Raw genomic sequence first — 57,671 nt, 5'->3', positions numbered from 1 at the left:
ACTTTCCAAACGTACTTAAATACGACCCTGATCAGCTTGAATGCAGACTCAGCCAGCCAGATGGTTATCTTTTGGTTGGTGGTCTTGCTGAGCACTACAGCCCACCTGTTAAATTTGTTGTTGTCGATAATGCCCCGTACAACGGAGACCTGAGAGCTGCATTACTTGCAGCTGTTCCTGGATCTGTTTTCTGGTTGGGCAAGAGGACATACAACATTACTGGATTATATGGCTTGAATAGAAATACAGTGGAAAACATTTCCATTGTTGGTGCTGGAATGCCTCAATTGATATCTGACAAATCAAGGTTCATTGATGGAACAGGTACAATTATTCAGGGGGCGATAAAGAATCAGGCTAGAGGATTTAAAACATTTAATTTTGGTATCGACGTAGGAGCTTATGTATCACAGAACATATATGCGTCGATAACCTACGAAGACGCGCTTGCGCACTATGGTGTTGGCGCTAATGCTAATATCGAAATTGATAATATTAAGACGCTGAGTTCTGTAAATGTTGCCAGCAAGCCAGGAACTCACAGCATTCTTCTGGAACAGTTATCCGGCGTTATTTTGGGGTATGTAGAGTGCATTGGTGGTTTTCATGGACTTACGATTAAATGTCAAAACTTGCAGGGAGGCAGGGCGCATTGTTACGGACAGTACGGCGACGCTTTCATCGTTAAGTCAGATTCTGGCGGAGCATGTGCTGATATTCACATGGATAGCATTTCGGTAGGTCTGTACGATAATACCGGTTGGCCTGATGCAAGCCTCGGAGGCATATACGACGCTCATGACAATGTCACCATAGACCGAGTATTCATTGATGAGCTTGTCGTGCAAAATGCGGCCTGGGGATTTATTCCATCTGATGAAAATACTGGATTCGTTACTAATATAGGCATTGGTAGTTATTCTGCATTTAATGTATACGGTAATTATTATTCACTTACCGTAGACAGCAAATGTGTTGGCTGGACTATTGGCGACCATAAAATAAGTCAGACATCTGGCGGTATAAAAACAGATCCGTCCTCTGTGAACATAACCATAGGAAACGGATACTCAAAAAACAGCACAGAATCTGGCTATGCTCTTGGTGGAAACTCATTGGTTCATGGGACACTAATAGCTGATGAGAACGGCAAATACGGTGTGGAGTATCTTGGTGGGATTGGTCTTGATGCCTCTCTAATTCGTGGTTTTGTGAACGGGCTAGGGTTGTTATCCGGCCTTCCGTCAGCAAAGGATGGCGCGGCGTTAAACGGTTGGTCTGATACTGGCGGATTCGATATGACGGTAACGGGTAAAACGATCGTTATATCAGGAACCATGGTGAGGGGTACATCTGCAGTTGCGTACAACACGCTGACAATCATTCGACCAAGAATACGTGTCCCAATCTCTGCTTGGGGTGTTGCCGCCGGCGGGAGCATGGTTCCTGTTGAATGTTACGTGGAAACTAACGGGCAATTGAATGTTATTGGCTTTGCTTCAATACCTGCCGGTGGATCGATACATTTTTCTGGTCAGTATCTTAGCAAGTAAAATGAGACAGAATTGAGACACACAAAGCTTTGCATCGGTTTGCAAGGCTTTGTGTGCTTTTCGAAGATGGGGCGTGTGATGGGGCACGGATGGGGCAAAAAATTAGCGCAAAACAACTCAAAACCTCTGAAGGTGGTGACTCGTCTTGCGCTAACACTCTGCTTTATGACTGATTTCTGCTCACTTCGACGCACTATAAATTAATAGTGCCGCCTATTTTGAACAAACCTTCATGGGCGGAATGAACCGCCCATTGATCAGCAGGCGTTGAAGATTAAGACTTTTTCGCCTGATACATCTCATCTCCGTGGTTGTCATCTTCAACCCAGAAATTAATATTGAATTGTGCATCGTCACTTAATTCAACACGATGCCAGTACTGCGGTGGGCTGGTTGCGAACTGACCGGCATTGATAACTACCTTCACCTCAGGTTCTGTCGCTTCTTCATTGGCGAAACCGTAATAGGTTACCGTTCCTTCCATCACGCAGAGTTGTCCAAAGACACCTGCTGCCGTGTTGTGGTGAGAAAGCAATGCTGCAGGGACATTGTCTTTAGTAAAGAAGGGGGTAGAGCGTTTAACTTTCCAGTTTGCCGGGATGCGTAAGTGGGACATAAGACATCTCCTTGGTGTGGCATTTATAAGATGTATTTAATATACATCTTATAAATGCCACCAGGCAACGACATTATGGTAAAAAAAACGCTCCCGGAGGAGCGTTCTGTTAGCGGCCGAAGAGGTCGCGTTTTTTCGGTTTAAACGGCTGAGCAATCAACACCAGCACGGCGACAATGAGATAAGCAGCAAAAATCCCCAATAGCCACTGCGGCATTTCCAGGGTTAAAAAGGACCATTGACGTTCAGCACAATCACCGGATGCGAGGAATATCTGCGGCAGCCATTTATCCAGTGGTAACCAGCTTGGGAAACGCGCGGCAAAATCACAGGTCATAAAGGGTGACGGGTGAAGCTGAATCATCGTATGTTCATACGCCAACTGCAGGCCGCGCCATGCACTGTAAATCCAGATAATGATTGCTACGTAGCGCAGCGGTGTTTTCGGCGCGATTGCCCCCACCACTCCAGCACCCATCACGCCGAATAATGCACTACGTTCGTAAATACACAACACGCAAGGTTTAAGCAGCATAACGTGCTGGAACCACAGCGCGACCAGTTCCAGAGCCAAAGCGGTGAGCGCCAACAATAACCATGCCCCACGACCACGGGAACACTGGTTTAAAAATCGCAACATAATAATTTCCCTGCAACATGCGTAGAGACCGCAGTTTAAACCAATTCAATTTAAGCGCCACTAGCGGCAATTGAAATATTGTGTAATTGGATAATTATCATGCAAAAAGTCAAACCGGGCAGTGATTTGCCCGGTGAATTGCTATGAAAGTGTGGCTAACCAGCCTGTTTGTGTCATCCACTCGGTCACCGGGACGAGCGTAAACTCCACGCAGAGAAGCCCAACCAGTGTCAGAACGAGCGTATAAGGCAGAGCCATCCACACCATGCGGCCATAGGAAAGTCGAATCAACGGTGCCAGTGCGGAGGTCAGCAGGAACAGAAAAGCCGCCTGACCATTAGGCGTGGCGACGGAAGGCAGGTTGGTGCCGGTATTGATCGCTACGGCTAACAGCTCAAACTGATTAAGGCTGATTGTTCCGTGTTCCATCGCCGCTTTCGCTTCGTTGATATAAATTGTCCCAACAAAAACGTTATCGGAGATAGAAGAGAGCAGGCCGTTGAAGAGATAGAACAGGGTGAGCTGTGCGTGCTCTGATGACTGTAAAACAAACTGAATAATCGGCGCGAAGAGTTGCTGATCGATAATCACGGCAACAATAGAGAAAAATACGGTGAGCAGTGCGGTGAACGGCAGCGATTCGGTGAATGCTTTCCCAATGGCATGCTCGTCGGTTACACCGGTTAAAGAGGTTGCCAGGATGATAACAGACAGGCCAATCAACCCGACTTCTGCCAGATGCAGAGCCAGGGCGACCACCAACCAGACGCCGATAATCGCCTGAATGATCAGTTTAATTTTATCCTGGCGGGTGCGCTGCAGGCGGCTTTGATCGTCAAACTGCTGCAGGACTTCACGTACCGTCTCTGGCAACGTTTCACCGTAGCCGAACCAACGTAATTTCTCGACCAGTACGCAGGTTAACAGTCCACAAATCAATACCGGGACGGTTACTGGCGACATGCGCAGGAAGAAGTCACCGAAATGCCAGCCCGCTGCTTTAGCGATAATCAGGTTTTGCGGTTCTCCCACCATGGTCATCACGCCACCCAGCGCTGTACCGACCCCCGCGTGCATCATCAGGCTGCGCAGAAAACCGCGGAACTGCTCAAGCACGGCTTTATTATGCTGATCGATATGGCTGTCATCGAGCATATTATTATCTTCACCACGGGAAGAGGCGATGCGATGGTAGATGCCATAAAAACCTACCGCCACGCTTATTACCACTGCAACCACAGTCAATGCATCAAGGAACGCGGAAAGGAAGGCTGCGGCAACACAAAAAGCCAGAGACAGCATCATTTTGGAACGGATGCTGAGCAGCAGTCGGGTAAAAATAAACAGCAGCAACTGCTTCATAAAGTAGATGCCTGCCACCATAAACATCAGCAGCAATATCACTTCCAGATTGGCGGCAACCTCTTCGCGAACATGTGCGGCGCTGGTCATGCCGATGATCACGGCTTCAATGGCCAACAGCCCACCCGGTAGCAGCGGATAGCATTTTAGCGCCATTGCCAGCGTAAAAATGAATTCGGCAACCAGTAACCAGCCTGCGACAAACGGGTTGATGAAAAATATGATCGGATTAACGATTAAGAAGACAAGTAATGCGAGTTTGTACCAGTCTGGTGACTGGCCCAAAAAGTTGCGCCACAACGCGCGACTCCAGGAGAGCTCCATGGCAGTTTCCCTTACCTATAAAAATGAAATCATGTTTTTATGTTTGACCGCAAAGCTTAGCGGGACGAAGGATTGCAGGCAAGCTCTTCACGTGACGCCTCGCGGCAGATGTACTTCAGCGTTATCTGGAAAATGAAGCCTTGATCCACTTTTTCTTCATGGTGTCAGCTATCAGCTATGTAACCCGTCTGGTATGATAACTGTAACTATGTTTTGCTGTGTAATGGAATTATTACTATGGTCATTAAGGCGCAAAGCCCGGCGGGGTTCGCGGAAGAGTACATCATTGAAAGTATCTGGAATAACCGCTTCCCCCCTGGCACTATTTTGCCCGCAGAACGTGAACTCTCTGAACTCATCGGAGTCACACGAACCACGTTGCGTGAAGTATTGCAACGCCTGGCGCGGGACGGCTGGTTGACCATTCAACACGGTAAACCGACGAAAGTGAATAATTTCTGGGAAACGTCCGGGCTGAACATCCTGGAAACGCTGGCGCGCCTCGATCATGAGAGTGTCCCGCAGTTGATTGATAATTTGCTGTCGGTGCGAACCAATATCTCGACGATCTTTATTCGTACTGCGTTCCGCCAGCATCCGGACAAAGCGCAGGACGTTCTGGCGACGGCGAATCAGGTTGCCGATCATGCTGACGCATTCGCCGATCTGGACTACAACATTTTCCGCGGCCTGGCATTTGCGTCCGGTAACCCGATTTATGGTCTGATCCTGAACGGAATGAAAGGGCTGTATACGCGTATTGGCCGTCATTACTTTGCCAACCCGGAAGCCCGTGGTCTGGCGCTGAATTTCTACCGTAAACTGTCAGAGCTGTGTGAGCAGGGTTCTCATGACCAGGTATATGAAACGGTGCGCCGCTATGGTCACGATAGTGGTGAAATTTGGCATCGTATGCAGAAGAATCTGCCGGGTGATTTAGCTATTCAGGGCCGCTAATCGCTAAATGCCGGATGACAGCGTCATCCGGCATTAGATTTTACAGACCGTTCATTCTTGGCGGGCAACGCTCCAGTAGTTCAACGCTCCCATCCTCATTCTGTTGTTCCAGCGTCACATCAAATCCCCACAGACGATGTACATGTTTCAGCACCTCTTTACGTCCTTTATCCAACGGCGCGCGGTTATGCGGGATATAGCGTAAGGTGAGGGAACGATCGCCGCGCAGATCAACATTCCAGATTTGAATATTTGGCTCCAGGTTGCTCAGGTTATATTGCGACGACAATCTGTTGCGGATTTCACGATAACCCTCTTCGTTGTGAATTGCTGAAATCTCCAGATAGTTATGCCTGTCATCATCCAGCACGGTGAACAGACGGAAATCACGCATCACTTTCGGTGACAGGAACTGACTGATAAAGCTCTCGTCTTTAAAATCGCGCATCGCGAAATGCAGAGTTTCCAGCCAGTCGGAACCGGCAATATCCGGGAACCAGTATTTATCCTCCTCGGTAGGCGACTGACATATACGCTTGATATCCTGGAACATTGCAAAACCGAGGGCATAGGGGTTGATTCCGCTATACCATGGGCTGTTGTACGGTGGCTGGAATACCACATTGGTATGGCTGTGAAGAAACTCCAGCATAAACCGCTCGGTGACTTTACCTTCATCATAAAGGTGGTTAAGGATGGTGTAATGCCAGAATGTCGCCCAGCCTTCGTTCATCACTTGGGTCTGTTTCTGCGGATAAAAATACTGACTCACCTTACGCACGATGCGCAGGACTTCTCGCTGCCAGGACTCCAGCAGCGGGGCATTTTTCTCCATGAAGTACAGCAGGTTCTCCTGTGGCTCAGAGGGATAACGCCGCGCTTCAAACACGGTTTTCTCTTCCTCTTTTTTCGGCAAGGTACGCCACAGCATATTCACCTGACTTTGCAGATATTCTTCACGGCTTTTTTGCCGGGCTTTCTCTTCCTGTAATGAAATTTTTTGTGGGCGTTTATAGCGATCAACGCCGTAATTCATCAGCGCGTGACAGGAGTCGAGCAGTTTTTCAACTTCATCAACCCCGTAGCGCTCTTCGCACTGGGTAATGTAGTTCCGCGCGAAAATCAGATAATCGACAATCGAGCTGGCGTCGGTCCAGCTGCGGAAAAGGTAGTTATTTTTGAAAAAGGAGTTGTGCCCGTAGCAGGCATGCGCCATCACCAGCGCCTGCATGGTAATGGTGTTCTCCTCCATCAAATAAGCGATACATGGGTTAGAGTTAATGACAATCTCATAGGCCAGTCCTTGCTGCCCATGCTTATACAAACGTTCGGTTTCAATAAACTTTTTACCAAACGACCAGTGAGGATAGTTGATCGGCATCCCGACGCTGGAGTAGGCGTCCATCATCTGCTCGGAGGTGATCACCTCGATTTGGTGCGGGTAGGTATCCAGCTTATAGAGTTTCGCCACGCGGTCTATTTCCGCCAGATAGACATCCAGCAGATCAAACGTCCAGTCGGGTCCATCGCTCAACCGTGTGGTGTCCTTGTTCATGGAATCAATCGTAGCCATTCGCGCACCCTCATTGTTGGCGGCACTCTCTGTCTGGAGTACCTCATTTCAAGCATAGAACACGGTGTTAAAAAGCGTGCTCAAGCAGAAAATTTTTCTTTGCGATATCTCATCAGCGTGGAGTCGAAAAACGCAATAATCACAAAATTTTATGCTGGATAAAAATAACGCGTAGCAGGAGATCCCAAACCAGAGAGTTCCCTGCAATCACCGCTATGTGTGAGATAGGTCACCATAAAAAAGCCATATGTTGAATAATATTTTCAACTGAGTTATCAAGATGTAATTAGAAGATTGTTCTTTTACTGTTAACGGAGTGGCTATGCGAGTTGTCATACTGGGAAGTGGTGTCGTTGGCGTGACCAGCGCCTGGTATTTAAGTCAGGCTGGACACGATGTCACCGTCATTGATCGTGAGCCCGGCCCGGCACTGGAAACCAGCGCGGCGAATGCGGGGCAAATCTCTCCAGGTTATGCCGCACCCTGGGCGGCGCCGGGTGTACCGCTAAAAGCAATTAAGTGGATGTTTCAGCGCCATGCTCCGTTAGCCGTTCGCCTTGACGGTACGCAGTTCCAGCTGAAATGGATGTGGCAAATGCTGCGTAACTGTGACACCAGCCATTACATGGAAAACAAGGGTCGTATGGTACGCCTGGCGGAGTACAGCCGCGATTGCCTGAAGGCACTGCGCGCGACGACGGGCATTGAGTATGAAGGTCGTCAGGGTGGGACGTTACAACTCTTCCGCACCGCGCAACAGTATGAGAACGCCACGCGTGACATCGCCGTCCTGGAAGATGCTGGAGTACCTTATCAGTTGCTGGAAGCTAACCGCCTGGCGGAAGTCGAACCGGCGCTGGCTGAAGTCGCGCATAAGCTGACCGGCGGATTGCGCTTACCTAATGACGAAACTGGAGACTGCCAGTTGTTTACCCAGCGGCTGGCGCAAATGGCGGAGCTGGCGGGCGTTAAGTTTCGCTACAACACGCCGGTTGATAAGCTGCTGAGCGAAGGCGAGCAGATATACGGCGTGCAGTGCGGAGATGAAATCATCAAAGCCGATGCCTATGTGATGGCGTTTGGCTCTTACTCCACGGCAATGCTGAAAGGGATTGTTGATATCCCTGTGTATCCGCTTAAGGGCTATTCGTTGACTATCCCAATTGCCGAGGAAAATGGTGCACCGGTTTCCACTATTCTTGATGAAACCTACAAAATCGCCATTACCCGTTTTGATAACCGTATTCGCGTTGGTGGTATGGCAGAGATTGTGGGCTTCAATACGGAGTTATTACAGCCGCGTCGTGAAACGCTGGAGATGGTGGTGCGCGATCTCTTCCCGCGCGGTGGTCATGTGGAGCAGGCGACCTTCTGGACCGGACTGCGCCCGATGACGCCGGACGGTACGCCAGTCGTGGGGCGTACCCGCTTTAAGAATCTGTTGCTCAATACCGGTCACGGCACACTGGGGTGGACAATGGCCTGTGGCTCAGGCCAGCTCCTGAGCGATATTCTGTCCGGGCGCACTCCCGCGATACCGTACGACGACCTGAGCGTGGCACGTTACAGCCCTGGATTTACTCCGTCACGTCCTCGGCATTTACACGGCGCACATAACTGATAAGGACGCGAGATGACCCGCCCGATACTGGCCAGCATTGACCTGCAGGCGTTGAAACAAAATCTGGCAATTGCGCGCCAGGCTGCACCGGACGCCCGCGTCTGGTCAGTGGTAAAAGCTAATGCGTACGGACACGGCATAGAACGTGTCTGGAATGCGCTGGGAACGACCGACGGTTTCGCCATGCTCAATCTTGAAGAGGCGATAACCTTGCGCGAGCGTGGATGGAAAGGCCCGATCCTCATGCTGGAGGGCTTTTTCCATGCTGAAGACCTGACGGTGTATGACACGTATCGTCTGACCACCTGTGTACACAGTAACTGGCAACTTAAAGCGTTGCAGAATGCCCGCCTTAACGCGCCGCTGGATGTTTATCTGAAGGTTAACAGCGGCATGAACCGACTGGGTTTTTTACCGGAACGGATATCGACCGTCTGGCAACAGCTGCGGGCGATGCCTAACGTCGGTCAAATGACGCTGATGTCACATTTTGCGGATGCTGAACACCCGGATGGCATTCAGGAGGCGATGACGCGGATCGGGCTGGCGACGGAAGGACTGGAGTGCAAACGTTCGCTGTCTAACTCGGCAGCGACGCTGTGGCACCCGGAAGCGCATTTTGACTGGGTTCGTCCTGGTATTATTTTGTACGGCGCATCTCCATCCGGGCAATGGCGTGATATTGCCAACACAGGTCTTAAACCCGTCATGACGTTGAGCAGCGAAATCATTGGTGTGCAGACGCTGAAAGCGGGGGACCGGGTCGGTTACGGCGGGCGTTACACTGCCAGCGGTGAGCAGCGAATAGGAATTGTGGCTACCGGCTACGCCGACGGTTATCCGCGTCATGCAGCAAGCGGTACGCCAGTGCTGGTGGACGGTGTGCGAACCAGTACGGTAGGAATGGTATCCATGGATATGCTGGCCGTTGATCTGACTCCGTGTCCACAGGCAGGAATAGGTACGCCTGTAGAGCTGTGGGGGAAAGAGATCAAAATCGATGATGTGGCAGCAGCGGCAGGTACGGTGGGCTATGAGTTAATGTGTTCGCTGGCGCTGCGTGTGCCTGTTGTGACGGTGTAACTTTACACATGGCCGGATGGCACTTATGCTAATCCGGCCCACGAAAGTTACGGTCAGTTCAGTTATTCACTCTCTTCTTCGGCCACCCTCACACCGACCTTCAATACCGCATTATCCTCTTTTTCAGCAACGGTCCAGATCATGCCGGCAAACTCCACCTGGTCGCCCACAACCGGTGCTGCACCTAACAGTTGCTGGACAATTTCACCCAACGTTTGTTGTTTTTCGCGGTACTCGGTGCCATCTTCCAGCCCATAAATCAGCGCGACGTCAGCATATTTGGCACTGGCTTCGAGAATAAAATCACCAAAAAACCGTTGGTCTAATGCCACCGGAGGTGACTGGCTGAACAGCTTCCCTAATGCCGGGAGGTCGCGTTCGCGGCCAATCACGCACAAAACATCGCCCTCACGCAGACGGGTACTGCCTGACGGGTGAAACAGCACGTTGTCGCGAAACAGTGCCGCAATTCGTGTTTCCTCTGGCATATGCAGATCACGCAATGCTGCACCAACGCACCATTTGTCTGCACTAAGCTGATAAACGAACTGCTCCCAGGGGTTATCAGGATGAATATCCAGGCCAATACGGGATACAGGCCAGCCGACCGGGGGGACCACCACTTTGGCTTTTTTCGCGGCCCAGGAAAGTGACGTGCCCTGAAACAGTAGCGAGATCAACACCACGAAGAACGCGACGTTAAAGAACAGCCGCGCATTTTCCAGCCCGGCCATCATGGGGAATACGGCCAGAATAATCGGTACCGCGCCGCGTAAGCCAACCCAACTGATAAAAATTCTCTCGCGCAGATTGAAGCCCCGAAACGGCAACAGCCCGGCGAACACTGACAACGGGCGGGCAAAGAAAATCATCCAGGCAGATAAAATCAGCGCCGGCACTGCAATTGGCAGCAGGTCGGACGGCGTAACCAGCAGTCCCAACACCAGAAACATCGCGATTTGCGCCAGCCAGGCCAGGCCGTCAAAGTTTTGCAGAATACCAAACCGGTTGCGAATAGGGCGATTACCAAGCAAAAATCCGCACAGATAGACCGCCAGAATTCCACTTCCTTCGAGTGCGGTAGTGACGGCAAAAACGAGGATCCCACCGCTCAACGCCAGCAGCGGATAGAGTCCGGCAGGCAGCGAAATTCGGTTAATCATTTGCAACAGCAGATAACCACCGCCGAGACCGAGTGCGATACCCAGACCAAATTGCTGGATAATATGCACCGCGAACATCCAGCTTAAGCCGGTCTCATGGTTTTGGATCATTTCGATAAGTGTGATGGTCAGAAATACCGCCATCGGATCGTTGCTACCTGATTCTATTTCCAGCGTGGAACCGACACGTTCGTTAAGTCCCTTACCACCGAGCAGAGAGAAGACTGCCGCGGCATCAGTTGACCCGACAATCGCACCAATCAACAGCCCTTCGATAAGATCCAAATGAAACAGCCATGCGGCCATCATGCCGGTTAACCCGGAGGTAACCAACACCCCGATGGTTGCCAGCGATAACGCCGGACCTAGCGCAACGCGAAAGGAGCTGGCCTGGGTTCGCATCCCGCCATCGAGCAGGATTATCGCCAGCGCCAGGTTACTCACCATGTAAGCGAAAGGGTAGTTATCGAAAGGAATACCGCCAATACCGTCCACGCCCGCCAACATACCGATAGCGAGAAATATCACCAGAATAGGGATACCAAGGCGTGATGAGAATGAACTGAGTAAAATACTACAAGTGACGAGGACGGAACCTAAAATAAAAAGGCTGATAATTGCTGCGGCATCCAACGTTCGTTTACTCCTGAATTACGCTGTTTCGTATTAATAACACCCTAACATAATAACGACAGAAACAGCGTTTTACTTAGCCCTGGATGAAGCTTTTTTTACGATTTAAGCACCGGATGTCCGGTCAGTGTGAGCTGACTGCCGTTTTTATCATTTTTCAGCACTGCATTAGCGCCCAGCGGTAGCGTGACGGTACGTTGCTCATGGCCAAAATCGAGGCCGCTAATCAATGGCACAGACAGTCTGGAACGTAGAAACGTACAGGCTGCATCCAGATCGTAACCGGCGTCGTAATCATTCGGCGTACTGCCGCTAAAACTGCCCAGAATGATGGCGTTCTGGCGAGCTAAAATACCCGCGTTATACAACTGCAGGAGCATACGTTCTACGCGGAATGGGTGCTCGTTAATGTCTTCCAGCACCAAAATACCGTTATCGATAGCTGGCATCCACGGCGTACCTATCAGCGACATGAGCATCGCCAGATTCCCCCCCCACAACGTTCCTTCAGTCGCGCATTCAGGGCCATTACCCTGCCAGTCGACAGTAAATTGCGCATTGCGCAGCGCCAGCCAGAAATGCTGTTCAGTAAACGGATCCATCTCCTCGGCACCGAAGTTTGCTGCCAGCATCGGACCGCTGAAGGTGATGACATTGCCCTGCGCTAGCAGACCACACTGGATTGCCGTAAAGTCGCTGTGCCCGCAGATAAGCAACGGATCGTGTTGCTGTCTGGCGGCCAGCGCCTGCCAGTCAATATCCTCCAGCAAACGACTGGCGCCGTAGCCGCCGCGTACCGGCATCACAATGGTATTGGGCGTTTTCAGGTCAACGAGTGAATTTACATCCGCCAGTCGTTCTGCTTCGGTACCGGCAAAACGCTGGTAGCGACGGGCAATAACTGCAGAGTTTTCGACCTGATGACCTGCTTCAGTAAGACGCTGAAGCCCGCGTAACGCCGCTTGCTGGTTGAGACAGTAGCCCGAAGGGGCAATTAAGTGAAACCGGGACATGGCATTTCCTTGCTACAACTAAAACCAAATGTATATCATGCCGCGTAGGTATGTCGTTGTCACCTCAGCGACAGGTTCCGGCTATAAGGATAGATGACGTGAAATTGAGATGGTTTGCTTTTTTGGTTGTATTACTTGCGGGCTGTAGTTCAAAACAGGATTACAAAAATCCGCCATGGAATGCTGAAGTTCCTGTAAAACGCGCAATGCAATGGATGCCTATTAGTGAAAAAGCCGGCGCGGCCTGGGGGGTTAGCCCACAATTGATTACGGCTATCATCGCGATTGAATCGGGTGGTAACCCAAATGCCGTCAGCAAATCCAATGCAATTGGACTGATGCAATTAAAAGCCTCCACTTCGGGACGGGATGTATATCGTCGCATGGGATGGAGTGGAGAGCCGTCTACCAGTGAGCTGAAAAACCCTGAGCGAAATATCTCTATGGGTGCAGCATACCTGAGTATTCTGGAAAACGGGCCATTGGCTGGGATCGAAGATCCACAGGTAATGCAATATGCCCTGGTGGTGTCATATGCCAACGGTGCCGGCGCGCTTCTGCGGACATTCTCCTCCGACAGGAAAAAGGCTATCAGCAAAATCAACGATCTTAGTGCTGATGAGTTTATCGAACACGTTGCCGATAACCATCCTGCGCCGCAGGCTCCACGCTATATCTGGAAGCTTCAGCAAGCGCTGGATGCCATGTAGTTAGCGCGATGCTATTCGCGCACCTTATTAGATTTTTCCCGGGCTTCGCGCTCAAGTGAAAAAATAATCCGCTGTAATTCCCGCTCCACCGCCGGGCCAACGTTGAGAAAACGGAAGCTCAGGCGGGGAGTGGTGATGGTCTCATTTTTCCCGTCAATAACTTTGCGTTCGCTAATGGAGATGAGCTGGGCGTCAACATGATATACCCCCCATCGTTCCATATTCAGTTCAACTTGCGAGAAGCGCATCCCTTCCGTCAACCCCTCGGGTTTTGCCTCTTCTAACAATGCGCCCATCCCGCCGAGAGACAGATCGAATAAGCGGAAACGCAGAATACTGTTGTCCGGCATTTTTGCCGTGCAGTGATAGGGAGGATGCAGTGGAGCACAGATGCGAAAATACTCCCGACGCTGGATGAACCATAGCGCAGGCGGCAGTGATGAGATAAATGCCGGCAGCCGCTGATACTCGCCTTTTTTGAGCTCTGGCAGGGTGAATTCAACTTTGGCCCCCTGCGTTTCGGCGATTATAGAAATTTGATTCGCGCGTTGTACGGCGTGGTTTTCATATTCCTGACTGCCAAAATCCATGATCAGTTCGTCAGGGTTAACAGCGAGGATCTTGCTGATGAACTGACCTCCTGACCAGGAGATACGCAGTGGAACCTGGTTGATATTTAAGTCCCGGAGCACGCCTAACACCGCTAATGGATTTTGCTTCAGGAACTGCTCATTGTAGTTGCTCACACCTAATGACTCCTGGATGCCTGGTTTGTCGTTGGATTATCGGCATCACGTGACGGAACTTAATACAAATGGATGAAATTTTTTATCAAATCCACGGAATTACGTCTGAATGAAAACGCACTGCCTATACTTAACCTAGTGGCGCAGGAATGTCTTGCGCGTGCATTCACTGGAAAGAGGGCCTGAAAATGGGAATTATTGCCTGGATTATTTTTGGTCTGATTGCGGGGGTGATCGCCAAACTGATCATGCCGGGTCGTGATGGTGGTGGGTATATCCTGACCTGTATTCTCGGTATCGTCGGGGCCGTGGTTGGTGGATGGCTGGCAACAATGTTTGGTCTCGGTGGTGATGTCAGTGGATTTAATCTCCACAGTTTCCTGGTGGCTGTCGTTGGTGCGATTGTCGTGCTGGGTGTTTTCCGCCTTGTGCGCAGAAATTAATTGAACGGCCCCTCGGGGCCGTTTTTCTGAAACAATAATAGCTAGAATTTATACTCAACGCCTGCCCAGTAATTGCGACCTTCTTCGATAAACCCTTCGCTATACACATATTGCGTATCAAACAGGTTATTGACCGATGCGTTAACGCTAAAACCGTGACCGATGGCGTAGTCGGCACGTAAATGGGTGATGGCAAAACCTGCTGCTTTTTGTGAGCCATCCGTATTACTGTAGCTCGAGGAACGTGCCTCTTCGGACAGCGTGATGCTGAGCGGATCCCAGGGTTTTAGCGTCATCCAGGCTGTGAGCGTTTGCGTAGGCAGGTCGGTAATCTTGCCGATATCACTGCGTTTGGCGTCTGCATGGATGAATCCATAGCTTAACCCGACGTCCAGCATATCAAAGAAGTTACCTTTGACACCCGCATCCAGACCAGTGTAATCCACGCGACCGCTGTTCTGATTCTGGATAGTGTCTGCATCAATATTGTGCGAAAGAATCGCATCGGTAATGCGGTTGTAATACACGCTGACTTCAAATCCCCAGTCCTGTGTGAGCGAACCATTCCAGGTCAGGTCGACGCTGCGGGCACGTTCAGGTTTTAGCTGTGGATTAACAAGTGCCACCTGGTTATAAGCGGGTTTCGACGTGGTGTAACGTTCTTTGAGCGTCGGAAAGCGCGTTCTGTCAGAGTAAGAAAGCGCCAGGGTGTCAGAATTTTCAAAGTGATATTTGGTCATCACCTGCCAGTTAAATGCCGACTGATTGTTGTCATCATAATGGGTGACGCTACCGTTTTTCTCATGCTTCATCCCCTCCAGACTGTCGCGCCAGTCGTAGCTTATACCCGCGACGACATCGACACTGTCCGCTGCTGCCCACTGGTATTCACTGGCGACAGACCAGGTACGGTCTTCGTAACGATCGTAAGCGGCGTTCGGTGCGCCTTTTTCGCGGTGAACATCGTCTTTCCAGTTAACAGCAAAAGAGAGCAGATCGTTTTCACGCATATCGGCGGCGAGCTGCAGGCCAGCCCCGTCGCTATAGTCAGAATAGTGGCTGTAGCTGCCTTTCTTATTTTTTAAATCAGCAACAGAGTTGTACATCATCAGTGTATTTTCAAAGGTGTCGCGATAAAGTCGACTTTTCAGGGTAAAGCGATCGCCCAGATGTGTCGTGCCCTGGTAGTAATAACTCTCTTTATCGTATTGTGGCCACTGCCAGTAGCGTGATTTCTGGCTGCTGGTACCGGCGTAGGGAGGGTTATCTTTTTCGCCGTCCTGATTGATGTAGGTGAGGACATATTCATCATTGTCACGCGGGGTGAAACCCAGTTTAACGATCCCGCGTTTATCATCAGCGGATGAGTTAATCATTTTGCCATTGCGACCCGCCACCGGGTTATCCGTACCATGCGGCAAGCCGAGAAAATCTTGCTTCAGTTGGCTCCCGCTAAGCTGGATATATCCCAGGTCGTTACTGGCGCCAAATGAGGCGTGCATATCGTGGGCATTGTCTTTACTGCGACTCCAGCCCTGACGATATCCGATACTGCCCTCAACGGGTTTCGTCGGTTTTTTAGTGGTGATGTTGATAGCGCCACCCATCTGGTTTGGTCCCTGAAGCAAGGATGAGTAACCTTTAGAGACTTCAACCGTGGCGATATCAGAGGTGAGAAAACGTCCTAAATCCAGGTTGCCATCATAGGGGATATAAACAGGAACACCGTCGAAAAATACCGGCACCTGACGGCTATCAAAGCCGCGTACTTTCACCTGCTGTTCGTTACGGTTGCCTGATTTTTGTAGCACTACACCGGGGATAACACTCAACGCCTGGGCAACGTTTTGCTTGTCCAGATCCTGCATTGTTTCCTGTCCAAGTACCGTCGTGCTGGCCGCAGAGGCTGGACTTGACCAGACAGTCATCGTTTCGCTTTCTGGCCCGGCGTAAGCATTCTGTGCAAAAACAAACGACAGCGCTGTGTAAAGAAAACTCTTGTTGAAATTCATTATTTTTAGTCCATTTATGAATGTTAAATACCGCGAGCTTCCGGACTCAGGGTGACTTTGATATCCGCTGGTGGGGCGTAGTAAGGTGCGGAAGTGATAAAGAGTCTGATGCCGCAATCGAGGTAACTCGCCAGGGTGGCGAGAGTAATGCCGCCAGTCAGCGCCAGCGTGCAATGGGGGGCCAGAGAAGGGGCTATGCGTGCAATCTCAGCGGCCTGTTCAGGGCTAAACTTGTCGAGCTGCAGAACATCGGGCGCGGCGCGTAGCGCGTCCAGCGCCTCTGTGGGATTGTCCGCTTCGACCACAATCTTTTTTTCCGGCGCATGACGTCGCAACTGTGCGATAGCGTCAGCCCAGTTGTTTTCGTTAGCAAGAAAACGGCGATGATTAGCAAAAAGCAGTACGGATTCGGCACATCCGCCTCGGTGGATAATCCCTCCCGCCGCGAGAATCGCTTGTGTGGCCAGCATTCGGGTGCCAGGAATCGCTTTTCGGGTACAGGCTATCTGGGCGTCAGGGTAGCGGCTACGAACAATGGTCAACATATTGTCGAGATAGTCTGAAACGCCGCAACTCCATTCCAGAACATTTTGTACGGCTTTCCAGCCCTGATGTAGCGCGGCCGCATTCCCGTGTGCGCGAATAACTAACTGACCGGCGGTCGCCCGTTCACCCTCCGCCAGTTGTTCAGTGACGGTCAGTCCCAGTGAATGAAGCATTTGTCTGGCGATGGTAATGCCGCTGACGCACCCGCCCTGGCGATGACAGAATTCCATGACTCCCGGTTGTGCACCGATACCCAGTGCCCGGGTAGTCAGGTCGCCCCCTTGAATATCTTCCAGTAACAAGGCGTCGGTCTGCGCCTGAGAAAAGTAAATCATCGCAGCGCCTCCGGGGCGACGCTGTCCCACCAGATCAGCGCCCAGTCGCGACTGGCGGGAGCAATGGCGCGGGGATCCTGTTGCTGATACCAGGTATCCAGACGATCAACCTCATCTTCACTGAGATCGCCCATACTCCAGCGCACATTTTCCAGAAAGCGGGACCAGGTGCTGTTGTCCTGCTGACAGTTCGGCCCCCGGATAAAATCAACGTGGGCGTGGATGCCCATCTGGTATAAAACGTTTAACGCGTAGATATAGTTAGGAAGCTCAATCACCTCGCGGCCCAGTGCGCGCTGAATGGTGGGAGAAACAAACGAAGAACTCACGAGATGGGTGGTGTAAACCCGCAGCCGCGCCTGATTGTTCAGTTTTGTCATCGCCTGGCGCATATCGGCGACCAGCGTGGAGCGGGACGCTACGGCGATATCGCATGGGGGCAAATCGTCCCAGTGTTCCTCCCAGGAACGTTGCACCCAGTGGACATGGCTGCCTCCCATCTGCCCGGCGCGACGGGCGGCCACGCTCAGCATTCCCTGGCTATAATCCACGCCGTATATTGTCGGGATCTTTTTTGCCAATGCCAGTGAGACCGTACCAGGACCGCAGCCCATATCGAACAGTGATCCAACACCTTCAAGATTAATTTTTCCCAGCAGCTGTTGCAGATAGCTGTCGGTTAATGAGGCGCAATTCTCTGCCATTTTTTCCGCACGTTTATCCCAGTGCTCCGGCTTTTTCTCGGTTCGGTTCGCCAGAAGTAACTGTTTACGGTAAAGGTCAGCAAAATCAATGTCGTCAATGAGCATCGTGATTCCTTATTGTTGGGTGCCAAAGAGGTGGTGGTGGATTTGAGAAGGGGCGACGCGGTACAGCGTTGCCAGCCGATCTGTGGCGAGTTGTTGTTCGGGAAGTCCTTGCGATACCAGCCCGTCTGGTTCGATGCGCACTACGCTGTCGGCTATTGCTCGCGCATGCAATGGGTGGTGAGTGGACATTAACAGGGCCATTCCGCTCTTCTTCAGTGTAACCAGCGTGTCGAGCAGGCGGATCTGATGACCAAAATCGAGGCTGGAGGCCGGTTCATCAAGCAACAGTAAACGTGGGTGCTGCGCCAGCGCGCGGGCAATCAGCACTAACTGGCGTTCACCGCCACTCAGCGTGTTCCAGCGTCTGGCTGACAGATGGGGGATCCCCAACAGCTCCAGTTGCTGATATGCAATTTCGCGCTCTTTTACGCCAGGGACTGCAAAGGCGGCCATCTGCGGGGTCAGTCCCATCATCACCATATCCAGAACGGTGAAGGCAAAAGCGCCGTCGTGGGCTTGCGGGACCCAGGCGATGGCACCCGCGCGCTCACGTTCGCTGAGAAGATTCACCGCTACGCCATCCAGTAAAATATCGCCGTGGAGTGGCCGGATAACGCCAAGGAGCGTGCGCATCAGCGTGGTTTTTCCGCTACCGTTTGCGCCAAGCAGACAGCAAATTGCCCCCTCGCAGACGTTGAACGAGACATTGCGCAACACCGGGTGTTGGGCAGAATATCCCAGCGAAGCGTTGCACACGGTTAGCAGCGTCATGGGCGACCACCCCGCAGGAGCAGTAACAAAAAGAAGGGGGCACCAATAAAGGCCGTCAGGATCCCAAGAGGGATTTCCGTGCTGCTAAGCGTGCGCGCGAGGGTGTCGGTCAACAGCAGTAAAATGGCACCAATTCCCATTGAAACAGGCAGTAACTGCTGGTGATTGTTACCGGTGAGGAGTCTGCCGATATGCGGCACAACCAGCCCAATCCAGCCGATAATGCCCGCAATGGCGACGGTACTGGCGGTAATGAGCGTGGCGCAGACGATCAACCCCAGCCGCAGCCGAGAAACGTTAATTCCCAGTGATCGTGCTTCATCATCCGAGAGCGTAAGCAGGTTCATGCGCCATCGCAGCAGCAAAAGCGGAATCGAACCTGCCACGATCAGCGGCGCTGAAAACCAAAGGTCATGTTGCGTAATGGTGGATAAACCGCCGAGTAGCCAGAAGGTAATCGAAGGGAGCTGGGTATATGGGTCAGCCAGCGTCTTGATAAGCGAAATTCCCGCGCCACATACTGTTCCCAGCGCAATCCCAACCAGTACCAGCGTTAATACCGGATCGTGGCGGGAAACACGGCGGGTAATGAGCCAGACGCCCGCGACTACCAGCAAACCTCCGACGAATGCGTAAAGCTGAATAAACAGTATCGGCAAACCCAGCAGGATGGCCGAGCAGGCACCTAAACCGGCACCAGCCGCGACGCCAAGAATATCTGGTGAGACCAGCGGATTACGGAACATTCCCTGATAGGTTGTGCCTGCTCCGGCCAGTGCCGCCCCCAGTAGCAGCGCGGCCACAATACGCGGCAGACGAATTTGCCAGAAGACGATTTTATCCTGTGCCGTCACACCCTCCTGGCTGACAATGAGCGCCATCACATGCTGAATATCCAGCCGATAGGCTCCGGAAAGCACAGCGACAACCACACAAAGCGCAATGGTCACAATCATCAGGAGACTGAGTGTCGTTGTTCTCATCAGACCGCCACCAGTTGTTGATACTGCGATTCGCTTAAAGAGGTATGCCAGAACAGCTGTGAATAGCGCTGCATGTCATCCTGAAAGCTTGCATTTACCAGTGGGTCAAGCCAGGCGTGCAGGCGGCGTAAACCCAGTAAACGGTTGATGCCGGGAGGCGCATCGAGCCAACCAAACGGCAGACCGCTGAGAAAAAGAATACGTTTATCGGCGACGGCCTTTACCCCTTGCCAGACCGGATCTTCTCGCAGGTACTGTGCTGTAATCGCATCCTGCACCAGGATGATATCGGGCTGCCAGCTCAGCAGGTTTTCCATCGACACCTGCGCCAGTCCGTGCCGTCCTGGGATTTGCGCTACATTGTGTAATCCCAGTAGCTCTGCGGCTTCGGTGTGCAGTGAGCCTTGTAACCCCGTTTCAAGTCCTCTGGCGCCGCGAGCGGCATAAAAACGCAGTTTGGCGGTTGGAGAGCGCGAAAAAATATCGGCTTCATCAATGAATTTCTGGGCAAGTGCTGCCTGGGCTGCTGTTCGCGTTTCCGTGCCCAGTGCTTTACCCGCGGCGTGCAGTTGTTGCGGAGTTTGTCGAAGTTCGCCGTTAATCAGCAGCCACGGTATCTGCGTTTGCGCGTAGACCTGCTTTGCCTGTGAAAGCCAGGTTTCGTCCGCATTACCGCAATCAACGACCAGATCGGGCTTCAGCGCCAGCAATGCTTCAAGAGACAATGTGCTGGCACGACCCGCCAGCCTGCCCAGTTTGGGTAATGCCCGGATGTTATCTGACAAAGGAATGGCAGCCTGGTGGGAGAGATCAAAGGATGAAAATCCCACCAGCTTTTCCGGTGCGACGGCTAACAGCAGTACATCAGCGGGAGTTCCGGCGCTCACCACGCGTTGAATAGCGTTAGTCCCGGGAGAGGAACCGATAGCAACGGTGAGCGGCGTACGGGCGCTGGCCGGAAAGTGGCGTAAAAGCAGCGCAGAGGCCACGAGCTGGGCAAACATCCGTCTTGTCAGTGGCATTATATTCATCCTGAACGGTGATAAATTCGCTATATATTTACATATATAGCGAATAAAAACATGTTCAGAATCAATTTCACACTGATGAAAATCCCGGGTAACCCGTAAGAGTTATGTGCAATGGGGACAGTGAAAAGAGAGGGAGACTGAAATAAAAAATCCGCGGCGACGCGCGGATTTTCGGGCAATACATGCACGTTATGGGGTTGTTTGAGTCTGCTTTTGGGTTTCGGTCTGTGTAACGCTGGCAGGCGTTGGGCGCGTTGATGGAACGTTGTCACAGGGTTTTTCTTTGGCACAAATCAGATCGAGCATTTTTAATGTCACGCCGTTGGTCCAGCCAAAGCCGTCCTGCAACGGATACTCGCCACCACCACCGCCGGTGCCAGTGGTGCTCACGTCATATTTTTCAACCAGCTTTTTCTCACGGTCGTAGGTGTGCTGAACGTTAGTGAGGAAGCGCCAGGTCACGTCCATGGCGACGTTATCCTGACCATAGTTTTGTAGCCCGGAGGCGGCAACCCACTGCAGGGGAGCCCAGCCATTAGGGGCATCCCACTGTTGGCCACTTTTCACCGACGTGGTAGCCACACCGCCGGGTTGCAGCAGGTGCTTCTGGGTTGCAGTAGCGACTTTACTGGCTCGATCCTTTGCTGCCGCATTGACATACAGCGGGAACAGCGTGGCGGCAGTCAGCTGATTACGTACTTTCTTACTTTGCAGATCGTAGTCGGCGTACCAGCCTTCTTTATCATTCCATAACCAGGTTTCGATCCCTTTTTGCCGGGCGTTGGCGAAGCCTTCGTATTGCGCAGCCTTCGCGTCGTCGCCTGCGGCTTTACTGGCGAGGGCGATCATTTTTTCCATTTTATAAAGCAACGCATTGAGGTCTACCGGGACGATGCTGGTGGTGCGAATGGAGCTCAACTGGCTGGGATTATCCATCCAGCGTGAACTGAAATCCCAGCCCGAAGCCGCGGCAGATCGCAGGTCGCGATAAATTTCTGTGGCGGGGCGGTTCGGGTTGCTTTTGACGGTCGCGATGTCCTCAACCCAGGACTCCGGTCTTGGTGTATCGCGGTCATCCCAGTAGCGGTTCAAAATGGTTCCGTCAGCCAGTTTGACGACACGCTTGTTCTGCTGGCCAGGCTGGAGAGTTTCGACGCCTTCCATCCAGTACGTGTACTCTTTGAGCATCTGCGGCAGATATTTTTTCAGAGCATCATCACCATCATGTTGTGCCAGCAGTTCGACCATAAAGGCGAAGAACGGAGGCTGAGAACGACTTAGATAGTAGGTACGGTTACCGTTAGGTATGTGTCCCCATGTGTCGATTTCGTAAGCAAAGTTCGCCACCATGTCGGAAACCTTGTCCCAGTGATTGCTTTCAGCAAGCCCCAGCATGGTGAAATAGCTGTCCCAGTAATAAATTTCGCGAAAACGACCGCCGGGTACGACATAAGGTTCGGGCAGTGGTAGCAACGAATCCCATTTCCCGGCATCTGTTGTTGAACGCGTTAACACCGGCCACAGCCCATCGATATGCTCACGGAGTGACTGTCCTGCAGGCGGCACGTATTTTTCACCCTCTTTGGGCAGTGTAAAGTTTACATTCACAAAATGGCGTAAATCGAAACCGGATTGATTTTTCTGCATCCGGTAATCAGCGAGGATCATTAACGGATCGCTGTTGGGTACAGCGTCGGCAAAGGTCTTCTGATCGGGGAATAGTTTCGCTGTTTGCACATCATTAAACAGGGGGCCGAGCAGGATATCAGGAGGCTGAGGTGCGTCGGTTGGCTGTTCCGCGGCATTAACGGCAAACGAGCTAAAGGCGAAAAGGGTACTTGCGAGTGTCAGTTTTATTGCGACAGAGAGCATGCCAGGATGGCGAATTGCTGGCGTTATCATCGGTTAATCTCCTTAGCGGCGTGCCGAAGTAGCGGCATTTACCATGAGAGAACCTTAGTTCAGGATTGGCCGTTGCGCGTGATTGAGGCCCTATTTTGCGAACAAACAGACATTTCCTGATGTACCCAGGGGAAGCCGCACACCCAGACGGTAAGGGTGTGCGGTGAGTATCAGTTCACAAAGACCAGTCTATTCGCCACGCAGTCAAGGGTCAGGGTGTTACCCGTTTGAATCGCGTCGAGTGCTTCGCCTTGCTGGCAAATACAGCAGATGCCCATTTCACGTGCAATAATCGCCGAATGAGAAGTCTCGCTCCCGTCTCGCAGGCAGATGCCTTTAACAGTCAGCGGATCGAGCTGCAACACGGTAGAGGGGTAAATGGCATCCGCGACCAGGATTGTTGGGCGAACAAATGTGGGGATTTGCGCATGTTCCCCAGTCAGATGCCTCAGCGAACGGGACAGCAAATCTTCAATATCAATATATCGTGCCTGTAGATACGGATCGTCGAGCTGGAGATACTGCTGGCGCAGATCGTTCAGAACGTTTTGCCAGGCATACCCGGCGCTACACTGTTTTTCACGCATCAGATCGCAGGCCATATCATACAGCTCAGGATCATCCAACAGGGTGTGGTGACCAGAAAAAATTGCGGCGATATCGGCGGAATATTTTTCTTCCGCGAGAGCTGTCAGAAAGCTCAGGTCGTCCAGTGTCTTGCGTATAGCTACCTGTAACTGCTGCTGTTCTTCCTGCATATTTGCTGTTGCATGACAGGGGATTTCCGGCGAGAACGGTGTGTAACAGAAGGCCATACCGGTTACCTGCGAGGGCGTTGAATGTGCCAATTTGTCAGCATGTGGTTTTTCTATGGTCTCGCCAAAATTCTCTGCTGCAAGCTGCTGGAATGCTGCCAGCGCATCGTCCGCCTGTTCACCTTTGGCAATGAGTCGCAGCGTATCGTTACAACGCACCTGAAGCAGGGCGATTTGGTTAAGGCTGTCAGGGACTACGCACTTACCGTTTTTCTCCAGCAACATGTCAGCGTTGAAAACAGACAGGGTGGAGACCAGCTTTGACGCCGGGCGGACGTGTATGCCGTTGGGATTCTTCACTACTACGGCAACCGAACGTGCATCCGCGTCGGCTGACAGTGCAGCCGGTGCGGTTTTCTCCGGAGATGACGAAGGTAAACCCAGTTGCTCATATTTAGCGTCGAGGGCGTTCATGGCATCCTTGATGACCCGCTCGATATCGGCCCCCGCAGCAGCACTGACCGTCGCTGCCAGCGTGCCTTCAACCAGAGGGGCGGCGCATAAACGTCCCTTTGCGGCAATCGCCGGATCGAGTAACTCCAGCGCCGTTTCCGCACTCAGTAATGCGCTACCAATATCCATCATTACCAGAACATGATCGGTATCCGCCACTGACTCAATGGCTTCCATTACCTTAATAGGATCGGTGCCGATGGGGTTCTCAGGATCGTCAATGCCCGCGGCAATCGCCAGTTTACAGCCGTCACCCATTAACATCTGCCGGGCTAACGCACCGACGCCTTCGCCCAACTGAGCGCTATGAGACACAATAACCAGGTTTACCATCGCTTTATCCTTACTCTCTGGATGCCTGAGCCAGCATCTGCACCATAAACATAACGGACGTTGCTCCAGGGTCCTGATGCCCAATGCTGCGCTCACCCAGATAGCTGGCGCGGCCTTTGCGTGCCTGCATCGTAATAGTGCTTTGCGCCGCCGCTTCCGCTTGCTGGCTTGCTGCTTCCAGCGCTGCCTGTACCGTTAGCTTCTGTTCACAGGACTGGCGCAACGACTCAACCACCGGCACCCAAACATCGCACATCGTTTTGTCACCAGGCTCTGCTTTACCCCGGCTGATCACACCTTCAGCGCCATCGCGTATCATTTGATAAAGTTCCTCAAGCGTCAGACTCTGGTGTGCCTGAGTCACCTGCGCCGCGCGGATGAAAAAGGTGCCGAACAGCGGGCCACTGGCACCTCCGACGCTTGAAAGCAGCACCATTCCGGTGTTCTTCAAAATAAAGCCGATGTCTTTGTCCGCAATTGACGGTAATTTTTCGACCACTTTACTGAAGCCACGGTGCATATTCAGGCCGTGGTCTGCATCACCAATCTCCCGATCAAGTCCGGTCAGGAAATCACTTTCTGTGGTGAATATTTCACCGCAACGATAGAGCCAGTTAACAATTTGTGTTCTGTTGAGGGACATCATGAATCTCCTTATTTACCCCAGTTAAGAGCAGGGGTGTGAACCGGTGCATCCCATAAGTTCAGCGTGTCGTCATCCACTTTTAACAGGGTGATTGAGAAGCCGGTCATATCCAGAGAGGTGCAGTAAGAACCGATCAGGTTGCGTTCGATAATGATGCCTGCATCCTGACAGCGGCTTTCAAGACGGTTATACACGCCAAAAAGTTCGGACAACGGCGTTGCACCAAGGTTATTGACCAGCGCAATGACGCGATCGCCATCCTGTAGCGGTTGCTTGGTTTCTTTGCCTTCCTGCCAGGCACCCTGGACGTTATCCCAGTGACGTAATGAGCGGCTGTAGCTACCGTTTTCCAGCAGGGTATCGAACATTTCATCCACGGTCTGGTCAAGGGAAGAGAAGGGGCGACGGTCAATCCCGGGTTCCCCATGAATACCGACGCCGAACTCCATCTCATTGTCCTGTAGGGTGAAAGAGGGTTGTCCGGCGGCAGGAACGGTACACGCGCTGATAGCGATACCAATGGAATGACCCAGATTATTCAGTTTGCGACCCAGCGCCGCGCAGGCTTCCAGTGAATCTCCACGTTCAGCGGCAGCACCAACCAGTTTTTCGATCAGTACCGTATTGGCGACGCCACGGCGACCCGCGGTATACAGGCTATCTTTTACCGCAACATCATCATCCACCACCATCGTGGTGACTTTTACGCCGCTTTCATGCAACAGCTCGGTAGCGGTTTCGAAGTTAAGAATGTCACCGGTGTAATTTTTGATGATGAGCAGGACGCCTTCGCCACCGTCAATTTGCATTGCGCATTCGAACATTTTGTCAGGCGTTGGTGAGGTGAAGATCTCACCCGGACAGGCACCGGAAAGCATGCCCTGACCAATATAACCGCAATGCATCGGCTCGTGTCCGCTGCCGCCACCAGAGAGCAGCGCCACTTTACCCATCACCGGCGCGTCTGCGCGAGTAACGTACACAGGGTCCTGATGCAGTGACAGTGAAGGGTAGGCTTTTGCCAGTCCCGCGAGTTGTTCATTCAGTACGTCTTCAACACGGTTAATCAATTTTTTCATTTTTTATGCTCCGCAGACAGTCCTGAGATGGCTGCATAAATCGGGCAGACATCTGATGTAGGGTATCGGTTGTGTACAACGCACGGCGACCGCTCGCTGCCGATAAGGTTATTGTGCACGAGGGTAGTCAAAAGAAAATTGACGGCATGTATGTTTCAATACGGAACATTCATGGCTTGCAATGTTCCGTATTGGAACGTATTGGTGCATAAATCAGCAGAAATGAGAGGTTAGGCAGCGTTTATCGCAGAAAGTGAACGTGATGGGTATTGTAGAGATAAAACCACCTGCTGAGCAGGTGGTCTTTTAGGATTGGCCTGGCATTAGCCCGGGTAAATACCACGATCTTTACGAGCCAACAGAATTCGCTCACACGCCACGATGTAGGCAGCGGTACGCAGGGAGCAGGATTTCTCAGCCGCTTTCTCCCAGACGTGCACCATCGCATCGGTCATGATTTTATCCATACGCGCGTTGATCTCTTCCTCACTCCAGAAGAAACTTGCCATGTCCTGAACCCATTCGAAATAGCTGACGGTTACGCCGCCCGCGTTACAAACAACGTCAGGTACGACGACAATACCGCGGCTTGCCAGAACGTCATCGGCATCCGGATAAGTTGGGCCGTTTGCGCCTTCGAGCACCAGCTTACAGGTCAGCGTCTCCGCGCGGTGGCGGGTAATCTGGCCTTCGAGTGCTGCTGGGATCAGAATATCCATCTCCAGGCTCCAGAAGGTTTCGCTGGCAATTGTTTCTGCACCCGGGAAACCGGCAATCTGTTTGTGCTCCAGTTGCCAGGCGGTGAGGGCGGTCATATCGATCCCGGTGGCGTTAAACAGCGTAGCGGTATGGTCCTGAATCGCCACGACGCGAGCGCCCGCGGCTGCGAACAGACGGGCGGCTTCACTGCCGACGTTACCAAAACCTTGCACTGCCACGCGAGCGCCTTCAACCATGATGTTTGCACGGCGTGCCACTTCCAGACCACTAACAAAAACGCCGCGGCCGGTTGCTTTATCACGACCCAGAGAGCCACCGAGGTGGATAGGTTTACCGGTGACCACGCTGGTCACAGTGGTGCCGTGGTTCATGGAATAGGTATCCATCATCCAGGCCATGACTTTGCCGTTAGTACCAACATCCGGCGCAGGAATATCTTTCTGCGGCCCGATGATAATGCCGATTTCGCTGGTATAGCGACGGGTCAAACGCTCCAGTTCGCCTTCGGACAGGCTAAACGGATCGACGCGAACGCCGCCTTTTGCGCCGCCGTAGGGCAGGTTCAGCGCTGCGCATTTGATGGTCATCCACGCAGAAAGGGCCATCACTTCATTAAGATCAACATCAGGATGATAACGCACACCACCTTTACCAGGACCTCGTGAGAGGTTGTGCTGCACGCGGTATCCTTCGAAATGGCGGATGGTACCGTCATCCATCTGTACCGGGATATCGACAATCAAAGCGCGTTTTGGGTGACGCAGGGTATCCACCCAATGGGAAAGTTCGCCCAGGTAAGGGGCCACACGCTCGATTTGTTGCAGGTAGGTATTCCAGGCAGATGTGCTGCTATCTGAAGCGTAAGATAACTTATCCATGATAAACCTTAGTTATAAAAGTAATATGTTCTTAATTTAGCCGTGGTATACAGTGAATCTCACCATATAAACTTAAATTTAACATTTTTTCAAAGAGTCGGCTCATCCAGAAACGAAATCTCCGCCAAAAATTCGGTGCTGACGCAAAGTCTTAATGAATAATTATTTATATTAAAGGCGTAATCTGCGCTTTTATAGATAATTGATGCACATAATCTGCATGATGCCTAAGGCGTGCTATTTGTCAGATTTATGACGCACCTCTAAAAGTAAATAATATGATAATGATTTGTGCTTTCTTTTGTTGTTTTTTGGTGACGGTTCAGCGCGTCAGTAGGTGACAGAAATGGTGACGGTGTCGGCATAGTTGTCAGGGGTATAGTTCGCGCTGGGAACAGTGGCGTAAACCGGATAAGCGGTGGTTGAACCCGTGCCGGTTCCTGCCACGTTATTGAGGGATGTATTGCCCCACACTGTACCGGATGGCCCCGGTGTCGAGCTAAGCAGATAGGGTACCTTATCGTTGTTCGCACCCGTACCGGCCATAATGCCACTGCCTGTTGTATTACCGTTGGAGGGCGTTAACCCAATGGTATAAGGGGTACTCGTGGAGCATGCCACGCCGAGGGAGCCTGTCGCGGTGGCATTACGCTGGCTCGCCTTAACCGGATCAAAGGCAATGTTGTTGGCATAGCTGATATTGCATTGTTTCGTGACTACGGCCGATACGTTGAAAGGCAACCTGGCGGCAACGGTATCGCCGCAGGTGGTAGGCGGGAAAAGTAGTCCTGGATTGAGGGTGACCAGGGCGGTTGCTGACGTATAGCTATCCTGATAGTTGCCGGGGACTGCGGCGGTTTGTGGGGTGGCAATCTTCGCGAATACCGTTAGCGTGCCTGTTACCGGCGTCAGATTCAGCAGATTAAGCTGCACCATAGGGAAGGTGGTTCCCGACTGATACTGGCTCCCCCAGATTTTGCTGTATCCGGTGTCCTGGTAGAGTTGATAGTTTAGCGTTCTGGCCGGTGTACCGCTTAATGACATAATGCGCGTGGTAACCTGCCCGCTGACGTTTGACGCGCCAATATTAAAGCAGAGATTGATCCCTGCAAGCACGTCGCCAAGTTCCTTTGCGCAGCTATAGGCAAACGTCATTGTTGATGTCGCGCCATTCGTCGACAACGGGTTTACGGAGCCAAAATTGACTGGCTGAACATTGCTTACCGAACAGGTAACTGCATAGCTTATTCCGGGAAATCCGGGTAAAACGACCATGAGTAGCCAATGTCTTAACCTCAAGAAAATTCTCCTGTTCTTTTTACCGGCATACCAGTGGTCCTATCTGCACAATGCCTTTTGCTGAAGGAGGGTAGTCAAACTGCACGTTGCAACTGCCGGTTTCAGTATCGACGCGCAGACGATTATGTTGTTCCAGCGTGTCGAACCAGGTCATACCGTCAAATCCGACGACAGACGACTGACCCGAACCGGTGGTAGCGTTCGCCATGCTGCCCTCAGGAATCGCCTTACCCTGAACATCCACCAGGATGACTTGTGCGGCGCGAACGGGAGTTATGCCAAAACTGACAAGTGTTCCGGAACGATCCGCTGGTGTTGCGTTAGCCTCAACGCGTGAGATCCGCATATTGGCGGGAAGATCCATCGGGTCGATACTGATCTGATTACTTTGGTAGCTGTTCAACGATGTGACTAACAACAGACCCTGATCATCGCTGTGCCCGACAAGATTATTTTGCAGTTTGACAGGGACGTCAGGAACGCCGTCTGTTGATACCACAGCAAAACCATTATTGATTTCACGGGCAGCAAACAGGCCGCCGCCCATCGTGACCAGAGAACCGGTCACCCCCGCATATCCATAGTGGTTGTCCGGTAAACGACTAAAGCCGGTATATGCTTTCCCATAACGTCCCAGGTATCCCACCTCACCCTGGCCGCTTTGGCGGGATGCCTGTTGGTTGGCGGCAATATTCCATCCCCATCCACCGTCGGCAGGCGGTGTCTGACTGGCATTTAGCTGATAGCCGGTTTCATTATTGGTGTGTTGTATGGTGCTACTGGCACTCAGGTTATTGCCGGTGGTGACTGTCACCATCAGATAGATGCTGCGATCGCGGTCATCATCAATGTTCTGATTGAAGCCTGCATTGAGGGAGACATTATCGGTGACAGATTTGTACCAACTGGCGTTGGCGTAACGCACTGCCGTTTCGTGCGGATAGCGAAACTGCAGGTAGCTGAGGCTGACATTCCCGGCAGACGCCATTGAATAACCAATAACCGTGTTGCTGGTCAGCGTCGGCGGCGGCTCGCCATAATGGGTGGCAACGTCCCGATAATCGCCGGAGGTAGCGGTGGTAGTGGTGCTGAAATTAAATTTATCCGCAGACCAGCGATAACCCACGCTGTACAAAAAACCATTTTTCCCTGAGTCGGCGCTGGCTGCCAGTGCGGTGGACAGCGTTCCGCTGCGGCTACCGGGGATCCAGTCATTACTGAAACCCGCATTAATAAGCCCATCACTTGTTTCTGCATGGACGCCAGCGGTGAACGTATTGCTGATCCCCCGACGCCAGGTACCGCTGAGTACAGGGACGCTGGCATAATCAAATGAGGAGTAACCGTAATTCTCCCGGACTGCGCCCAGCTCAGCTGACCAGGATGTTAGCCCTGCCCGCAGGAGTTGTTGATCGTTATAAAAAGAGAAGTTTTGTACCGTTGTTCTGCCCAGCGCGTCTGTCATCATCACCTGGCCGGTACCCGCGCCACTGATGTTTGGCATGGTGTTTATCTGAAAACTCCCGGCCGGAACTTCTCCGTTGTAGTACCTGACTCCGTTGACGTACAGCTCAACGTTCGAGGGGACGGTTGCGGAGCCGAGGTAGGCGGGGAGTGGGGTGGTTGACATATAGGGTTGCAGACCAAAATCGGTCCCAATCTGAATACCGCCGATGTGGGTAGGTCGGGACCAGGCGAGTGAGCTTGTCAGGGTATCGCCAACGGTGATCGCCAGCATGTCCTGCGGAAACGAGGAACGCCAGCTGGTATCCAGCCGGTTAAAAGTGTTATTCGCATTTGCAACAGTAGAATATTGCGTAAGCTGGGTTGTACTTAATACCCCTAAGCTGTTGAAAGCGCGCAGTTCGCTAAAGGTGTTAAAACTGCTTTCATCCCCCTGTTGCGCATAGACATCATAATTGAGTAACGCCCCACGCGATGATGATGCCATCGGTGCGTTCTCTGCAGGGGGGTTAAGCTGAGTGGTGGCAAGATCAAGTACGCTCAATGGTGCTGTAAGCGCCAGGGTTTGCTGCTGAACGTTGTAGTCAATATTTAACTGGTCGATGTCGTTCAGGTTAACAGGCCCGGAGGTTTCCTGTGGTATGCGAAAACCTAGCTGGCGCAAGGTCTGTGCGCCAGCGTAGAGTTTTCCATTATCATAGCCAAGGTGAACCAGCCCAACGGGGTTACCATTTAACGTTACATCAAGATATAAATCGGCACCCACAAGTGGAGTTGCGTCACTAATAACGCCATTTTTTGTCTGGTTATTATTAAGCGCTTGTGCGGAAACCATGGCAGATATTAATGCTCCGTTGAGTAAGCAAAATTTCAGCAGAAAGCATGACCAGTCAGAGATCTTGTACTGTTTTTTGGCCATTTACTGTTACTTCAACTTTACCGCCATTATGGGTATCACTGGCGGACGGGGATAATATCCACCGCATAGTTGAGCCTGGAAGAACATAACCTAGCAGTCCCGACGTAATGACTTTTTTGGTACCGTTATGATTAATAAAAGTTGCAGCAGATAATTGTGCATGTCCGTTTCCCTGATTACTGACTTCAAGGAATTTTTTGCCATCCAGTAGTTGTAACTTCCATTGAAGTTTTGCTTCGGTTTCAGCCTGTGTGGCTGGCTGAATAAAAACGGGCACGGAATAATGCAGGACAAATTGCAGCTTATTTTTTTGTAATTTTGTGGGCGGTAATTCATCGATGGATAACCGGTAAGCATCTTCTGCCTGGGTTGATGGCGGAGCGGTGCGAATAACGCGAATCAACTGACGTTCACCCGGTGCTAATGCCAGCATCGGTGGACTTATAACAAGTCCCTGGGAGGGGGATAACCTGTCGCCGTAAGCGCTCTGACTCCAGCGAAAAACCCGGACCTGGGCATTGAGCACGCTATCACCCGCGTTGCTTAACCAGATCCCATCGGCGTTTTGCGTTGCCTGCAGCGTTAACGTAACAGGTGCTATCTGAAGTCCGCTTGCCGTGGCGGTGTTTATGCTCATAGCTAACCCTAGCAGGCACGTGCAGGCGCACTGCTGAACAGGCAGTTTAAATATCATTTGTCTTCCTGAGGTTAATAGTTAACGTTAACCGTTACGGTGTCGGCATAGTCGTCAGGAGTGAAGTTGGCGCTTGGTGCTGTGGCATAAACGGTGAAGTTTTGCCCCTGTCCGGTTCCGATTGAGGCAACACCATTTCCCACAGACGTTGTGGTTGCAGTATTCCCCCAGACCGGTCCTGTTGCTGATGTTTGATTCAACTGATAAGGCACTTTATCTGAGTTCGTCGCTGCGTTAGCAACAGAGGACATAGCACCTGCACCTGTTGTATTACCGCCATTGCCTGCTGAAGGTGACAGACCAATAAAATAAGGAGTAGTTTTGGAGCAGTTGATGGAAATTGTGTTACTGGCGCTGGTATTTGTCGCAGTGGTATTAACTGGCCCAAGAGTAATATTTGAAGATGAACCGGTAGTGACGGTACAGGCCTTTTGAATAGTCATAAGCACTTGAAATGTGCCATTCGCGGTCGCGGCATTTGCTGCAGAAGGAATGGAAAAGGCGGTGCAAAAAAGAATTAAGCGTGCGCTTATGACTGGAGCCATATTCTTTACCTTTTTCAAATAACCACATTTTTTGCTTTAAAAAAGCAATAATGTGATACAGGAAGCCATGATTAAACCCTAGGATAAGTATTAGTCTTGTGCCAGTTCAGCTAATGAATTTTACTTAGGAAAAAGGTGATGAGGTCGACAAAAAAATAATACCAATGCGTGAGTATATTGAAGCTCTTTATATACTACCGTGGACCTCAGACAAGGCATTGTCTGAGGTGTTTATATTCACGGATTCCCTGGTTTTTATCTATAAATTAAGCCGTTGCAACAAATGATACGAAGCAATTAAGTACGCGGCTGACTTCCCGGTTTTTCAACCAGATCATCACAGTGTTTACATTACCAATCTCTGGCGTAATGCTGTGCCAACGTATTGGGAAATTGCCTTCATACTGCCTGACGATGCTCTCCGGCAAAAGTGCAATTCCCATCCCAGCGCTAACGCAGCCGAGAATAGCCTGAAATGAGCCAAACTCCAGAGGGTCAGCATAATCTACATTCTGCAGTCGCAGCCATTGCCCTAATCTGGCGCGATAATTACACCCCTTCACAAAGACCAGTGGTCTTGTCACCTTAAGGTCAGATCCTGTAGTAACGTCCTGGTGCTCTGCTGCGGTCACCAGTACAAGCGCTTCCTGACATAAAACCTGCGATTGCAGCCTCGAATTCTCAGCATGTAAGCCATGGTGGTCAGCAACGAAAGCAATATCCAGCTCGCTATTGAGGATCTGTTGTACCAGCACTTCTGTTGAAGACGTCTTTAAATTCAGCTCAACGGAAGGCATTTCCCGGTGAAAATTTGCCAGTAAGGATGGGAGACGTACGGCTGCTGTGGTTTCCATTGCGCCTATGCGTAAAGGACCTGCCGCTTTTGTCCCCTGCATGGACAGCTCCGCTTCATCTAAAAGTGCCAGAATTTTGTTGGCATATCGCAGAAGAAGCTCACCCTCAGGTGTGATATGGAGACGGTTTTTCTCACGTATAAACAACGAGACATCAAGGCTTGACTCCAGCTGCTTAAGACGGGTTGTAACATTGGAGGAAACGCAGTGGAGATTGCGGGCTGCTGCTGATATCGAGCCTGTTTCAGCGACGGTTTTAAACAAGTTAAGGGAGGTACTGTTCATAGGGACTATCACTCAAAGTGAACGCATTTGTCATTTATATTAACTTTTTATTATCATTTTATCACGTAAGATAACAATTAAGTTTGGTTAGCATATTGAGTCCAAAAAATGGATCTTGAGCACAGCGTTGCTGGTCATCGTCAAGTGAGTACAGCTGTATTCGGCATGATCGTACTAACATTAGGAATGGGAATAGGGCGTTTTTTATATACACCTATGCTTCCGGTCATGCTGCATGAGGGTATTTTCACATTTTCGCAGTTGTCACTGATTGCCAGCGCAAACTATGCGGGATACCTGGTCGGAAGCCTTCTTTTCTCGTTCGGTATATTTAACGGGGCGAATCATCTCAGGGGAATGTTACTGGCAGCTGCGCTCGCCACCGGAATACTTATTTATTTCATGGCCATTGTGACGTCGCCTGAGATCGTTTTATGCATCAGATTTATGGCTGGAGTGGCGAGTGCGGGCATGATGATATTTGGATCAATGCTTATCCTGCAGCATACCCACAATCCCTTTGTCATCGCCTCCTTGTTTGCCGGTGTCGGAGCAGGCATTTTTATTGGTAACGAATATGTTATTGCCGGTGTTGCTTACGCGGCAAACTCAAAATTTTTATGGTCAGGTGCTGCGTTTATATCTGCAATGTTATTCGTAGTATTGATTATTTTGCTACCAAAAAATAAAAATATTATCGCACCCGAAAAAATGATCGCTACGTCAGTGCCTGATATTCAATGGTGGAATTTGGCACTATTGTATGGACTGGCCGGTTTTGGTTACATCATTGTGGCTACATATTTACCGTTAATGGCGCAAGGGATGGGAAATGACTTTCTGGCAAATCATATATGGTCGATTGTTGGTCTTGCGGTTATCCCCGGGTGTTACGGTTGGTTATGGGCTGCCCGTCAGTGGAATATCTTGCCTTGCCTGACTGTTAACTTAATTATGCAGGCGAGTTGTGTCGTATTGGCATCATTCATAAATTCTCCCTGGCTATTGACCTTAAGTTGTATTGGCTTTGGTGCAACATTTATGGGAACAAGTTCCCTGGTCATGCCACTGGCGAAAAAGATTAAAGCACCAGGTAAGATAAACATGCTGGGGCTGGTTACGCTTACCTACGGCATCGGGCAAGTCGCCGGACCGTTAATGGTGAGTGCGCTTCAGGCCAGCAAAAATGGGATGACGCTATCGATTCTTTTGGGCGCAGGTTCATTATTTGCCGCAGCAGGAATTAGCTATTTCCAGCACGAAAAAGTTAAATACTTAGATAGTTTTAGTAAAAAATGAAACAGAGTGTTTGCTAATAAATAGCATTGCCATGTTGGTGTTCGCTATTAAATAATGTAGCCGAAATTGGTTATAGTTACTTATATAATTCACAGGAGTTAACATGCCTTACGTAAATATAAAGATCACGAAAGAAGGTGCTACAGATAAACAAAAGAAAATGTTGATGGAAGGGGTTACTCAATTGTTGGTCGATGTGCTCAATAAAAATCCAAGTACAACTATTGTCGTTATTGATGAGGTTGACACAGATAACTGGGGTATTGGCGGCGTGCCCGTGACAGAACTCCGTAAAATCAGTAAGTAACATGTTGGCTGGTAGTGAGGAGCGCAAACTCTTCACTTCTGATGTTACACATGACTTAACAATGGATATTTTGCAATTACCAATAAAATAAACCGGAGGTTGCGTATCACTCCCTCCGGTTAAAATCTATTTTTGACGAGATTCAAACCATACCTGGACCAGCGTAGACAACGAGCACATCAGCACAATGCTGACGAACCAAAATAAATACCACATGATACAGACCTCCTAGTAAAGTTCATGATGGTGGTGGCGGAGAGTTTCTGAATTAATTCGCCCCAACATCTTGTAATAACTCCACAAGGTGTAGAGCAGGACGATCGGCAGAAAAATCAACACAATAATCAGCATAATACTGAGCGTCATTTGACTGGAGGTGCTATCCCACACCGTCAGACTGGAAAGTGGGTGCGTGCTTGATGGCATCACAAACGGAAACAGAGTTATTCCGGCAGTGAAGATAACACAGGCCTGGGTCAGTGAAGAAAACAGGAATCCCCAGACAATCCGACGGTGGGTGCAGGCATAGAGTGTGAGCATCGGAAAAAGCATGCCAAGCAGCGGAATAATCAGCAGAAGCGGCGTATGCATGAAGTTATTCATCCAGGCACCAGGTAATATCGTCACGGCCTTTAGCAGCGGGTTGGAAGGGCCATTAGCATTTTGGCTGAGCAGTACAAAGCCATTAATACCCGCCCATAGCCAGTATCCGGCTAACAGGAAACAGAGCACTACCAGCATTGCGCTGCGGCTGGTGGCAGACAACGCCCGTTGGCGAATAATGCCATCGGTCTTCAGCTGCAACCACACGCTCCCTTGCAGGATCACCAGCATCAGACTTAATGCGCCGCACAGCAGAGCAAAGGGCGAGAGTAACTGCCAGAAGGAGCCAAAGTATTCCACATGAAGCTGCGACGTAAAGGCAAATGGAACCCCGAGGAACAGATTGCCGAACGCAACGCCGAAGATAACAGGGGGCACCAGACTCCCTATAACCAATCCGGTGTCCCACAAGGCGCGCCAGCGACTATTAACAATCTTACCGCGATAGTCAAAGGCCAACGGACGAAAGAAGAGAGCACACAGCACCAGAATCATCGCTACGTAAAACCCCGAAAACGCGGCGGCATAGACACGTGGCCAGGCGGCGAATAATGCACCGCCTGCCAGAATGAGCCACACCTGGTTACCTTCCCAGTGCGCACCGACGCTATTGATCAACACCCGACGTTCGTCATCGTTACGTGCGATCAGTGGTAACAGGCATCCCACTCCCATATCAAATCCGTCAGTGACCATAAATGCTACCAGAATGATGCCTATCAGCAGCCACCAAATGAGCCGTAACGTTTCATAATCCAACATGATTGTCTCCTTTATCCCTGTTGTTGCATCGGTTGTTGATTCTGCATCGCACTCGGCCCAAGACGTGCGTACTTCTGCATCAGATAGACTTCAGCAATTAAAAACAGGGTGTAAAGCGTAAGGATCAGGCCCATAGAGAAGGCCAGTTGACCTGCGGTCAGGGCTGAATGAGCGTACCAGGTCGGTAGAATGTCCTGAATCGCCCACGGTTGTCGGCCAAACTCGGTCATAAACCAGCCTGCTTCAATGGCGATCCACGGTAACGGCAGGCTCCAGAGCGTCATACGCAGCACCCAGCGATGTTGGTCGATGCGCATGCGTAAGGTCTGTATCAGTGCAATCGCCATTACCAGCAGCAGAGCGGAGCCGCATCCCACCATGATGCGAAAACTCCAGAATACAGGTGCTACCTGCGGTATTGCGCCGCGTTGCGCCGCCTGATATTGATCTGGTGTGACATTGTTCATGTTGGGGGCAAAATTCGCCAGCAGGATGCCATAACCCAAATCATTTTCTACGCGGTGGAAAGCGCTGAGCACCTGAGGTGTGCGGTCCCCATTGGCAATTTTCTGCATCAGCAGCCACGCAACCCGGCCACGTTGCAATCGGGGTAACGTCTCCGCCATCAGATTCTTCAACCCTGGAACCGGCGTATCTAACGAGTGGGTAGCCAGAATGCCAAGCAGTGCAGGTATCTTCACGGCAAAGGCATTACGCTCTTGTTCCTGTTGTGGCCAGGCGATCACATGAAATGGGGCAGGCGCAGGTTCGGTTTGCCACTCGCCTTCCATTGCTGCCAGTTTTACCGGCTGGAGTCGGGCAACCTCATAGGCAGAGCTGTCACCCAGTTGCAGAGCGCCGAGGATAGCCAGTGTGCCGAATACTGAGCTAACCGCGAAGGAGCGAAGGGCAAACTCGCGATTGCGACCACGCAACAGATACCAGGCGCTGATAGACATAACAAACATAGCGCCAGTTACATAACCGGACATCACGGTATGCACAAATTTCACCTGGCTGACGGGGTTGAAGACCAGATCGCTAAAGCTGCTCATCTCCATGCGGAGTGTATCTATATTGAAGTGCGCGCCTGTCGGGTATTGCATCCAGCCGTTGGCATTGAGGATCCACAGCGCCGAGATATTGGAGCCAAACGCGACCAGCCAGGTCACCAGCAGGTGCTCATATTTAGTTAAGCGATGCCAGCCGAAAAAGAACAATCCCACGAAAGTGGATTCAAGAAAGAAGGCCAGCAGGGCCTCCATCGCCAGCGGGGCACCGAAAATATCGCCCACATAGTTGGAATAGAGTGACCAGTTAGTGCCGAACTGAAACTCCATGGTCAGGCCGGTCGCCACTCCCAAAGCAAAGTTAATGCCGAATAACTTACCCCAGAAACGCGTCATATCGCGGTAGATTGTTTTGCCCGTCACCACGTAGAGGGTTTCCATGATGGCCAGTAAAAAGATCAACCCCAGTGTCAGGGGGACAAACAGGAAATGATAAAGCGCGGTCAGAGCAAATTGCCAGCGCGATAAGTCAATGACATCCCACATGCGAACTCCTGTAGGCAATAATCAGATGAATGGAAATAATGGGAAAGACAAACTGCGTCAGACCAGCAACAGAAAATGCAACTGGCCCAGGTAACGGACCTTAAAAATGTGGAGGCCCTTCCAGCCATCCGCAGACTTCGTTCAGGCGCTGGAGTGAGTCGAGCAGATCTTCCGGCGCGGCCTGCACCAGTTCAGGCAACGGACAGATTTCGTAACTATCGAGCAGGATCCCCTTGAGAGTATCCAGACAGCGGACATGCCAGACATGGCGTAATGCCGTGGCATCGATTTGGCTTTCACCGTAACCAACAGTGCGGATCTGGATGTGGCCCTGGCCGCATAAGCGTGTGAGGAACAGACGGTCAGCGTCGCTAATCGGGAGTTGGGTGAGATTGATACTGTGGGGTTGTGTTGCCGGGTTGCGAACGTGTGCCAGTAATTCCTGGGCCAGCGTCAGGCCGTTCATCAACCCGTCGACTGGCGGTGGTAGCAGGGTATCGTCCGGCAATGTATTCAGTGTTGCCGCCTGCCACAGCACCAGAGGGGCGCTACCCGCTTCCAGTCGCTCTTCCCATTGCTGATTGCTGGACTGGCGACGTATCCGCCAGATACCGCAGAAAATTGACTCCTGGATCTCGCTCTCGCTGCCGTCTGCATGCTGAATACGTGCTGAAACTTCTCCTTCACCCAGCAATGTATTGAGAAACGTGAGATCGTCTGCATTTAGTGCGGATAAATCCCACCCGAGGACTTCCTCTTTGGCAGGGATGCGCCGGGTGAGTTGTTTGCGCAGTTCGGCTAACAATGCCATCACCGTCGGGCTATGCTGGCAGCTTTCCAGCGCCGCCATGCTGGGGGCGCTGTTTACCTGGCAGGTGAGAGGCAATGGATTCATAGTAAAACTGTCATCGTCTGGTTGTGTCCCCGGCCCCAGCAGATGGAAAAAAGAATCGCTCATTTTTCTGACTCCGCAGGAACGTGTTCTTCAACCAGTGGGCGCATCAGGGAAAGCAGATCGGCCCATGGGTGGATGCCGCTGAGGATGCCGCGTAGTTCCCCGCGGGTAAACACTAGGGTGGCAGGGAAACGAAATACGCCGAAACGATCGCCAATTGCTTCACTTTGTTCCAGGTCAGCCATGGCTATGTGCCAGTCAAACAGGGGAAACTCACGGAGTAGTTCGGCCATCATCACCGGGTTATCGCTGACTTCCGGTGTGCGGCGGGGATCGCTACTGAGCAGTACGACGCCATCACTAACACGTTCTATCCAGGTGTCCAGTTCAGACGCGTTCAGCGGCTGCCAGCCACGGGCCAGCATCCGTTGCCATAGCGCAGAAAACGGGTTGTCATTCAACACTTCTCTTGTTCCTCCAGCGTCATCCGGTACTGGCGGATGCGTATACCTTCATAGTTTTCCATCGACAGGCATTCATAGTTAAGGCAACGCGCTTCTTCGTTTGCTTCTGGCACAATGCCCCATGCAGCCAGTTGCCTAAGTGAGGCTTGCTCCGCAGCCAGTAGCTGAGCGCGCGCGATGTCGGTCAGACTCCCACCATATTCGTCCAGTTGTGCCGGTTGCAGCCCGACCAAAGCAATGTGCGAGGGCAGATGACCGCGAATATCAGCCAGGGCAAGCACCTCGGAAAAGCTGTTCTGGTGCAGGCTCATCTTTTTTGCGCTGAGGTAACTGGGAACTTTTTCACCGGCGTAGGTTTGCAGGGTGCCTGGTGCGAGCCCGTAGTCGATGGCGTCAAGCAGCAACAAATGGCTGGCACTCTCAACGTAACCCAGAAGGTTCAATCCCTGAGTGCCACCGTCAACGATCTCCACGTATTCCGGCCAGTGGTAATGGGCGTACAGGCGTTCAGCGACACGAATGCCAAATCCTTCGTCTGCCCACAACAAGTTGCCCAGGCCCATCACAATGACGTTTGGCTCACTCATGACGCCTCCTTGTCGTGCTGACGTCGGGGAAATTTGTGGCTACGGTAGCCGTTGATCATGGTTGAGATGACGGTATCGTCAGACATGATGTCCTCGCGGATTGCCATATACACATGTCCGGTGATGAAGGCAGCAATGAGCCACATTCCTAACCGGTGCCAGCTGTGAATGTCGATAGAGTTACCACCAGCCCAGTAGAAAAGAGCCGTCACATAGTGGAAGGGGGTAAAGATGGCGTACTGACTATGCTCGCTGTATAGGGCAAAACCGGTGAGGATCATAAAAACCGATAACAGGAAGTAACCGAACATCGCTGCCTGTGCGACAGGGTTATGTCCGATATCATCCCCCGGTTTTTTTTCCAGAAACAGATACCAGCGCACCACCGAAAATGCCCCCAGCCACCAACTGCGGCGCCAGACCGGTACCACAAACAGTTCTCGTGAATAACGGTTACCCACGAAGGCCCAGTAGATGCGCCCCAGCAGTATCACCGTGAACAGCATCGCGGCAGCGAAATGCACCAACCGAATGTCTCCCATATAGAACAGATAGGTGGCCTCACCACTGACGGAGGGTAAAGGGCGGCCAATAAAGTATCCCGTCACCATCAAAACCAACATGCAGCCCACCGTAAGCCAGTGCCACAAGCGCACAGGTGCTTCGAACACATAGTGGCTGACGGCGGTGTCACGCGCCTCCCCGACGCGTTTGGGTGTCGTTCCAGTCATCGTTCCTTTCCTTAACGCTTAGCGTACCTGGACTGAGATGAGTTCGCTGCCGTCGTCGCCGAGTACGTGGGTTGAACAAGCCAGACAGGGATCGAAACTGTGCAAAGTTCGCAGGATCTCCAGTGGTTGATCCGGGATTGCCATCCGGGTTCCCATCAATGCCGCTTCGTAGGCACCAATTTGTCCTTTGGGGTCGCGCGGACTGGCATTCCAGGTTGTCGGAACCACACACTGATACAGATCGATCTTATGATCGCGAATCGACGCCCAGTGCCCTAATGCTCCGCGAGGCGCTTCGGTAAAACCGATACCGCGACAGTGTTGCGGCCAACTTGCAGGTTCCCACTTATCGGTATTGGCAGTAGCCAGATTGCCGTTTTTCAGGTTGGTCATCAGTTTGTCGAAGAAGTATTGCAGTTTACTCACGGCCCACTGTGCTTCATGTGCGCGACACAGGATGCGACCCAGCGTTGACTGAATACCCGATAATGGCAGGTTGAGCGCGGACATCATTCGATCTACTGATTCAATCGTGGCGGCATCTCCTTTGTGGTAGGCAATCAGCGTGCGCGCTAACGGTCCAACTTCCATGGCGTGACCACGCCAGCGAGGCGCTTTAATCCAGGAATAGCGTTCTTGCTCGTTGAGTTGCTGGATATGAATATCACTGCCTTTGACGTCGCCCGGGTTATACCAGGGCTCTGTGATACCTTCGAACGGATGGCGGCCCAGTTGATCGTCAGGGTAACGATACCAGGCGTGATCTACGAACTCCTGAATCTGTTGCTGATCGGCCAGATCTACTGGCATCACGTTTTTAAAATCGCCATTAATGACAGCGCCACCAGGCATCAGCAGACTCTTCTGGCTGAAGTCGTTAGCGATGTCCGGGAAAGCGCCGTAGCTCAATACGCATTTATCAGACAGTCCGGTACCAATTTGACTCCACGCCTTATTGAACTGGCCGATGGCCAGTGCGTCAGGGACCATCACATTGTTGATGAAGTCGGCCGTGCGGGTGATGATCGACTGAACCAGGTTGAGACGTTCCATATCGACAGCGCCTACCGCGCCGCTCTGATCGATGTTGATAGCGCACGGCATGCCGCCGACAATCCAGTTAGGATGGGGATTCTTACCGCCAAACACGGTATGGATTTTGATAATCTCGCGTTGAAAATCGAGGGCTTCCAGATAGTGGGCAAAACCCATCAGGTTGGCCTCCGGCGACAGTTTGTACTGAGGGTGTCCCCAATAACCGTTACGGAAGATCCCCAACTGACCACCTTCGACAAATTTCTTCAGACGGTTTTGTACGTCAAAGAAGTAGCCGGGTGATGACATCGGCCACGAAGAGAGACTCTGTGCCAGTTGTGATGTTGCGCGCGGATCGGCTTTCAGGGCGTTCAGGACGTCAATCCAGTCCATTCCGGCTAACTGATAAAAGTGCACCAGGTGGTCATGGCACCACAGTGTGGCCAGCATGATGTTACGAATGATGTTGGCGTTATCGGGCACTTTGATGCCAATGGCATCTTCAATGGCATAGACCGATGCAAGCGCATGTACGCCGGTACATACTCCGCAAATACGTTCGACAAACGCCCAGGCGTCACGCGGGTCGCGTCCCTGAAGAATAATCTCCAGGCCCCGAAACATGGTGCCGCAGGAAACTGCATTAGTAATGATGTTTTGCTCATCAATGTTTACCTCGCATCGCATGTGTCCTTCGATACGGGTAATTGGGTCTACAACCAGACGACGACCGGCATTATTTACTGTATATCCCTGGGTTTGATACTGGTTACTCATGCCTGTTTGTCCTCTTTGTCTGACTGCTGTTGTCCGGCTTCTGCTAATTGCTGTTTATGTCGGTTGTGTTGATTCACGGCGCTGGCGACAGCATGCACGCCCACACTTGCGGCTACGACACCGAGGGCGGTGAGACCCACGGTATCGGCGGTAGAGTGAGTACCCATCTGTGGAATATCGACCACACGGCTATAGAACGAACCGCGATCCCAGAAACCGTTCTCTGAACATCCCAGACAACCGTGACCAGACTGGATCGGGAAGGAGACACCACCATTCCAGCGGGTGGTAGAACAGGCGTTATAGGTGGTTGGCCCTTTACAGCCCATTTTGTACAGGCAGTATCCTTTACGGGCGGCGTCATCATCCCAACTCTCGACGAACTCACCGGCATCAAAATGCGCGCGGCGGTAACATTTGTCGTGAATGCGCTGGCCATAAAACATGAGTGGGCGTCCCAGACGATCCAGGTCAGGCAGACGATCAAAGGTCACCATATAAGTAATGATGGCGCTCATGACATCCGGGATGGGGGGGCAACCGGGGACCTTGACGATCGGTTTGTCGGTGATCACTTTATCGATAGGTGTCGCCTGGGTTGGATTAGGCCGGGCCGCCTGAACGCAGCCCCAGGAAGCGCAGGTTCCCCAGGCGATAATCGCGCTGGCTCCCGCCGCGGCTCTCTTTAATTTCTCGATAAATGGGCGTCCGCCGCTGATGCAGAACATGCCTTGCTCACCCAGAGGAGGGTTACCTTCTACTGCCAATATATATCTGCCGTGGTAGCGGTTGAGGATGTCATCAAATACCTCTTCGGCCTGCGTACCGGCGGCGGCCATCAGGGTGTCGTCATAATCGAGGGAAATCAGTGAGAGGATGACATCTTTGGCGAGAGGGTGAGAGGAGCGGATAAACGATTCGGTGCAGCAGGTACATTCCAGGCCATGGATCCAGACAACCGGAATTCTGGGTTTATTCTCCAGTGCCCAGGCTATTTTCGGCGTCATTCCGGCACCGAGACCCAGCGATGTGGCTGCAAGGCTACAATATTTGAGAAAACTGCGTCGGCTTACTCCCTTACGACGCATGGCTTGATAAAAAGTCTCCTCGTTATTCATATTCATAACGCGCGTTTCTTCTCCTTTCTGCACAGCACTCCACCAGTGGCATACGGTGCATTTGCGAACCCGCCGACGTTCTACTGACAAGGAAAATTATCGCATTGCACACCACATGTGCAGCGCGATTGCACTCCATCCTGTACTGGCAAACGCCGCCAGAGATAATGTGAAAAAAGAGTATCCGATCAGCGGTAAGAAACAATGCAATGGGTGTGGTTATATCTTATTGCGATATATTCGTGCCTGTTTTCTACTTTGCGGTCATGAAAGTGGTGCAAACAAGCTAACCGTAGAAAACATAACCGGATCCATCGGGGCAAAAGCGATAAGTGGTAAAAGCGGAGATGGGCTGGCAAGTCTCAAAGAAATCCACGCAAGTGCGTGGATTTTTAAAACTGTAATACGACGTTTGTACACAAGGTCCAATGTAGCGCTCCACTTTTTCTATGTGTGGATGCGCTTCTCCTTTTTACCTGATATGCAGTTTTCAGGAAAATATTACTGATACCACCTGTTATCGCTCAGTGATGAGATTTTTTCGTTATTATTTTTAGTAAGTTTAAAAATATCATCATAAAATTTAGAATGTTCATTTTATGGATAAATAATATTTAATGTGGCGGATGTATTTATTTTACCCTGGGTAATGTTTTCTTTATCCCATGCGTAATAGTATACTGTCATTGGAATTGAAAAATTATCGCTTATAGAGTGTCCAGCCGTAACATTATAAAGCAGCGTTGCCATACCCCTGCTGGTGTTTGAGGTGGAAATCATAACTGGTGTTTGCGGTTTACTCTGTAGAGTCAAACGCAATCCAATTCCTTTTATTCCAGATGCGCTGTTGTCCACGAGTACTGAATTATCAGAGGAGTGTAACGTATTGCTTGACAAAAACATTTCGATTGCCCGGTCTGAAGTGCCAGCTATGCTTATATCCTGACATCGCATATTCAATATAAAAGGTGTTAATCCGGGCTGGTTTGAAGAGTTAATCTGGTTTACTCCCAGGGTAGGGAGACTGACCGTCAACCCAGCATTAATAAATGAACAAGTAGTCTGTTTCGGTGAGTATTTAATTATCATGGGTTGACCAAACATGTCGCGCGTATCATATGGCCATCTGAAACCGTTGAATAGCCATGTGAATATTTTTTGTACCTGATTTAATGGCCATAATATGATTTCTGAAAAGGACAATCCACTAAGATCACTCACAAACAAAACATCATAAAGTTTCACTGTTTCTCCTGTGATAGCCATTCCTCCCTGGTTTACCAGCGAAAATCGTACGTTGAAACGGGTATTCAACTCTGAAGCAGAGTGCAATCCACTCGATTTCAAAGTAACTGTTGAATGAGTACTCGTTATTTCTGCAAGTATCATGTGTTTATTATTGTTGAATCCAAGAATGGTTGCGTATTTTATGTTATTTGAGAGTATCGGAGTATACGCAAAATCACTATTATATGTTGTACAGTTAAAAGTGCCAGCATACTGAGTAGTGAACGTCCCCGTCCATTCTGGCGTAGCCGTGCTTAGTTTGTCTGATAAATCGACATTTATGGGGGCGGCATAGCTTATACCATTACCGGAGCAGGTTGCGTAGCTAGTGCTGCTGACAAAAGCGAACAACATGAGAAGGAGCCACTTCATTATTATTGATCCTGTTTTTATTTACAAATAGCAGTAGGTGAATTCAAACTGAATACGGGATATGTTATGTCACAGTAACTATCACGCATCCTGACTCTCAGGCGTTTTGGTGGATGTTCTGCACGCAAATAAAGCATGCTTGCCTGGCCGACATAACCAACAGAGATATTCTCTTCATTAAAGACTTCAGTACCGAAAGGTAGGGGAGAAGCATCAGACCGTGTTGCGTGAAGTTCCCATGTTTGTCGCTTATCTGTTTCAAAATATAGATAATTAATTGCACCATCGTATGGTGCGCTATTTGCCATATTTCCTATTATTTCTGCTCCTGAATGGGTGTCTGTTTCTGCTAACGTAATTGAATTTTTTCGATAAGGCGTAGCATAAGGTACAAGTGCCAGGCCCTTATTGTTTGTAATGATGCTTTCATCACCATTTATCATTAACCCTGAGGCTGCAGGTGCTTCTACGATAGTCATCGTATTGCTTATTTCATTCGAGGTGAGAATACTCCATGGGAACGCTACAATGCTTCCTCGACTGCTCATACCTGACTGCCGAAAATTCGTTGATTTGCTGTATGATGTCCCCAGGGTAGAATAGTTGGACCTGTATGTGGCATTAAGACTCGCCATATTATCACCATTATTTGAGTGGCTTTCGGATAGGGAATAAGTTAACCGGTTAGAAGCCATTGCTGTCCCGCTTATACTAATGTTGCTTTGTTCATAATGTGTATCACTGGCAGAAACACTGGAACTTATCCAGGCTGTCTCTTCAAATAATGAAAATGGCAAACTTAATGAAGCATACATACGTGTTTCTTCTTTTCCTTGAATATCCCTTACGCGGCTGGAAGAGATGGAATAGCTGGTTTTTCCCACCGAATTTGAATATCCCATTTGATATTCGAGTTTTTTTTGTCCTGAATCCCAGTAATCGCTCTGTGTACCCGATAAAAATATAGTCCCCCATGAGTCAGTCAAACGCTGGTTTAAGTTGAGCGTAAATGTATTTTTAGGACGTGTAGTGTATGTTGCCTCTTTAGTATTAAAAGGCATATCTGTTGCATTATAAACATTATCCGCATAGTCTTCATGGCTTATTTTCAGAAGATGATAACTCTCATGTGAATAAAGTGCATCGTTGAAACTATAATATCCTTTAGTTGAATAATGATAAGCCGCCACAGTAAAGTTTGTGGCAGTGGAATCGATAAATTTGCTGTAGGATATCCTGTAGCTTTGCCCACTATTTGTAGCATTCTCTAGCTTAGTGTTTGCGTGGGTAACATCTATTGAAACTGCGCCGAAAGGAAGGTTCCAGCCAGAACCGAACAAACTTGCCTGGTAGTTATCACTAATGATCGCCCCGGTGTAACCCGTAATTAGGTTATTGATGCCATAACTGAAAGTCCCCTGAACAAAAGAGGGAGTGGTATCAATAGTGGTCTGGTTAACTTGCCCTGCGATAATACCGTATTGAGTTACCCCTGCTTTTAGCATGCCAGGCACAGATGAAAAAGGCACTGTGAAAGATTGCTCTGTCCCATCGGCTTCACGAATGACCACCAGGAGATCTCCTGCGGAACCTGTTGGCTGAATACTGTCCAGGGAAAATTGGCCCGGTGGTACATTCTCCTGGTAAATGATATTGCCGCTTTGGATTACTTTAACGAGAGCGTTTGTCTGCGCGATACCATGTATCACTGGAGAAAAACCTTGTTGAGAATTAGGCCGCATTTTCATCTCAGAATTAATTGAAAACCCTCGGATCCTAAGGGAGTCAAAGAGATCACCGGGTGTATAGAAATCACCGAAAGTCAGATTTGATTTCAGTCCGGCAATGGGTTTGCGAAAGTAACGGGTATTATTTTCCCACTGGCCTTCGTTACTGGTGCGCTTACTCCATGTGCTGTTATCACGAAATTGCCAACCGAGCAGATTAACCCCGGAATTAAGACCAGCGTAGAAATCATCATTGTTGACTTTTGGGGATGTTTTAGTTTGCGTGTTGTAGTAGGTCATGTTGTATGAAAGTGTTATTGCAGAGATACCTTCATCCCAAAATTGTGGGGCAACATAACCTTCTTCTGTACGAATTATCGCGGCCTGAGGAACAGTAAGTTTTACACTTAACGAACCTGGATCCGTTTCAATACGTCCTCCCTGTACCAAATCATACAATTGCACCTGAGCGGATTCAGTTGCAGGTGTAGGGATATTTTGAGTATTAATTCCTAGTAGTTGTGAATCTTTCCAGTCGAGACGGATATCATCTCGTTCTTTGCCGTATATGACATCATAGCAGCCTTTCCAGTTACCATTTACGTAGATATTTAATGGATGTTTACCAACTGGCATTTCATTATTTTCATAAAAGCGAGAAAGATCAGACTTGCCAGATGCTCCAGCAAGTATAGAAGTATCGAAAGTCAGGGCGCTCGATCTGTACGAAAATAGAAGCGGACATATAACCAATAGATAAAACTTGTTTTGTGTAATTTGCATGATGAAACATTCCTATCACTGACTGGTGATAGTGTGGCGTTTATATGCCCCCAGGTCATCAACATACATAATCCAGTATTTTTGACCCGGGTTGATAGTTTTTGTTGTTAAGGTGATTTCATGTGCAAATGGCGAAATCATCAACGGCTCATTCAGTAATTTATCTTTTTGAATATTTTCAATATTAGCGATGGTAATATTAAAAGGACTTTCATTAATGATACGTAGCTGCTTATGTTCTGCGATAAATTTTAGCCTGGACAATGCACTATCCACAGAACCATTTAAAGCGGCAGGGCGATAAAATAGTTTGATACGAGTCTTGATAGCAAGTTGTATTGTATTCTGACCATGTAAATTTTCAGGGGTCGGTGGAATATCCAGTACATTGAGAAAGAAAACGGATTCACGATCTGTCGGCAGATTCGCCGGTATCTTTTTGATGCGAAGATGTTGACCATTATTAGGGTTAACCTTTATTACTGGGGGGGAAAGCAGAAAGGGAACATTTGCAGTTTCTGGGGTTGATTTTATGTTCCCATCATCAATCCATGATTGAACTAAAGAAGGAGCATCGCCATTATTAATTAATTGAACGATAACTTCTTTACTCTTTTCAGGATAAAGAATTCGCGTGCCATTGATCACTATATTAGCATGTGTATTGCTAATGCTTAGAAAAAACACAGTCAGTAAAGTTGCTTTAAGCATGATTATAACCTTTAATTCAGACTCTGCTTTTGCAGAGTCTGAATGGGTGAGACTTACAGGTATGAAATGGTATAAGTAACGTTCGAACTTAATGCCCCCACAGTGGCGGCAGTGGTATTTGTCTTATAGTAGTAAACATCCAGAGTGAGTGTCTCTTCGTCAGATAATTTTGCGGCTTCTGTAATCGAGGTTGTATATGGTTGGTTTAGAATAATTGGTGCGGTAGCACCCGGCTCTACAAGTGAGAAGCCAACATTACGTGCAACGCTTGGGTCGTTTTCGTTGACGGAGTTATTTAATAAATATTTCCCATCAGTTGAAATATTATCAGCAGAAAAGAAATTAATTTTCAAAAAATGGATGCCTGAGGTACTAACTGCTGGTGTACAATCAGAGAATGTCATTGAAAATGACTTTTTATTTTTGTTGATAAGGCCTACAGTATTTCCTGCTTCCGTAATTGTAATAGGAGAGAGCGCTACAGTAAAGTCAGCACTTTTACCTCCATTAATTGTACAAGTTGTATCTGTAATAGCACCACTAAAGTTGATAACGCCACCAGCAGTATCGTCGGCAGCAATCGTACTTGCTGAAGTGGTAACTGCTGCAAATGCAGATACGATCATGACCTTTTTAATCATAATAAACTCCGTTTGATTGATATCAAATAATATGGGTATGTAGCGGGGGAGTTGATTCTTTCGCACAGATTTACCATTGAATTAAATACGTGACTAAAGTTTTCTAATCAGAAACATCAGAGGTATATGTATGTCGATGAAACGACTCTGCTTCAACGTGAGTATCATGCAACAAAAAGACACATATCAAAACATTATACTGATTAATGGCGATAAACGACATTATAATCTTCTTTGCTGGGCTGAATTATTTTTACTATCTACTACGCCTGATATATCTATGCATAATAATCATTTAATAATTCTTAATTAACCAGGATATATAACTTCATTGCGGTTAATTAGTTGGCTTTACTTGACGCATAATATTTTGTGGGTATTATTTCTCTTATGTACTAGCTCGTAAGGATACTTATGAAGTACCTCATTGATCTTACAATGCTTTACGAAGTCGATAGCGGAATTATTATGATTAATGGTGAGGAAGAATCATCGATTCATTTATCTAACCAAGGTGCAAGATTATTATACGTATTAATCATTAATAATGGACACGTAGTAGAACGTGAAGATTTGATAAAGAAAGTGTGGGAAGATCATGGATTCACAGGTTCTTCAGTGAGTCTGAATGTAGCTGTAAGTGAAATAAGAAAAGCGTTTCGTTATCTCGGATGTGACCCCATGCTGATAAGGACCATCCGTGGCAAGGGTTTCTGTCTTGAGGCGAATATTGATCATCACACACTGAGAGTTTCTGATAGTCAAAAACAGGTGGCAGAAAAAACACCCCGCAATAACATTTTCCTCATGAATACCCGTTGGCATTTTTGTTCTCAATTTTCACGACAGCATGTATGGAAGTTGAGGGTGTTTTTTATCAGTATTTTTATAGGGATAACTACATTTTTGCTACTAATTCGAAAAGACGATTACCCGCACCCGTATTCAGAAGGTATTCATCAACATTTTCTCGGTAAAATTAGTGAATGTGCAGTTTATTTTGTTGGGAAAAACAAAGTTGAGCCAGTAAATCATTATCTGGACAGAATACGAAATATGATTGTTGATGAGCATGTCAATTGTCAATTACCCGGTGCTGATGTCTACTATTCAAACTTTGGACAACACCAGATTGAAATTGTTTTTTTAGGTGTATGCTATTGGAATAAAGAGGCCGACGACTATAAAAATTGTATATCTTACAGGAACATGACAGGAACTTAGATGATGGCTGATAAGTTGTTAAAGATAATATTTGTCATAATTATGTTGATTGCCACTGGTTGTGTGATTTTTTATTACTTTATCCGGGATGAACATCATCTTGATGATTTTCGGTGTCAATCAGATGTCGTTGTACGTAAAGCTGATTCATCTGGTGAAGATGCAGAGATCCGTGTGACATCTTTTTTTATCTTTAATAGTTCTGGCGCTGTTACTATCATTCATAAAGGAATAATGACTCAGAAGGGGGAAAGTTATCTGATTAATAGAGATTATCAGGTTAGTGTAGATAAAGTCGTTGGTTCAAATATTTTTAATATAACGGATGTGAAAATGACTAAAACTCCAGAGGATTTAGCGCCTGAGGTTATGTTAAATGAAATGGTACTTGGAGGTACAAACTTCTTCTCTGTCTCTCAGATCAAGGGGCAGGTGAGGCTTATCCAGGGACTTGTACTACCTGTTATGGTTTGCGTTGATATGTATTCGTGAATTTTTTTTGGCCGTTTCAATACGGAGATTTCCATCACGGATAATTGCAGTTGTTTGAGTTGCTGTAGTTAGCTAACCAAAGTTTAAATGATTTCCTTAGAGATTTAATCCCTTATGCCGATGCTGGGGAAAATGACTCTTTATCGTTTTTCATCTGCGCCCACTCTCTGACTATAAACTCAAAGGTGTTAGATACGCCACCGATCTTGCGGCTGGAATAGCGTCAGCGAGTACAGGATCACCACATTGCTATTTGGTCGTTCTGGATATCAGGAACAAGAAGACAGGGACGCCTAAAAGCGCGGTTAAGATCCCCACGGGTAATTCACGTGGGGCAAGTATCGTGCGTGCCAGTGTATCGGCCAGTACGGCGAAGATAGCCCCCGACAGTATGGCTGCAGGCAGCAGCGTCCGATGCCGATGGCCGATAAGCATCCGTGCGATATGCGGGACGGTCAGGCCGATGAACCCGATAGCGCCACAGCAGGCGACGACAACCCCCGTCAGCAGCGTAAGCAGGCAGAACATTACCAGTTTGATCTGGCCGACTTCCACACCCAGGGATTGCGCGGTAATGCTCCCGAAGGTCATAACATCCAGCTCCACGGCGCGCCACCAGCAGAAAAGACCGACAGGCAGCAGCACCAGCGCACATAACAGCACCTGCATCCAGCTTGCCTGAGCGAAACTGCCCAGCAGCCAGAACATTACCCCACGGGTGGTATCCGCGTCGGTCTTCCAGAGCGTGATAAGCGAGGTGAGCGCCGACAGTAGTTGCGTGACGGCCACGCCTGTCAGGATGAAGCGGCTGGAGGAACCGGAAAGGGATTTTCCCGCCATCGACAACACCAGCACAAAGGCCAGTACCGCACCACAAAATGCCCCTGCCGGGACAGCCGCCCAGCCCACACAGAGACCGAGCGCGATAACCAGCACCGCCCCAGCGCCAGCGCCGGAGGAAATACCCAGCACCCATGGATCAGCCAGTGGGTTGCGCGTCAGCGACTGAAGCACGGTTCCAGCCAGCGCCAGGGATGCGCCTGCCAGCGTGGCCAGCAGGGCGCGGGGCAATCGCAGCGACCATACAATCCGCTGGTGCAGTGTTCCTTCCGTATCGCTATGCCAGTAACCCGCCATCACGGCGTTCACCACCTCATCAAGTGAGAAGGTGACAGGGCCGAATTTAATGGCAACACACAGCACTAGCAGTAACGCTGGCACCAGAATCAAAACACGGATGACGGAGGAACGTAGCATGGTTATTTCCAGCCAGCGATAACGTAATCATCCAGGAACTGCCAGACGGTGCCAGTCTCGTCAAAGCCTGCCTGACGCAGCATGGCGAGCTGGAATTCTATCGGCGTCGGCAACGGCATCGGACGGCCAGCAAAGATAGCGGTACGTTCATCCATTTTTTCGGCAAGTTCAGGGTGGCGGGTTGCTGCTTCAAACCAGGTATCCCAGTCCTGCGCGCCCGCCGCCCAGCCTTGTTCCTGCGTCAGCTCATCGTGCATTTGCGCCATCAGTTTCTGGCGTGGGTTGCGGTTATCAAAACGCTGGTGGTCGGCATTTATGAACAGGCCGCCCTGATCCAGAGTGTGATAGATATTGCGGTAAAGCACAGTCTGCTGTTCCGGTAACAGCCAGTGAATGGCCGTACTGGATACCATGGCCTGCGGTTTTCCTTCAACAGCATCAAAACAGGTCGGTAGCGCGATATCAGCATGAATGAACTGGATGCGGTCTTTGTGCTCGATCATGGCTTCTTTTGCCAGGGTCAGCAGCAGTGGATCAAGATCGATGGCCGTCACCCGAGCGTTCGGGAAGCGGTTTAACAGACGCAGGCTAAAGGAGCCTGGGCCACAGGCCACATCGACAACGTGAAAATCATCACCAAAGGTCATTGCCAGTACATCGAGAGCGGCGGTGAAACGTTCTTCGCGGTGCGCGATGTAGGCGTTTTGTTGCTGATCCCAGTTATTCAGTAAATCGCGGGCTGGAAAAGTCATTGTGGTTCCTTGGTAAAAGACTGCATTTGCGTGACAAGTCGATGCAAGGCCAGTACAGAACGCGCAGAAGCGTCCATGTCGTAGCCTGGCAAGATGATGTAGTGCCTTGCTTTGACGGCTTTCATGCTGGCCGTAAGCGGGTTGTGCTCCAGAAACTCAATTTTGCTTTTGGCGCTGTCACCTGGGCCGCCACGGTTTAAGTCGCCCAGCACCAGAAAATCAGGATCGAGAACTGCGATTACTTCCCAGTTCATCGCGGGCCACAGCTCACGATAACCATCAAAGATGTTTTTACTGCCAATGGTCTGCGTAAGCAGCTCGGATGCACCGTAACCGCCTGCCACATAAGGCGTGGCGGTATTGGAGTACCACCACATCAGTGTTTTGGGCGGGAGCTTCACGCGAGTATCGGCAGCTACCTGCGCTTTCAGCCTGGTTATCAGAGCGTCAGCGCGGGGGGCAACGTCATAGATACGGGCGAGATTGCGCAGCTCATCGTAAATCCCCTCGAAGGTGACGGGGGCAGGGGTTGCACCTTGCAGCCCGTTGCACATGCTTTCGATAAGCCAGCTCCCGATTCGCCATTCCTCCAGGCGTTCGCGGTTAGCGGTTTCAGGGCTGTTAAACCAGTAATAGCTCCCTGAGTAGATAAAGTCCGGCCGGGAGGCTAACAGCGCCTCGCCAGACCAGGCCGCGTCATAGAGCTGGGCTTTTAGTGGAGCAGCCCAGGGCGACGGCGCGGTATCTTCATCTGGCCGATACCCCACCGCGCTGATGATGGAATCCCCCAGATGCAGAGCGAGCATGTTTTCTATCGCGGTCGGCATGTAGGCGATAGCCCGTTTCGGTGGGTGTGCGAACGTCCAGCGCTTGCCGCAGTTTTCAAGCGTTACCGGATGGGCAAAGCTGTTGCAAGCAACCAGAAGCGGAAGAATGGCGAGACGACGCATCAGAACTTCATGTTCACGTAGGCTTCATAGGTACGGCCTGGTGCGATCATTTCCTGGCCTGCGTAGGTGCGCTGCCAGGTGTAGAAGCGATCGGTCAGGTTGCGCACGCGGGTGCCCACCACAACATCTTTCACCAGCTCGTAATCAGCGCCCAGATCAACGGTGGTGTAATCACTCATCTTGTTGGTGTTCGCATCATCGTTGTAGCTGCTGCCCACGTAGTGGAGTTGCGCGTCTAAGCCCAGTTTCTCCGTCGGCATGTAGCGCCCAGACAGGTTGGCCGTCCATTCCGGTACGTAGCGCGGCTGGTTGCCAGACAGGTCTTTAGTGCCTTGCTTGAACTCATCAAAGCGGGCGTGGGTGTACGCCACATTACCGGCAAGCGTGACGCTATCAACTGGCTTCATTGCGCCGCTTAACTCAACACCGCGTGAAGTCTGTTTGCCGACCGCGTTCCATACTCCTGCTTGCGTAGCAGATTGCTGGTAGAGGTTGGTTTTCTGGAGATCGTAAACGGCCAATTTCATTTCGCCGCGTTTATCCCAGAAAGCACCCTTCACGCCTGCTTCATACTGGCGAACATCGGTGAGCGGCAGGGATGTCTGTTCCGGGCTGATAAAGAAGATATCGCTGCCAGGTTCTTTCCCGGTGGAGTAGTTTGCGTACACCGTCCAGTCATCGTTGATAGCCCAGCTCGGGCCCACGCCCACACTCATGAAATTATAACCACGGTCGATGACTTTCCCCGCCTGCTGGTAGTTCCAGTGCATATCCATATTGGTGTAGCGGAGCTGGGTAAGCAGGGCGACGGAATCCGTTACGTTAAGGTTGTCTTCCAGCAACAGGGCGTACTGGTTCTGGATGATGTGACGAACTGGGGCGCGCATCTTGCCACCCGCGCCAGCGCGGAAGGTGTTAGAGGCCGGGTTAGTCAGGGATACATCTTCACCACCAGGGAAGCCGTTCGAGTAATACTGGAATTCACGCTTGCTGAAGTCCACGCCTGCGGTCACACGGTTATCCATGGAGGCGATGGAGTGATCCCAGGTCACCATGGTGCGGTTGCCCGCCAGCTTGTCATCGTGCGCGATTGCGCCGTAGGAATCGCGGGTGGTGGTGCCTGCTGCCTGCGTCTTCGACTGGAAATAGCGCTCGGCGTTCTGCCACTCGCGGAAGCCTTTGTAATAGTAAAACTGGTTATCAAAGGTTAGGTATTCCGTGGCGCGCCAGGTCTGGGTGGACTGGATAGAGGTAGCCTGGCTGCGGATGAATGCGTCCTGAATGTTGTTGTAGTTCACATGACGCAAGCCTTTATCGATTTTGCCATCAATTACCGGCGTACCAAAATACGGGTTGTGCTGGTCGGTCAGGCTGCGGTCAAGATCAAGCGTAACCTCGGTGGTGTCGGTCGGGGTCAGCAGCAGGTTGGCCGTCACGCGTTCTGGACGGCTGCGTTCTTTTTCGACCTGAGTTCCGGTATTGGATGCGCTCACATCCACACGGCCAGCGGCCAGACCGTCTACCAGAGTACCGCCTGCGCCTACATGGGCGCGATGGCTGTTATGGCTGGAATAGCCATAATCCACTTCAACAGGCTGCGGTATGAAGGAGGCCTTGCGGGAAATCAGGTTTACGCTGCCGCCTGCATTACTAAGCCCGTTCAGCACAGAACCTGTGCCGTAGAGGATATCGACGTTTTCATAGTGCGCCGGATCGGCAATCTGGATGGTACTGCCTGGAACGGCTACGCCATTCAGCAGCCAGGACACACCGGAGAAACCGCGCAGGGATACCGAGTTAGACAGCGTAGGGGAACTGGTGCCCGACAGACCTGGCGCTGTTTCCACCACTTCAGTCAGGGTGCGTTTGCCTTTCTTCTTCAGGGTTTCTTGGCTGATGGTTTCCGTATGGCGTGGCGTCTGCTTGTCGGTTAAACCCAGACGGGAGCCGGAGCCTACGGCAAGCAGTTTGGAATCCGTCTGCTCCGAAAAACTGCTGCCATTGCTGGTGGCCGTAACCACCAGTGTTTCTTCAGCGGCATGAGCGAAGGATGAAAGACTGGCAAAAACGCTAAGTGCGATAAGGGAGGGTGTAAATTTCATAAATCTTCTTCTATTTTTAAGTTATGTTATAACATAACATTATTCGTAATAAAAAGAATCACCCTAAGTGGTTTAAGTCGAAAAAACTGCATGGCATGCGAAATGGTTCCATGACGGAATGCGTTTCAGTGGTATTACTTCCCCTGCCAGGAGAGTTAGAACGGGTAGGTTGCGTCTGTAACAGCCTGATCATCGGTAGCTATGTCGTCAGATTATCAACGGCACTCAGGGAGATGCCGCGTAAATTGCGAGTCGGCGCCGGGTTGAAGATCGTTGTATTGCCCAAACCCTTCGCTTTTCGTTGCCCGTAGCGTGCGGTTTCCAGAGGGATTTCAAGGTGTGCGAGTGCAACGGTACTTTGCTTGAGTTCTGGCAAACAGCATGCCATACGACAACGGATACCAACGGGAGGTTACCACTGAACTTATTTGCTGGATAAATCGCAGCTCAGCCAAAAATAGGGATACTGAAATCGCTGCAAGAAGGGCTGGCTTTTGCTCTGGCATCTATCTTCAGTGGTTATTCAAACAGTACACAGCTATGACTCTTCACTGATATATCAAAATTGTCCGTCTGGACCATGCTGAAATTGATCTGATTAAGAAAGGAGCATCTGTCATTGATATTGCTGTTCAATAGGGTTACGAATCTCAACAGACATTCCCCCGTGCAATGAAATGCCATACCGGTCTTAATCCCGGCACCATATGGAGGAAAAATAGAAGATCTAATAGCGTCAGTCCGTAGTAATGCAGGCTTGTTTATGTCTGTCCCAGATAATCGCTTTCTGCTCTGACGTGTAGTTAATCCGAGTTCTTCGTTTCATGGCAACGTCCCCCTTGATTAAGGATAGCGTTGCATCGACCCGTTGAACTCACAGCGAGGAGCGGACATGGACAGGAGGATGCTGATAATATTTCCACCAGTGGGTTATTGTTTCCAACAGGGGGATACGAATGGAATACCAAACGTCATTGCAGAAAATATTGTCAGATGACCCTGTAAGAATGAAGATCCTATATGCAGTTCGAGCACTGGAACTCAATGATGGTTGGATCGGAGCGGGATTTGTACGAGACGCTGTTTGGGATCACTTACATGGATATGGGCTAAGTCCAATTTCTGGTGATGTAGATGTCGTCTGGTTTGACTGTGAGCACTGTAGCCCAGACCATGATCGCTTCCTTGAAGACAGGCTTAGGCAACAATTACCTTCGTTATACTGGTCAGTGAAGAATCAAGCCAGAATGCATCAACGTAATGGTGATCATCCCTATACCTCAACAGGAAATGCTTTACTGCACTGGCCTGAAACAGCTACGGCCGTGGCTGTCAGATTGGGGAAGGAAGGTCTCGATATCACTGCGCCTTATGGACTTTCTGACTTATTTGAACTGCGTTTACGACCGACTCCTGCATTTGAACGTGA

General features: G+C 50.3%; 53 protein-coding genes (2 of these 53 cut by a window edge). 12 read left to right on the top strand and 41 right to left on the bottom strand.

Features of this window, described 5'->3' with window-relative positions; all coding sequences use genetic code 11:
- On the top strand, nt 1-1,553 hold the 3' portion of the coding sequence (locus LG384_RS12905) for a phage head-binding domain-containing protein (RefSeq protein WP_225761309.1). Its footprint begins 304 nt before the window's first position; the window shows 1,553 of its 1,857 coding nt (coding positions 305-1,857); its start codon lies beyond the left edge, outside the window; it ends in the stop codon at nt 1,551-1,553.
- A 274-nt stretch (nt 1,554-1,827) separates the two neighbouring features.
- Here LG384_RS12905 and LG384_RS12900 read toward each other — a convergent pair whose 3' ends face one another.
- From LG384_RS12900 to nhaB, 3 genes are all read right to left on the bottom strand, one after another.
- Nucleotides 1,828-2,169 carry a DUF1971 domain-containing protein gene (locus tag LG384_RS12900; protein WP_045443877.1) on the bottom strand — a complete coding sequence of 114 codons (342 nt, stop codon included), beginning with the start codon at nt 2,167-2,169 and terminating at the stop codon, nt 1,828-1,830.
- A 109-nt stretch (nt 2,170-2,278) separates the two neighbouring features.
- Entirely contained in the window at nt 2,279-2,809 is a 531-nt protein-coding gene (gene dsbB / locus LG384_RS12895) for a disulfide bond formation protein DsbB (RefSeq protein ID WP_225761009.1), read from the bottom strand.
- Nucleotides 2,810-2,950: 141 nt separating this feature from the next.
- On the bottom strand, nt 2,951-4,495 hold the full coding sequence (gene nhaB / locus LG384_RS12890; protein WP_225761008.1) for a Na(+)/H(+) antiporter NhaB: 1,545 nt from the start codon (nt 4,493-4,495) through the stop codon (nt 2,951-2,953).
- 237 nt (nt 4,496-4,732) lie between these two features.
- On the opposite strand from nhaB, the gene fadR reads away from it, so the two are divergent.
- On the top strand, nt 4,733-5,452 hold the full coding sequence (gene fadR / locus LG384_RS12885; protein ID WP_045443868.1) for a fatty acid metabolism transcriptional regulator FadR: 720 nt from the start codon (nt 4,733-4,735) through the stop codon (nt 5,450-5,452).
- Nucleotides 5,453-5,492: 40 nt separating this feature from the next.
- On the opposite strand, the gene LG384_RS12880 is transcribed toward fadR, so the two are convergent.
- Nucleotides 5,493-7,025, bottom strand: coding sequence for a SpoVR family protein (locus LG384_RS12880; RefSeq protein WP_045443867.1), 1,533 nt, complete (start codon nt 7,023-7,025; stop codon nt 5,493-5,495).
- Nucleotides 7,026-7,347: 322 nt separating this feature from the next.
- Between LG384_RS12880 and LG384_RS12875 the strand changes: the two genes are divergently transcribed.
- Both LG384_RS12875 and dadX read left to right on the top strand, forming a co-directional pair.
- Nucleotides 7,348-8,646 carry a D-amino acid dehydrogenase gene (locus LG384_RS12875; protein WP_045443866.1) on the top strand — a complete coding sequence of 433 codons (1,299 nt, stop codon included), beginning with the start codon at nt 7,348-7,350 and terminating at the stop codon, nt 8,644-8,646.
- 12 nt (nt 8,647-8,658) lie between these two features.
- Entirely contained in the window at nt 8,659-9,729 is a 1,071-nt protein-coding gene (gene dadX / locus LG384_RS12870; RefSeq protein WP_225761007.1) for a catabolic alanine racemase DadX, read from the top strand.
- A 62-nt stretch (nt 9,730-9,791) separates the two neighbouring features.
- Here dadX and LG384_RS12865 read toward each other — a convergent pair whose 3' ends face one another.
- Both LG384_RS12865 and ldcA read right to left on the bottom strand, forming a co-directional pair.
- Entirely contained in the window at nt 9,792-11,525 is a 1,734-nt protein-coding gene (locus tag LG384_RS12865; protein ID WP_045443861.1) for a potassium/proton antiporter, read from the bottom strand.
- A gap of 98 nt (nt 11,526-11,623) precedes the next feature.
- Entirely contained in the window at nt 11,624-12,538 is a 915-nt protein-coding gene (ldcA, locus tag LG384_RS12860) for a muramoyltetrapeptide carboxypeptidase (RefSeq protein WP_048221325.1), read from the bottom strand.
- 98 nt (nt 12,539-12,636) lie between these two features.
- Between ldcA and emtA the strand changes: the two genes are divergently transcribed.
- Complete coding sequence (gene emtA / locus LG384_RS12855; protein WP_048221326.1) at nt 12,637-13,248, top strand: membrane-bound lytic murein transglycosylase EmtA; 612 nt, start codon at nt 12,637-12,639, stop codon at nt 13,246-13,248.
- A gap of 11 nt (nt 13,249-13,259) precedes the next feature.
- Here emtA and ycgR read toward each other — a convergent pair whose 3' ends face one another.
- Nucleotides 13,260-13,994, bottom strand: a complete 735-nt coding sequence (gene ycgR / locus LG384_RS12850) for a flagellar brake protein YcgR (protein WP_045443852.1) — start codon at nt 13,992-13,994, stop codon at nt 13,260-13,262.
- Nucleotides 13,995-14,182: 188 nt separating this feature from the next.
- Between ycgR and LG384_RS12845 the strand changes: the two genes are divergently transcribed.
- Entirely contained in the window at nt 14,183-14,437 is a 255-nt protein-coding gene (locus LG384_RS12845; RefSeq protein ID WP_225761308.1) for a GlsB/YeaQ/YmgE family stress response membrane protein, read from the top strand.
- 41 nt (nt 14,438-14,478) lie between these two features.
- Here LG384_RS12845 and LG384_RS12840 read toward each other — a convergent pair whose 3' ends face one another.
- The 16 genes from LG384_RS12840 to LG384_RS12765 form a co-directional block, all read right to left on the bottom strand.
- Nucleotides 14,479-16,449, bottom strand: a complete 1,971-nt coding sequence (locus tag LG384_RS12840; RefSeq protein ID WP_225761006.1) for a TonB-dependent siderophore receptor — start codon at nt 16,447-16,449, stop codon at nt 14,479-14,481.
- Between the two features lie 23 nt (nt 16,450-16,472).
- Nucleotides 16,473-17,330, bottom strand: a complete 858-nt coding sequence (gene modD, locus LG384_RS12835) for a ModD protein (RefSeq protein WP_048221329.1) — start codon at nt 17,328-17,330, stop codon at nt 16,473-16,475.
- Complete coding sequence (locus LG384_RS12830; RefSeq protein ID WP_225761005.1) at nt 17,327-18,139, bottom strand: trans-aconitate 2-methyltransferase; 813 nt, start codon at nt 18,137-18,139, stop codon at nt 17,327-17,329. The genes modD and LG384_RS12830 overlap by 4 nt, the downstream gene beginning before the upstream one ends.
- A gap of 9 nt (nt 18,140-18,148) precedes the next feature.
- Entirely contained in the window at nt 18,149-18,910 is a 762-nt protein-coding gene (locus tag LG384_RS12825; protein WP_225761004.1) for an ABC transporter ATP-binding protein, read from the bottom strand.
- Nucleotides 18,907-19,866, bottom strand: a complete 960-nt coding sequence (locus LG384_RS12820; protein WP_370637149.1) for a FecCD family ABC transporter permease — start codon at nt 19,864-19,866, stop codon at nt 18,907-18,909. Before LG384_RS12820 ends, LG384_RS12825 begins: the two co-directional genes overlap by 4 nt.
- A gap of 26 nt (nt 19,867-19,892) precedes the next feature.
- On the bottom strand, nt 19,893-20,915 hold the full coding sequence (locus LG384_RS12815; protein ID WP_225761002.1) for an iron ABC transporter substrate-binding protein: 1,023 nt from the start codon (nt 20,913-20,915) through the stop codon (nt 19,893-19,895).
- Nucleotides 20,916-21,113: 198 nt separating this feature from the next.
- Nucleotides 21,114-22,826 (bottom strand): alpha,alpha-trehalase, encoded by a 1,713-nt coding sequence (locus tag LG384_RS12810; RefSeq protein ID WP_225761001.1) that lies wholly within the window; start codon nt 22,824-22,826, stop codon nt 21,114-21,116.
- A gap of 170 nt (nt 22,827-22,996) precedes the next feature.
- Nucleotides 22,997-24,427 (bottom strand): dihydroxyacetone kinase phosphoryl donor subunit DhaM, encoded by a 1,431-nt coding sequence (gene dhaM, locus LG384_RS12805; RefSeq protein ID WP_225761000.1) that lies wholly within the window; start codon nt 24,425-24,427, stop codon nt 22,997-22,999.
- A gap of 10 nt (nt 24,428-24,437) precedes the next feature.
- Complete coding sequence (dhaL, locus tag LG384_RS12800; RefSeq protein ID WP_048221336.1) at nt 24,438-25,070, bottom strand: dihydroxyacetone kinase subunit DhaL; 633 nt, start codon at nt 25,068-25,070, stop codon at nt 24,438-24,440.
- Between the two features lie 11 nt (nt 25,071-25,081).
- Complete coding sequence (gene dhaK, locus LG384_RS12795) at nt 25,082-26,152, bottom strand: dihydroxyacetone kinase subunit DhaK (RefSeq protein ID WP_045443820.1); 1,071 nt, start codon at nt 26,150-26,152, stop codon at nt 25,082-25,084.
- A gap of 323 nt (nt 26,153-26,475) precedes the next feature.
- On the bottom strand, nt 26,476-27,750 hold the full coding sequence (locus LG384_RS12790; RefSeq protein ID WP_045443817.1) for a Glu/Leu/Phe/Val dehydrogenase: 1,275 nt from the start codon (nt 27,748-27,750) through the stop codon (nt 26,476-26,478).
- Between the two features lie 330 nt (nt 27,751-28,080).
- Nucleotides 28,081-29,049, bottom strand: coding sequence for a spore coat protein U domain-containing protein (locus tag LG384_RS12785; protein WP_225760999.1), 969 nt, complete (start codon nt 29,047-29,049; stop codon nt 28,081-28,083).
- Between the two features lie 19 nt (nt 29,050-29,068).
- A complete protein-coding gene (locus LG384_RS12780) occupies nt 29,069-31,348 on the bottom strand; it encodes a fimbria/pilus outer membrane usher protein (RefSeq protein WP_225761307.1) in 2,280 nt (759 codons plus the stop codon).
- Between the two features lie 55 nt (nt 31,349-31,403).
- Nucleotides 31,404-32,126: a molecular chaperone gene (locus LG384_RS12775; RefSeq protein WP_045443811.1), complete on the bottom strand. Its 723-nt coding sequence runs from the start codon at nt 32,124-32,126 to the stop codon at nt 31,404-31,406.
- A gap of 14 nt (nt 32,127-32,140) precedes the next feature.
- Complete coding sequence (locus LG384_RS12770; RefSeq protein ID WP_045443808.1) at nt 32,141-32,671, bottom strand: spore coat protein U domain-containing protein; 531 nt, start codon at nt 32,669-32,671, stop codon at nt 32,141-32,143.
- A gap of 266 nt (nt 32,672-32,937) precedes the next feature.
- The gene (locus tag LG384_RS12765) at nt 32,938-33,810 is read right to left on the bottom strand and encodes a LysR substrate-binding domain-containing protein (RefSeq protein ID WP_225760998.1); all 873 of its coding nucleotides are present in this window, start codon (nt 33,808-33,810) and stop codon (nt 32,938-32,940) included.
- Between the two features lie 108 nt (nt 33,811-33,918).
- On the opposite strand from LG384_RS12765, the gene LG384_RS12760 reads away from it, so the two are divergent.
- Nucleotides 33,919-35,109 carry an MFS transporter gene (locus LG384_RS12760; protein ID WP_225760997.1) on the top strand — a complete coding sequence of 397 codons (1,191 nt, stop codon included), beginning with the start codon at nt 33,919-33,921 and terminating at the stop codon, nt 35,107-35,109.
- A 103-nt stretch (nt 35,110-35,212) separates the two neighbouring features.
- A complete protein-coding gene (locus LG384_RS12755) occupies nt 35,213-35,416 on the top strand; it encodes a 2-hydroxymuconate tautomerase family protein (RefSeq protein ID WP_045443799.1) in 204 nt (67 codons plus the stop codon).
- 126 nt (nt 35,417-35,542) lie between these two features.
- Here the strand turns inward: LG384_RS12755 and cbdX are convergent, their stop codons facing one another.
- From cbdX to hyaA, 9 genes are all read right to left on the bottom strand, one after another.
- Nucleotides 35,543-35,632 (bottom strand): cytochrome bd-II oxidase subunit CbdX, encoded by a 90-nt coding sequence (gene cbdX / locus LG384_RS23400; RefSeq protein WP_225760996.1) that lies wholly within the window; start codon nt 35,630-35,632, stop codon nt 35,543-35,545.
- 12 nt (nt 35,633-35,644) lie between these two features.
- The gene (gene appB / locus LG384_RS12745; RefSeq protein ID WP_225760995.1) at nt 35,645-36,781 is read right to left on the bottom strand and encodes a cytochrome d ubiquinol oxidase subunit II; all 1,137 of its coding nucleotides are present in this window, start codon (nt 36,779-36,781) and stop codon (nt 35,645-35,647) included.
- Nucleotides 36,782-36,792: 11 nt separating this feature from the next.
- The gene (appC, locus tag LG384_RS12740) at nt 36,793-38,337 is read right to left on the bottom strand and encodes a cytochrome bd-II oxidase subunit 1 (protein ID WP_225760994.1); all 1,545 of its coding nucleotides are present in this window, start codon (nt 38,335-38,337) and stop codon (nt 36,793-36,795) included.
- A 100-nt stretch (nt 38,338-38,437) separates the two neighbouring features.
- The gene (locus tag LG384_RS12735) at nt 38,438-39,295 is read right to left on the bottom strand and encodes a hydrogenase expression/formation protein (RefSeq protein WP_048221342.1); all 858 of its coding nucleotides are present in this window, start codon (nt 39,293-39,295) and stop codon (nt 38,438-38,440) included.
- On the bottom strand, nt 39,292-39,696 hold the full coding sequence (gene hyaE / locus LG384_RS12730) for a hydrogenase-1 operon protein HyaE (protein WP_200011027.1): 405 nt from the start codon (nt 39,694-39,696) through the stop codon (nt 39,292-39,294). Before hyaE ends, LG384_RS12735 begins: the two co-directional genes overlap by 4 nt.
- Nucleotides 39,690-40,283, bottom strand: coding sequence for a hydrogenase 1 maturation protease (gene hyaD, locus LG384_RS12725; protein ID WP_045443784.1), 594 nt, complete (start codon nt 40,281-40,283; stop codon nt 39,690-39,692). The genes hyaE and hyaD overlap by 7 nt, the downstream gene beginning before the upstream one ends.
- Nucleotides 40,280-41,014, bottom strand: a complete 735-nt coding sequence (gene hyaC / locus LG384_RS12720; protein ID WP_225760993.1) for a Ni/Fe-hydrogenase b-type cytochrome subunit — start codon at nt 41,012-41,014, stop codon at nt 40,280-40,282. Before hyaC ends, hyaD begins: the two co-directional genes overlap by 4 nt.
- Nucleotides 41,015-41,032: 18 nt before the next feature.
- Nucleotides 41,033-42,826, bottom strand: a complete 1,794-nt coding sequence (hyaB, locus tag LG384_RS12715; RefSeq protein WP_225760992.1) for a Ni/Fe-hydrogenase large subunit — start codon at nt 42,824-42,826, stop codon at nt 41,033-41,035.
- A complete protein-coding gene (hyaA, locus tag LG384_RS12710) occupies nt 42,823-43,944 on the bottom strand; it encodes a hydrogenase 1 small subunit (RefSeq protein ID WP_045449661.1) in 1,122 nt (373 codons plus the stop codon). The genes hyaB and hyaA overlap by 4 nt, the downstream gene beginning before the upstream one ends.
- A 115-nt stretch (nt 43,945-44,059) precedes the next feature.
- On the opposite strand from hyaA, the gene LG384_RS12705 reads away from it, so the two are divergent.
- Nucleotides 44,060-44,452 (top strand): hypothetical protein, encoded by a 393-nt coding sequence (locus tag LG384_RS12705; RefSeq protein WP_225760991.1) that lies wholly within the window; start codon nt 44,060-44,062, stop codon nt 44,450-44,452.
- An 89-nt stretch (nt 44,453-44,541) separates the two neighbouring features.
- On the opposite strand, the gene LG384_RS12700 is transcribed toward LG384_RS12705, so the two are convergent.
- The 4 genes from LG384_RS12700 to LG384_RS12685 are packed head-to-tail and all read right to left on the bottom strand — an operon-like array spanning nt 44,542 to nt 49,465.
- The gene (locus LG384_RS12700; protein WP_225761306.1) at nt 44,542-45,606 is read right to left on the bottom strand and encodes a fimbrial protein; all 1,065 of its coding nucleotides are present in this window, start codon (nt 45,604-45,606) and stop codon (nt 44,542-44,544) included.
- 14 nt (nt 45,607-45,620) lie between these two features.
- Nucleotides 45,621-48,113 carry a fimbria/pilus outer membrane usher protein gene (locus LG384_RS12695; protein WP_225760990.1) on the bottom strand — a complete coding sequence of 831 codons (2,493 nt, stop codon included), beginning with the start codon at nt 48,111-48,113 and terminating at the stop codon, nt 45,621-45,623.
- A 15-nt stretch (nt 48,114-48,128) separates the two neighbouring features.
- Nucleotides 48,129-48,824 carry a molecular chaperone gene (locus LG384_RS12690; protein ID WP_045443760.1) on the bottom strand — a complete coding sequence of 232 codons (696 nt, stop codon included), beginning with the start codon at nt 48,822-48,824 and terminating at the stop codon, nt 48,129-48,131.
- Between the two features lie 53 nt (nt 48,825-48,877).
- Nucleotides 48,878-49,465: a fimbrial protein gene (locus LG384_RS12685; RefSeq protein WP_045443757.1), complete on the bottom strand. Its 588-nt coding sequence runs from the start codon at nt 49,463-49,465 to the stop codon at nt 48,878-48,880.
- A gap of 414 nt (nt 49,466-49,879) precedes the next feature.
- Between LG384_RS12685 and LG384_RS12680 the strand changes: the two genes are divergently transcribed.
- Entirely contained in the window at nt 49,880-50,689 is an 810-nt protein-coding gene (locus LG384_RS12680; RefSeq protein WP_225760989.1) for a winged helix-turn-helix domain-containing protein, read from the top strand.
- Nucleotides 50,690-51,181, top strand: coding sequence for a hypothetical protein (locus LG384_RS12675; RefSeq protein ID WP_225760988.1), 492 nt, complete (start codon nt 50,690-50,692; stop codon nt 51,179-51,181).
- A gap of 249 nt (nt 51,182-51,430) precedes the next feature.
- Here the strand turns inward: LG384_RS12675 and LG384_RS12670 are convergent, their stop codons facing one another.
- From LG384_RS12670 to LG384_RS12650, 5 genes are all read right to left on the bottom strand, one after another.
- Nucleotides 51,431-52,438, bottom strand: coding sequence for an iron ABC transporter permease (locus LG384_RS12670; RefSeq protein WP_225760987.1), 1,008 nt, complete (start codon nt 52,436-52,438; stop codon nt 51,431-51,433).
- Nucleotides 52,439-52,440: 2 nt separating this feature from the next.
- Nucleotides 52,441-53,190 (bottom strand): trans-aconitate 2-methyltransferase, encoded by a 750-nt coding sequence (locus tag LG384_RS12665; RefSeq protein ID WP_225760986.1) that lies wholly within the window; start codon nt 53,188-53,190, stop codon nt 52,441-52,443.
- Nucleotides 53,187-54,140 carry an ABC transporter substrate-binding protein gene (locus tag LG384_RS12660; protein ID WP_225760985.1) on the bottom strand — a complete coding sequence of 318 codons (954 nt, stop codon included), beginning with the start codon at nt 54,138-54,140 and terminating at the stop codon, nt 53,187-53,189. The genes LG384_RS12665 and LG384_RS12660 overlap by 4 nt, the downstream gene beginning before the upstream one ends.
- Nucleotides 54,140-56,242: a TonB-dependent siderophore receptor gene (locus tag LG384_RS12655; RefSeq protein ID WP_225760984.1), complete on the bottom strand. Its 2,103-nt coding sequence runs from the start codon at nt 56,240-56,242 to the stop codon at nt 54,140-54,142. The genes LG384_RS12660 and LG384_RS12655 overlap by 1 nt, the downstream gene beginning before the upstream one ends.
- Nucleotides 56,243-56,441: 199 nt before the next feature.
- A complete protein-coding gene (locus tag LG384_RS12650) occupies nt 56,442-56,618 on the bottom strand; it encodes a hypothetical protein (protein ID WP_225760983.1) in 177 nt (58 codons plus the stop codon).
- Nucleotides 56,619-57,198: 580 nt separating this feature from the next.
- On the opposite strand from LG384_RS12650, the gene LG384_RS12645 reads away from it, so the two are divergent.
- Nucleotides 57,199-57,671: the 5' portion of a nucleotidyltransferase family protein gene (locus LG384_RS12645; protein WP_045443742.1), read on the top strand. Its footprint extends 85 nt past the window's final position; only the first 473 of its 558 coding nucleotides appear in the window; its start codon is at nt 57,199-57,201; its stop codon lies beyond the right edge, outside the window.

Origin of the sequence: Citrobacter sp. Marseille-Q3906, assembly GCF_916618775.1 — a bacterium.
GTDB lineage: Bacteria > Pseudomonadota > Gammaproteobacteria > Enterobacterales > Enterobacteriaceae > Citrobacter > Citrobacter murliniae.
The sequence above is the reverse complement of the archived record's forward strand: the minus strand, read 5'-3'. Positions and strand labels throughout refer to the sequence as shown.

Excerpts from the sequence above, each read along its gene's own strand:
- LG384_RS12770 (WP_045443808.1), bottom strand. The coding sequence starts at position 32,671 with ATGGCTCCAGTCATAAGCGCACGCTTAATTCTTTTTTGCACCGCCTTT.
- LG384_RS12900 (WP_045443877.1), bottom strand. The coding sequence starts at position 2,169 with ATGTCCCACTTACGCATCCCGGCAAACTGGAAAGTTAAACGCTCTACC.
- hyaB (WP_225760992.1), bottom strand. The coding sequence starts at position 42,826 with ATGAGTAACCAGTATCAAACCCAGGGATATACAGTAAATAATGCCGGT.
- LG384_RS12775 (WP_045443811.1), bottom strand. The coding sequence starts at position 32,126 with ATGATATTTAAACTGCCTGTTCAGCAGTGCGCCTGCACGTGCCTGCTA.
- hyaA (WP_045449661.1), bottom strand. The coding sequence starts at position 43,944 with ATGAATAACGAGGAGACTTTTTATCAAGCCATGCGTCGTAAGGGAGTA.
- LG384_RS12705 (WP_225760991.1), top strand. The coding sequence starts at position 44,060 with ATGTGCAGCGCGATTGCACTCCATCCTGTACTGGCAAACGCCGCCAGA.
- appB (WP_225760995.1), bottom strand. The coding sequence starts at position 36,781 with ATGTTGGATTATGAAACGTTACGGCTCATTTGGTGGCTGCTGATAGGC.
- LG384_RS12655 (WP_225760984.1), bottom strand. The coding sequence starts at position 56,242 with ATGAAATTTACACCCTCCCTTATCGCACTTAGCGTTTTTGCCAGTCTT.
- dadX (WP_225761007.1), top strand. The coding sequence starts at position 8,659 with ATGACCCGCCCGATACTGGCCAGCATTGACCTGCAGGCGTTGAAACAA.
- ldcA (WP_048221325.1), bottom strand. The coding sequence starts at position 12,538 with ATGTCCCGGTTTCACTTAATTGCCCCTTCGGGCTACTGTCTCAACCAG.
- LG384_RS12820 (WP_370637149.1), bottom strand. The coding sequence starts at position 19,866 with ATGATTGTGACCATTGCGCTTTGTGTGGTTGTCGCTGTGCTTTCCGGA.
- dhaM (WP_225761000.1), bottom strand. The coding sequence starts at position 24,427 with ATGGTAAACCTGGTTATTGTGTCTCATAGCGCTCAGTTGGGCGAAGGC.
- LG384_RS12810 (WP_225761001.1), bottom strand. The coding sequence starts at position 22,826 with ATGATAACGCCAGCAATTCGCCATCCTGGCATGCTCTCTGTCGCAATA.
- LG384_RS12825 (WP_225761004.1), bottom strand. The coding sequence starts at position 18,910 with ATGACGCTGCTAACCGTGTGCAACGCTTCGCTGGGATATTCTGCCCAA.
- LG384_RS12845 (WP_225761308.1), top strand. The coding sequence starts at position 14,183 with ATGGGAATTATTGCCTGGATTATTTTTGGTCTGATTGCGGGGGTGATC.
- LG384_RS12675 (WP_225760988.1), top strand. The coding sequence starts at position 50,690 with ATGATGGCTGATAAGTTGTTAAAGATAATATTTGTCATAATTATGTTG.
- LG384_RS12680 (WP_225760989.1), top strand. The coding sequence starts at position 49,880 with ATGAAGTACCTCATTGATCTTACAATGCTTTACGAAGTCGATAGCGGA.
- LG384_RS12840 (WP_225761006.1), bottom strand. The coding sequence starts at position 16,449 with ATGAATTTCAACAAGAGTTTTCTTTACACAGCGCTGTCGTTTGTTTTT.
- LG384_RS12660 (WP_225760985.1), bottom strand. The coding sequence starts at position 54,140 with ATGCGTCGTCTCGCCATTCTTCCGCTTCTGGTTGCTTGCAACAGCTTT.
- LG384_RS12765 (WP_225760998.1), bottom strand. The coding sequence starts at position 33,810 with ATGAACAGTACCTCCCTTAACTTGTTTAAAACCGTCGCTGAAACAGGC.
- LG384_RS12690 (WP_045443760.1), bottom strand. The coding sequence starts at position 48,824 with ATGCTTAAAGCAACTTTACTGACTGTGTTTTTTCTAAGCATTAGCAAT.
- LG384_RS12790 (WP_045443817.1), bottom strand. The coding sequence starts at position 27,750 with ATGGATAAGTTATCTTACGCTTCAGATAGCAGCACATCTGCCTGGAAT.
- LG384_RS12815 (WP_225761002.1), bottom strand. The coding sequence starts at position 20,915 with ATGCCACTGACAAGACGGATGTTTGCCCAGCTCGTGGCCTCTGCGCTG.
- LG384_RS12735 (WP_048221342.1), bottom strand. The coding sequence starts at position 39,295 with ATGAGCGATTCTTTTTTCCATCTGCTGGGGCCGGGGACACAACCAGAC.
- LG384_RS12695 (WP_225760990.1), bottom strand. The coding sequence starts at position 48,113 with ATGCAAATTACACAAAACAAGTTTTATCTATTGGTTATATGTCCGCTT.
- LG384_RS12760 (WP_225760997.1), top strand. The coding sequence starts at position 33,919 with ATGGATCTTGAGCACAGCGTTGCTGGTCATCGTCAAGTGAGTACAGCT.
- dsbB (WP_225761009.1), bottom strand. The coding sequence starts at position 2,809 with ATGTTGCGATTTTTAAACCAGTGTTCCCGTGGTCGTGGGGCATGGTTA.
- dhaL (WP_048221336.1), bottom strand. The coding sequence starts at position 25,070 with ATGTCCCTCAACAGAACACAAATTGTTAACTGGCTCTATCGTTGCGGT.
- LG384_RS12875 (WP_045443866.1), top strand. The coding sequence starts at position 7,348 with ATGCGAGTTGTCATACTGGGAAGTGGTGTCGTTGGCGTGACCAGCGCC.
- LG384_RS12665 (WP_225760986.1), bottom strand. The coding sequence starts at position 53,190 with ATGACTTTTCCAGCCCGCGATTTACTGAATAACTGGGATCAGCAACAA.
- cbdX (WP_225760996.1), bottom strand. The coding sequence starts at position 35,632 with ATGTGGTATTTATTTTGGTTCGTCAGCATTGTGCTGATGTGCTCGTTG.
- LG384_RS12780 (WP_225761307.1), bottom strand. The coding sequence starts at position 31,348 with ATGGTTTCCGCACAAGCGCTTAATAATAACCAGACAAAAAATGGCGTT.
- hyaC (WP_225760993.1), bottom strand. The coding sequence starts at position 41,014 with ATGACTGGAACGACACCCAAACGCGTCGGGGAGGCGCGTGACACCGCC.
- fadR (WP_045443868.1), top strand. The coding sequence starts at position 4,733 with ATGGTCATTAAGGCGCAAAGCCCGGCGGGGTTCGCGGAAGAGTACATC.
- LG384_RS12830 (WP_225761005.1), bottom strand. The coding sequence starts at position 18,139 with ATGCTCATTGACGACATTGATTTTGCTGACCTTTACCGTAAACAGTTA.
- nhaB (WP_225761008.1), bottom strand. The coding sequence starts at position 4,495 with ATGGAGCTCTCCTGGAGTCGCGCGTTGTGGCGCAACTTTTTGGGCCAG.
- LG384_RS12880 (WP_045443867.1), bottom strand. The coding sequence starts at position 7,025 with ATGGCTACGATTGATTCCATGAACAAGGACACCACACGGTTGAGCGAT.
- hyaD (WP_045443784.1), bottom strand. The coding sequence starts at position 40,283 with ATGAGTGAGCCAAACGTCATTGTGATGGGCCTGGGCAACTTGTTGTGG.
- dhaK (WP_045443820.1), bottom strand. The coding sequence starts at position 26,152 with ATGAAAAAATTGATTAACCGTGTTGAAGACGTACTGAATGAACAACTC.
- LG384_RS12670 (WP_225760987.1), bottom strand. The coding sequence starts at position 52,438 with ATGCTACGTTCCTCCGTCATCCGTGTTTTGATTCTGGTGCCAGCGTTA.
- LG384_RS12685 (WP_045443757.1), bottom strand. The coding sequence starts at position 49,465 with ATGATTAAAAAGGTCATGATCGTATCTGCATTTGCAGCAGTTACCACT.
- appC (WP_225760994.1), bottom strand. The coding sequence starts at position 38,337 with ATGTGGGATGTCATTGACTTATCGCGCTGGCAATTTGCTCTGACCGCG.
- modD (WP_048221329.1), bottom strand. The coding sequence starts at position 17,330 with ATGATTTACTTTTCTCAGGCGCAGACCGACGCCTTGTTACTGGAAGAT.
- LG384_RS12755 (WP_045443799.1), top strand. The coding sequence starts at position 35,213 with ATGCCTTACGTAAATATAAAGATCACGAAAGAAGGTGCTACAGATAAA.